We start from the raw sequence: 57671 nt of genomic DNA on the forward strand, positions 1-57671 counted from the left end.
TAAGTGCATAATATTTTAATTAAATAATCTGTCTACTTGACAAGGGTCAGTTCATAAGTCCACGCTTTTTTATTTTAATCTAATTCTTTAAGTTTACTAATTAAAGGAACTTTTTTAACATGATTATATAAGTAGTTTGTAGTAACTCCTATAAAGTATCCTGTAATTATAGCAGATATCATTAGAACTGGTAAGTATAAATATATCCTGAAATCTTGAACTACTAAGGAAGCTACTAATAGCTGTCCTATGTTATGAAATACAGCTCCACATACACTTATGCTCCATATACTTAAGTTATCTTTAAACTTATTATACAATATAATCATGATTATGTTACTTAATAGTCCACCGGATAGGCTGTAAAAGAAGGATGACATAGTTCCTCCTAAAAAAGATCCTAATAATGTCCTTAAAATCATTATTAATATGGCTTCTTTACCGCCAAGAGTTAATAATGCAAATAGAGATATGGAGTTAGCTAGTCCTAATTTTATTCCCGGTACTCCAGCAAGTAATACTGGTAGTTGAGCTTCGATAATATATATTATTAAAGCAATACTGACTAGTAAACTAATAAATACTAATTTTTTTATATTCCTCATTACATCACCTATAAAGTAATATTTTAATAAGTAGTAGCATCGACATCCTTATTAGTCTTTTCGCCCTCAATGGCTATCATAAGCCTAAAAGGAAGGCATACTACAGTGTCTCCAACTTCTGAAATGATTCCCGTTTTTACACAAACTTGATCCGGACAATCTGCTTCAGAAATATATATTCCGTCTTTTGTTGCAACTATTTTATTATAGTGTTGTTTGTCAATTGAATATATTGTAAATTCCTCTTCTTTATCTAGATCTTTAAAATTAACTTTTTTGATAACCTTTCCATCTTGCTTAATTACCGCTATTGTATCTTCTGACTTTGTAAAATTCTTATAAAAATAAGTTCCTAAAAATCCTACTACGGTAATAATTAATATTACTGAAAAAATTAATTTATCACCTTTCTTCATAAACATACTCCTTATTAGTAATCTTTATTGAATCTTTTAATCCAGAAGTGGTATAAACCTTTTTATCTTTTGTTACAAATACAGCCTCAACATCTTTTAAGCCTTCAATTAATTTCATACCTTTATCTAATCCTAATACGAAGATAGAAGTAGATAGAGCATCCCCATCTATAGATTCCTCAGAAATTATGGTAGTAGCCATTAGTTCATTATTTGAGGGATAACCAGTTTTAGTATCCAATATATGATGATATCTTATACCATCTTTTTCAAAGAATCGTTCATAATTACCAGAGCTAACTATAGATTTATTAGAAGCTTTTAATATAGCAAAATATCCACCGCGGGTTTCTAGTGGATCCTGCACTCCGATATTCCAGTCTGAACCATCAGTTTTTTTACCCAAGGTTACTACATTTCCACCTAAGTTTATGAATGCAGTTTTAATTCCTTCTTCAGCTAATACTTCTTTAACCTTATCTGCAGCGTATCCTTTAGCAATGGCACCTAAGTCTATTCCTTGCCCATTTCTTTTTAGTTTGATAGATTCATTTTTTTCATCTATTTCTATATCCTTATAATTAATTAAACTCAATTTTTCTTTAATCTCTTTTTCTGATGGAACTCTTGCATGATCCGTTCCGATACCCCAAATATTAACTAAGGGCCCTACAGTTACATCAAATGCACCTTCTGATAAAGATGAGTAGTATAGTGACTTTTTGATTACATTTAAAGTATCATCACTAACTTTTACATAGTTTTTACCCGAATTTGAATTTATTTGAGAAACTTCACTATTTGGCTTATTTGGTGACATCAAGTCATCTATACTTGATATTACATCCATAGCTCTATTAGTTGCTTTTTCAGCATTTTCCCCATATACTTTAAGCTCCACAATGGTACCTAATAGGTAATTTTCCCTTGTAACATAAGGTTCTTCCTTTGCTACTTTTTGACCACAAGAGGTCAATAATAAAAAACTTGACAGTATTATTCCTAAAACGCTTTTTTTATTCATTTGCTTCCCACCTTATGCAATATGTTGTATTATAAACCGTAAACATTACTATTATAACATAATATATAGTATATTAAATGTAAATGGATAGATTTTAATAAAATTTTTACTGGTCATTAAAGATAGTACATTATATAATGTTAATGTTAACCAAAGAATAAGGAGTGAAATACATGAGTGATAAAAAAATTGAACTTAAAGAATATGCAAAAATCATCAATGACAAATATAAAGTTAATATTGATGATAATAATTATGTGGATATCCTTTTAGGAGAATTGTCATATTCAACATATCTAAGCGAGTATTTTAAGGAGTATATAGATAAAAATAAAGAAAAATTGTCTTTAGAGTGGGCATATTTGATGTTTTTATTTATAAACAGTGTGAAAGAAAAAAATGCTACTTTTGTTGTAGAGTATTCTAAAAAGTTAAAAAGATATTCTGATAATTATTATGTAGAATACATATTGGCTGATATTAATTTAATGTTCTATGGAGATATTTTTAAAAGCAAGGATGGATTTAAAAAAGCTTTAGAATTAAGGGAGAATGATGCAAACTCCTATTATTCCTTAGGTTTTATATATAATCTTTTGGGTTTATTTGATAAATCATTAGATTATTATAATAAAGCTGTATATTATTGTAATAATTCTATAAATCCAAAAGATATTAAGCTTAATTCTTTATATAATATAGCAGTTTATTACATAACAGTGAACAAAGACATTGATAGAGGAGAAGAGGTATTAAACGCCTTATTAGAAGAAGAACCAAATCATGAAAAAGCTATAGAAACACTAAAGAGGATAAAAGGAGAAATATAAGATGATTATAAATAAAAAAGATAATAATGTGTGGTTTCCCACACAATTAGCGGCTGTAAAGCTGTTTTTGATTCAAATAGAGTGCTCTATAAATGAAAGTTATAAAGAGCTTGAAGGAAAGACTCTTTATGAATATACAATAATAAATAAAAATGAGTCTGGTGTGTTAAAAGTACTTCCAGGGTTAAGAAACTCACCTATACTAGAAGAGTATAAAAAAATGTTGCCACTGGATAATATGGAGTTTTTATATCAATCAGTTTATAAAAAAACTGGAGGACTATTAAATATACTACATGGTGAAATAAAAGAAACTATGGATAATCAATTAAAAAAATTAAAGAGTGATAAGGACATGAACAAGGCAATAAATGAATGGAAAAATATTGAATCGGAACTTTGGAGTGGATTGCCTCCTAAATTAGTTTGGGCAGGTGGAGGTAAAGTAGAAAGAGAATTGATATTTGATTTTTGTAATAAGCTTACTAATATTATGGGAAATCAAAAATTTTATTCTCAAGGAAGTGCGATAATTAAATCCATGGAATATTTAAGAGCTTGGCAATTAACGCAAAACCCAATTTGCAATGATACTCCAATGAATGCTATTATTAAAGAAAGAGAAGAAATATATGATAAAAAAGTTCAAATTTTAAAAGATATGAATATTGAATGTGACTTTTTTTAAAAGGACAATGGAGGGTTGATATGGAAGGTAAGCTATTATATGATGGATGGTTAAAGCTATTTAAAAGAAGAGTAGGGGAAAGAGAGTATGAAATAGTAAAAAACCATGATGCAGTATCAGCACTAGTGATAAATGAATTTGATGAAATACTTTTAGTGAAACAATTTAGACCTGCTATAATGAAGGAAACTTTAGAAATACCGGCAGGGATTATTGATGTAGAAGGAGAAAGTATAGAAGATTGTTTAATAAGGGAATTATGGGAAGAAGCTGCGCTAGTGGTAGAGAAAAATCATATATCTAAAATCATAAGCTATAAACCTATATTAGGCTTTAGTTCAAGTACTATGAATATGTTTAAAGTAAAAATAAACAAAGCTTCCTTTATACCCGAAAATATAAAAGATGAAGATGTATTAGGCGGTCAATGGATTAGTATTGATGACTTAGAAGATTTAATAGAGAAAGAATTAATAGTGGATGACAAAACCATAATGGCCTTTTATTATTTTAAGAGTTTAAATACTTAAGGAGGATTTCATGATTAAAGCTATATTATTTGATTTAGATGGGACCTTAATTAACACTAATGATTTAATTTTGGAGACCTTTAAATATGTGTTTAAAAACCATCTAAATATAGAAGTTGATGATAGTGAGATAATTAATACCTTTGGCGAACCTTTAATGGACGTATTACAAAGATATGGTAAAGATAAATCAGAGGAATTATTTCAAGCTTATATAGCTCATAATGAAGAAATACATGATGAGTTAGCAAAGTCTATAGAGGGAGTAGAGGATGGATTAAAGCTCCTTAAAGAGGCTGGATTGAAGATAGGGGTAGTTACATCTAAAAGAAGAAGAGGTGCTATTCGAGGATTAAGATTATTCGATTTAGAAAAATTTATGGAAGTCATAATAACTCCAGAGGATACTGAAAAACATAAACCGCATGGAGAACCTGTATTAAAGGCTTGTGAAATATTAGGTATTTCGCCTGAAAATGCCATAATGGTAGGAGATAGTCACAACGACATATTATGTGGACAAGATGCTGGTGCAAAAACTTGCTTGGTAAAATATACAGCTCTTTCTGTAGAGGATATTTTAAAGCACAGTCCTGATTATGTGGTGGATTCAGTAGTAGATATTTATAATATAGTTAAAGATAAAAAAATCTGTTGAGAAAACTCAACAGATTTTTTTAGTACTATTTTTTATATTCTTTCACATTTTCATAATCGACCTTTATAGGCTCATTTTCTTTCATAGATATATGTCCAGAAGAATATGGTTTATCATCTAAAGTAATTGTAGTTTTATCTACATTGTAGTAGTTTCCTAGCGTATTGGTTATGCATTTTAATAAAGCCATTTCATAACCGGAACCAGCGTTCATTTCCTTAACAAAGTTACTGGATAAGTCTATTTTAGCGGTATTTGTGTTGCTATCTAGATATATTTTATTAATTGAGACCTTATCTCCAATTAATTTGGTGATATTTGCATTTAAGTTTTCCTTAAACTCTTTCTCAAAAGCGGCTTTAACATCATCATTTGTATTAAACTTTAATGTTTTATTAATAAAATATATTTTATCTTCAGCGTAATCAGAGTAATAGAATTTTACTGTTTGAGTTACTGGAGCATTTTCTTCTATGGATTCTAAAGTTGTAATGACTTCTAAGTCCTTTGCTTTATATATACTTTTTATCAATCCTTTGTTTAATACATAGTAGTCATAAGAAGTATAATCTGCATTTTCTGTTGTAACTTCTAGTGCTTTAAACTTTCCGGCAGGGGTTTCTACTTCTTTTTCTATATCAGAAACAAATCTTTTACTTCCATTTGGCAGTGACCAAGTTGTTCCTTTTATTAAAGGTTCCTTTAATAAAATTTCATAATTTTTATTTTCTATATCAATTATACTATCTCTATGATAATATTCTTCCTTAGAAGTTATAAGTCTTAGTTCTCCATCTTTTATCTCCAAAACCTGGGCTGAAGTAGTGCCAGGATTAACTACTCTTAGCTGAACTTTATTGCCTCTTATATAGTCAGTAAATACTGTCTTTTCAGCAAATTCGCTTCCAATACCTTTATATTTTATTTTGATATTTTCTTTAAATGGGTAGTAGTCTTTAATAGTGTAAGCAATATTTCCTTTATCTGAGGTTTCAGGTTTTTTATTATCACCACTATTCTTCCCTTTACCACAGCCAACTAACAATAAAGCTGGTATTAAAAGAATGGCTAGAAATTTTTTCGCGTTTTTCATAGTAATTAACCTCCTTATATTAGATAGTACGATAATTTAGAAATATAGTTATATTTTATATTGGAAAGTAAATATGGACAGCTATACGGCTATCCATATTTACTTTATGATAATATACTTTTTAAACTATTTATTATATAATCTATATTTTCTCTTGAAATCCAGTAATGAACTACGAATCTCCATTCACCATTTTCTGTAGGATTTATCTTTATCCCTCTTTGGAGCATTTCACTGACAATAATATTATCATCCAAAGCTGTATCTATGGTAAAGAATACCATGTTTATATGAATATCGTCAAGCCTTACTTTTACTCCTGGTATCTTTGATAGTTCTTCACCTAAATATAGTGCATTTTCATGATCCTGTTTTAAATTTCCTATCATATGGTTTAAAGCAACTAATCCAGCTGAAGCTAATATACCTGATTGCCTTAAACCGCCTCCCATAAGTTTTCTCTTTTTTCGAGCCTTATCTATAAATTCTTTACTACCTGCCAATATAGAGCCCACTGGAGCACATAATCCTTTTGATAGAGCAAACATAACGGAATCACAATGTTTAGTGATTTCACAGGCTTCAACCTTTAAATATGTAGCTGCATTAAATAGTCTTGCGCCATCTAAATGTACAGGTATATTGTGAGTATTAGCTATATTATAAATTTCTTTCATATTTTCTAATGAAATTACATTGCCATTTGAATATGCATTTTCAACACATATTAGTCCTGTTTCAGGGAAATGAATATCTATTCCTCTAATTCTTTTTTCTATTTCCTTTGGATCTAATTGTCCTTTATCAGTTTTTATAGGTCTTAATTGTACTCCTGCAATGACAGAAGCGGCTCCTACCTCATGCATTATTATGTGACAATCCTCACCTAATATAACTTCATTTCCTCTTTGACAGTGAGTAAATAATGCCAACTGATTACCAAAAGTACCGCTAGGAACAAATAAAGCCGCTTCCTTTCCGGTAATTTTAGCAGATAATTTTTCTAACTGGTTTACTGTAGGGTCATCCCCATAAACATCATCCCCAACTTCTGCTTCAAACATTGCTTTTCGCATAGCTTCCGTTGGTTGAGTTACAGTATCGCTTCTTAAATCAATAAATTTCATAATAACATCCCCTTTATAAAACATGTTAATTTTATTATAATCCCAAATAGGTGTAAATTTAAAGGATAAAATTGATTTGTTCTAAATTATGTAAAAATATAATATAAATACAATAAAAATATAAGGGGATATTATGAACATCTATGGAGGTAAATATGAATTTTAAAGAGTTAATAGAAATAGATAGAAAAAAAAGAAGGACTGAAGATTTCCAGTGCGATTTTTTAGACTATCTAGAAATAGTAAAAAGTAATCCTGACATATGTAAGCTATCCCATAAAAGAATTTACGATATCATTCTAGAAGATGGATTTGAAATATTAGACACTGATGAGAATTTAAGATTAAAAAGAATCTATGGAAATGAAGTGGTGAAGAATTACAATTTTTTTAATAAGGATTTCTTTGGTATAAATAAAACATTGATGAAGATCATGAATTATTTTTACTCAGCCTCTATGAAAGGAGAAGAGTCAAGGCAAGTATTATATTTAGTAGGACCTGTAGGCTCTGGGAAATCCTCTATAGTTGAATGTATTAAAAAAGCTTTAGAAAAAAGTGAGGATGTTTATGTGCTAAAAGGATGTCCCATGAGAGAAGAACCCCTACATTTAATTCCTAAGCATTTAAGGGGAAAATTTGAGGAAATATTAGGGGTGAAAATAGAGGGAGACTTATGTCCGGTCTGTAGATATAGATTAAAAGAAGAATATAATGGGGAATACGAAAAATTTATAGTGGAAAAATCCAGTTTTTCTATTAGATCGAGAAAAGGTATAGGAGTGGTTCCACCTGTAGATCCAAATAATCAGGATGCATCTGTATTAGTAGGGGCTGTAGATATATCAAAAATGGATTTATATTCAGAAGATGATCCAAGAGTTCTTTCACTAAATGGAGCTTTCAATGTGAGCAATAGAGGATTAGTTGAATTTATAGAAGTCTTCAAAAATGATGTGGAATATCTTCATGCAATAATAACAGCTACTCAAGAAAAGTCTATTCCATCTCCAGGAAAAGTAGCAATGATATATTTTGATGGGGTAATTATGGCCCATTCTAATGAGGCGGAATGGAATAAATTTAAAGGAGATCATACCAATGAAGCTATATTAGATAGAATAGTAAAAATAGAAGTGCCCTATTGTTTAGAATTAAATGAAGAGAAAAAAATATATGAAAAAATATTAAATAGTAGCAATTTTAATGTTCATATAGCACCACATACTATAGATGTTGCAGCTATGTTTGCTATTTTAACTAGATTATCTCCATCTCTGAAAGTAGATTTATTAACTAAACTTAGAATATACAATGGGGAAGATATCATTGATAGGGGCGGAACAAAGAAAATTGATATTTTAGAATTAAAAGATGAAAGTGATATTAAAGAAGGAATGAGTGGAATATCCACAAGATTTATTATAAAAGCTATAGATAATGCTATATGCGAGTGTAAGAATAGTTGTATTAACCCTTTGAGTATTATGGAGAGTTTAATAAAGTCTATAAAAGATTTGGACATACCAGAGGAAGATAAGAAAAAATATCTTTCCTTTATACAAGATATAATTAGAAAAGAATATAACAGAATATTAGAGAATGAAATTAACATGGCTTTTATACAAGGGTTTAAGGAAGGGGCAGAAACACTTTTCAATAATTATCTAGATAATGCAGAAGCCTATGTAAATAATACTAAAATGAAAGATAGTATAACAGGAGAGGAATTGGAACTTGATGAAAAATTTATGAGAAGTATAGAAGAGAAAATTGGAATATCAGAAAGCTCTTCTAAAGGATTTAGAAGGGATGTAACTTCGTACATGCTATATTTGTTAAGAAAGGGAGGGAAAATAGATTACACTTGCTATGAGCCATTAAAAGAGGCAATAGAAAAGAAATTAACTTTTTCAGCAAGGGAAATTTCTAGGATAATAACCAAATCGAGAATCAGAGATAAAGAACAAAATGAAAAATATAATAATATGCTCAAGGAAATGGAGCAGAATGGATACTGTCCTCATTGTTGTGAAATGATATTGAATTATGCCGCTAATAATCTATGGAAGGATTGACTTTATGGCAGTAATTAGAGTGTATAATGGAATTCCTTATGATAGAGCTGAAGAGGACAGGAAAAGACATCAAAAGCTTATAGAGGAGAGTATAAAAAAAAATTTAGTGGATATTTTATCAGAGGAAAGTTTAATTGGTGACAGTTATAATAATAAAAAGATAAAAGTTCCTATTAAGGGTATTAAAGAATATGGTTTTGTATTTGGAAAGAACATTTCAACTATAGGTTGTGGCGATGGTGATGAATTAAAAGGTGAAAAAATCCCCCTAGAAAATAATGATAGCGCTAAAGGAAATAGTGGAGCCGGAAATAGGGAAGGGGAAGATATTTTTGAAACGGAAATAACTTTAGAAGAGGTTTTAGGATATGTATATGATCAGTTGAAGTTGCCATATCTTAAGAATAAAAAAAAATCCAAAATAATTGGACAGTCTCGTAAAAAGAAAAGTGGTTTTCAAAGGGAAGGAATTCCTCCAAGACTGTCAAAAAAAAGAACGGTAATTGAGAAGATAAAAAGAAAGCAAGCTATGAAGAGAGGATTAAAAGAGATTGGGAAATATAGTATAAATAGCACAATACCTAGATTTTCGTTTAAAAAGGAAGACTTAAGATATTTTAGAATCAAAAATGATAAAGGAAAAGAATATAATGCCGTTGTCATATGCATTATGGATACCTCAGCTTCTATGGATCAAACTAAAAAATATTTAGCCCGTTCTTTCTTTTATATGATTTACAATTTTATAAAAAGTAAATATGAAAGCGCTGATTTAGTATTTATATCCCATTCTACTACTGCTAAAATTGTGACAGAAGAAGAATTTTTTCATAAAGTTGAATCCGGTGGTACCTATATATCTAGTGGATATAAAAAGGCATTGGAATTGATTAGTCAAAAGTATCCTGAAGATAGTTATAATATATATGCTTTCCATGCCACAGATGGGGATAATTGGAGTGAGGATAATGAAAGAGCTGTACAGTCAGCAATAAAATTATGTGAGACTTGTAATTTATTTGGATATGCTGAAATCATGACTTATGGATATGCAAGTAGTATTAAAAAAAAGTATCTACACGAAATTAATAAAAAAAATTTTATTGCAGTATCCATGCAAAAAAAGGAGGACCTTTGGGAGGCACTTAAAGAGATGTTTAAAGTAGAGTTGAATATAGAAGAAGAGAGGGGATGAGGATATTGCAATATACAATGAAAGAGTTGGAATATTGGAACAATAAGATTGAGAGTAAGGTTGAAGAATTTGGACTTAATTGTTATCCTCAAGAATTTGAAATTGTAGACTATAATAATATGCTTTCATATCAAGTATATTTGGGCATGCCCTCCATGTATCCACATTGGAGTTTTGGGAAAAACTACGATAAGTTAAAAACCCTTTATAGGCATAACTTAATTGGATTACCGTATGAAATTGTTATAAATTCAAACCCTTGCACTTCTTATCTCTTAAGAGAAAATAGTTTATTAATGCAAATACTTACAATGGCACATGTTTATGGTCATAATGATTTTTTTAAAAACAATAGATTGTATATAGAAAATACAATATCTGAAGACACCTTTGAAATATTTAAAAGTCATAGAGATAAAATTAGAGGTTATATAGATGAGTTTGGCAAGGAAGAAGTTGAGAAAATATTAGATGCAGTTCATTCTATAAAGTTTCAAATAGATTTACTAAAATTTATTAAAGAAAATGGGGAAATGGATTCATGGCAAAGAGATATTTTATGTATTGTAATGGAACAAAGCAAATACTTTATTCCTCAAATAGAAACAAAAATAATGAATGAAGGATGGGCGAGCTTTTGGCATTATAAAATACTAAAAAATATGGAACTTCCTCAAGGTTTATATTTAGAGTTTCTAGATAGGCATAATGCAGTGGTGGCACCCAATAAAGAAAGAATAAATCCATATTATTTAGGTTTTGAAATATTTACTAAATTAGAAGAACAGTATGGAATGGATAAATTATTCGAAGTAAGAGCGGTTGAAAGGGATGAATCTTTTATAAGAAGGTATTTAAGTAAAGAACTATGCGCAGAGATGAATTTATTTCAATATACAATAGATGAAAAAACTTTTATAATAGAGGAAATATCAGATGAAGAAGGATATAAAACTATAAAAGATACCTTTTGTAAGTCTGTTGGAATGGGAAGTATACCTTTTATAGAATTAAAGGATATTAGAAATAAAACCTTGGTATTGGAACATAAGTATGATGGCAGGGAACTAGATTTAAATTATGCAGGAGAAACTTTAAAACATATAGTATCTCTTTGGAAGCATAAAGTAATATTAAAGACTAAATTAAATGAAAAGCCAATTGAAGTGATATGCAGTAAGGATAAGGAAATTAGTTATGTTTGATTGAATAAAAATGCCATACAATGCTTACTATGCTAGTTCGCTGCAATAAGAACTTCTAAAATTTATTTTATAAAAATTCCTAATGCTGACAAACTCCCTTTGGTCAAACATGTACAGCATCTTAACGGTATTTTAAAAAATAAATTAAGAATTTCTAGATTTTGCTCAAATGCATAGGGCGCATTATATAGCATTTTTAAGTTTTACACAATGCATCTCAGTTCCCATTTTAGCATACTAAATATATCTTTGTAAAAATTTATAAGTAAGAAACTAATTTGTTATTAACTAATTCTGAAAATATATTTGCAAAACATAAAAGAGCTAAGTATGTAGTGAAATAGCGACTTTTTATTGGAGCGGCTTCACTACGTACTTAGCTCTCTATTTCGTACAACAAATTATCTCTGTGGAAAATTACAATTGTGAAAATAATTTTCAATGCGTATTAATTCTACTAGTTTCTAATCTGTCCATCTCCATACACAATATATTTAAATGTAGTTAATTGCTCCACTCCCATTGGACCACGGGCATGTAACTTTTGTGTGCTTATTCCAATTTCAGCTCCAAACCCAAATTGAGAGCCATCAGTAAATCTTGTGGAAGCATTTATATATACTGCAGCGGCATCTACCTCATTTAAGAATTTCTCAGAGTTAAAATAATCTTTTGTTATTATAGATTCTGAATGTTTTGTTCCATGCAGGTAAATATGTTCAATTGCTTCTTCTGTGGAATGCACTACTTTAACTGCAAGAATATAGTTTGAATATTCCTCATCCCAGTCTTCTATTGTGGCATCTTTTATATAGTTAAAAATTTCTTTATCTTTTATGGTGTGTAGCAATATTTTCTTGCTATCCTCACAAACCCTTAGTTCTACTTTATGTTTATATAGCTCATTAGCTATATAAGGTAAAAACTTTTCTGCAATGTTTTGGTGAATTAATATGGTCTCTACTGCATTACATACTCCAGGTCTTTGGGTTTTTGCGTTAACTATAATATCCTTAGCCATAGTCATATCTGCTGTCTCATCTACGAAGATGTGACAATTTCCAATTCCAGTTTCAATTACAGGTACTGTGGCATTGGTCACCACTGTTTTAATTAATCCTTTGCCACCACGTGGAATTAGGACATCTATATATTCATTAAGTTTTAGCATAATATTTACCGCTTCTCTGTCTGTAGTTTCTATTAATTCAATGGTTCCTTCTGGAAGACCACATTGTATGCATGAATCTTTAAGAATTTGAGCTATACACTTGTTGGTATTTATAGCTTCAGATCCTCCTCTTAAAATAACTGCATTTCCTGATTTTAAGCATAGGCCTGCTGCATCTACAGTGACATTAGGTCTAGCTTCATAGATTATGCCTAAAACTCCAAGAGGTACCCTTTTTTGGCCTATTCTTATGCCATTAGGTCTTTTCCACATTTTAATAACCTCTCCAACTGGATCAGGTAAATCTGCTACTTCTCTAAGCCCTTGTGCCATATCTATGATTCTTTTTTCATTGATGAGAAGTCTATCTAAAAGAGCTTTGCTTAACCCTTTTTCCTTGCCTTTTTCCATATCTATTTTATTAGCCTCAATTATAGATTGAGAATTGTTAACCAAATTTTCCGCCATGTGAGTCAATGCTTTGTTTTTAGCATTTGAATCTAAAACTGAAAGAATCTTAGAAGCCTTTTTAGCATTTTTACCTTTGGCTACTATATAATCCATTAAACTTTCCATGTTTAAGCCTCCTATTATAAATTAGATTTAAACCAGGTACCTATATTTTTCCCATGGAGTACATCTCTTAGGTTTTTAGCATCTTCACCATTGATTATCACCATTGAGATACCTGATGTGGTAGCAATTTTTGCTGCATTAATTTTTGTGGCCATTCCTCCAGTACCTAAGTCGCTACCAGCGCCACCAGCACAAGCAACTACTTCCTCTGTTATTTCTTCTATAAAGTAAAGTATTTTTGCATCAGAATTTATTCTAGGATCACAATTATAAAGACCATCTATATCAGACATAAGAATTAAAAGTTCTGCATCTACTAATTGAGCGACATAAGCAGAAAGAGTATCATTATCTCCAACCTTTATTTCGTCCACTACAACCGCATCATTTTCATTTATTATTGGTATAACTCTTTGTTCTAATAAAGATGAAAATGTATTATGAGCATTATTTTTTCTAACATCATCAGTCATATCCTCTTTTGTTAAGAGTATCTGTCCAACGGTTTTTCCGTATTCAGAGAATAATTTTTCATACATGTGCATAAGTATTCCTTGCCCTACTGCAGCAGCAGCCTGCTTTTCAGGGATGGTTTTTGGTCTTTCCTGTAATCCTAGTTTTCCCATACCTGCACCAATAGCACCTGAAGTAACCAATACTACATTATATCCTATATTATGAAGATCAGATAATTGTCTTACTAGACCTTCCATATGATTTAAATTAAGAAGTCCATTGCTATAAGTAAGGGTGGATGATCCAACTTTAACAACTATAGTTTTTACTTTTTCAAGGTACTGCGATCTCTTGTTATTCAAGTTATCCATGTTATTAGCCCCCTCATAAAATAAATTTTATGTATATTATACTACAGATTAATGCATATAAAAATTCATTTTATTCTTTTTTGTATTATAATATAATTTATAAACACTTAATTTACATTGGAATGACTAGCAATGAGAGGAGAATTGTTTTGGGAAATAAGATTAAATTTATAGAGGCAAAGGGGAATCCTTATGAAAGAGGCTGGATTTCTGGAGTGGGATTAAAAGAGGCAATAAATAGCTCTATTAAAAATTATGTACATTTGCTTAATAATGAGGATTTAATGAAGAAATCTGCTTATATTAAAGAAATTACTAAGGAAAGATTTTCAGATTATATATTAGAAATAGAAGGAAGAGCAGAGGGTGCAGGGGTAGACAAAGATTTATATTTTTTAATGATGTGTGCCGAGCTTTTAAATGAAGGGGTAGGTTGCACAACTTTGGTTTGCAAAAGAAAAGATGGTACAATATTATTAGGGCATAATGAAGATGATAGCTATAATCCAGGGAATTCAGCATTAACAAAATGCTGGAATGATAAGGAATGGTTTGTAACCTATGATTATTGTAATATGCCTTTTGGAAATGCTTTTAGTTTTAATAACTATGGTATAATCAAGACAATAAACTACTGTTATAGCGAAGAGGTTTCCATAACAGGTATACCAAGATACTTTTTACAAAGATATATAAGCGAGGCAAAAAGTTTAGAGGACTTTGTTAATAGGTGCAATATTGAAAATAGAGGTTCTGGTTTTCATGCAGTAGCTTTAGATATAAATAAAAATCAATGTATATCTGTAGAGGTTACTCATAAGGATATAAGTGTAAAAGAGATTGATGATTATTATGTACATACAAATCATTATATACATCAATCAATATCCAATAGGGAAAAAATAACTGGAGAGGGAAGCACTTCCCCTTTTAGGCTTGAAAAAGGAAAAGAGCTACTAAAGAAAAAAATAAATGAGAAAGGCAATGAGATATTAAGTGAGGATTTTGTAAATATATTAGATTATAGGGGAAAAAATTATGAAGACTCTATACTAGGCATAGAAAATGAACCTAATTTTACTTGCTCCAGGATAGTTTTTGACACAAGGATAAGTGATAAAGTTTTACTGCAACTTTTCCATACCAAAGAAAAACATTATCAAAATTATGAAGACTTTAATATATAAGATTATTAGATAAAATTTAGGAGGTAAAAATGTTCGATTGTCATGTTCATACGGAATTTTCATCAGATTGTAAAATGAAAATAGAAGAAGTAATAAAGGAAACGCAAAATAATAATTTAGGAGTAATTTTAACTGAGCATTTAGATTTAAATTTCCCACAAGAAGGAGATTTTATATTTGATATAGATCAATATTTTAAAGAATATAGTAAATATAGGGGAGACAAACTATTACTCGGAGTAGAATTAGGGATGAGAATGGATTGCGTAATGGAGAATGAAGAGATAGCTAAAATCCATCCTTTTGATTATGTTATAGGGTCAGTTCATTTAGTTAAAGACGGAAGTGATTATTACGATATTTTTGGAAATGAATTATATGAAGGCAAAAAAAAGGAAGAGGTATATAGTAATTACCTCAATCATATGTATAATTGCATAAAGGAGCATACCTTTATAGATTCTCTTGGACATATTGATTTCATGTGTAGATATTCCCCTTATGAGGATAGAGAAATTTACTATGAAAATCATAGAGAAATCATAGATAATATCTTTAAACTATTAGTGGAAAGAGAAACGGCTCTAGAAATAAATACTAGAAGATTTGGAGATAAAAAAGCTGTAAAAAACTTAATGAATTTATATGGGAAATTTAGAGAATTAGGTGGTAAGTATGTTACTATAGGTTCTGACGCCCATGTAAACAAAAATATAGGTAATTATTTCTTAGATGCATTTGAGTTAGCGGAAAATTGTAAATTAAAGCCTATATATTTTAGGAATAGAAAAAAAGAATACATGAAATATTAAAGGGGAGGAATAAGCTGTGAAAGACTTTACTAGTGTAATGGGGAAGGCAATAGAGGTAATAAGAGATAAGGGAGCTTTTTTAACTGTAAAAGATGGTGACAAGGTTAACACAATGACTATAGGATGGGCTAATATAGGATATCAATGGAAAAAGCCAATATTAACTGTATTAGTAAGAAAGTCAAGATATAGTTATGAATTGATAGAAAACACTGAGGAATTTACAGTAAGCATGCCTTTGAATGTAGACTTAAAAAAAGAATTAACTATTTGCGGGAGTAAATCAGGAAGAGATATAGATAAGTTTAAGGAGTGCAATTTAGTTCTCGAAGAAGGAAAGAAAACTACTACACCAATTATAGGTAACTGTGACATGCATTTTGAATGTAAAATAGTATATAAACAAGAAATGGAACCCTCCTTACTTTGTGATGAAATCAAAGATGGAGCATATAAGAATGGAGATTACCATGTACTATATTATGGAGAAATATTAGATTGGTACATTGATTAAAAGGAAGTAGATGTTATGGGGTTGCTTAAGAAGGTAAATATAATAAATAAATTAGCTTATAGTAAAGCTAAAGAAAAGGTTAAATATGAATATCTATCTAGAAAAGCTAAAAAAAATAATGAAAAAATATCAAAAGAATTAATTCAAGCAGAAGAGAGAAATAAAAGAGAAGCTTACTTAAATGAGCTGAAAAATGAAATAACCACATCTAAAAAGAGTAGAGCTGAAAGTAATAAAAATCTATCAATAATAGAAAGAGCACAAAAAGAATTTAAAAGTATACCAGTAATATCAGTAGTTGATGATATGGTTGAGGGAGCATCGCAAATTGAAAAAATTAAAGATATGGTAGAAAATAACCCTAAGGATCCTTTATCTTGGTTAATATTAGCGGAATGTATTAAATATTATAAAAGAATGTACCTTTTTCTAAACTTAGCTAAGGCTCCCATAGACCCTTTAGGAACTGCAATGGATATAGGAATTGAGTTTGGCGGAGAAGTAGTTGAAAGTACATTAGATAAAAATAAATGGACATATAAAAGAGCACTTTTAAAGAGTATAAATATTGGGCTAAGAAGTGGATTGAAAGATGAGAAGACTTTAGTGTGCATAGGTAGAAGCGCTCAACTTATTGCTTTGTGGACAAAAGATCCTGCGGAAAGGGATAATTATTTAATACTTTCACAAAAATATTTAAGTGAAGCTTTAAAAATTGCATCCCCTAATTGTAAAAATGAAATATTATATTATTTAGGTTTATTGGACAAAAATAAAGTTAAAAGATTTAAGTATTCATATAAAAATAATAAAATTAAGGCAATTATAAATGGTGGATCCAATGTTGCCATAAGCCAAGGAAGTAAAATGGTTAATACCATTGAAAAACTACTTGATAATACCTTAGATAAGCTAATTAAGGAGAGGAAATTATAATTGAGTATAGCACCTTTAGCAGAGAGAATAAGGCCAACAGAACTAAATGAAGTAGTTGGCCAAAAACATATTTTAGGTGAAAATAAAATTTTAAATAGAATAGTAAACTCAGGAAGAATATCAAATATGATATTCTATGGACCACCTGGTGTTGGAAAGACTACAGTAGCAAACATAATAGCGAAAAAAACTAATAAAAGCTTTTACAAACTAAATGCTACCAATGCTTCATTAAGTGATGTAAAGGAAGTTATATCTAGTACAAATACCCTAATGGGGATGAATGGAGTGCTATTATATTTAGATGAAATACAAAATTTTAACAAGAAGCAACAACAGTCTTTATTGGAATATATTGAAAATGGCAAAATAACACTAATTGCTAGTACTACTGAAAATCCATATCACTATGTTTATAAAGCCATACTTAGCAGGTCTACTATTTTTGAGTTTAAAATGTTAGTTAAAGAAGATATAATACAGGGGTTAAGAAGGGGATTAGCTATAATAAAAGATGAAATAAAAAATCATGTTATAGTTAAGGATGAAGCATTAGATTACATGGGAGAAGTTAGTGGTGGTGATTTAAGAAAAGCATTAAATGGATTAGAAGTGGCAATTTATTCTACTCCACCTAATTCTTGCAGTGAAATTATTATTGATTTAAATACAGCGATGGATTCTACTCAAGGTAAAATATTAAACTATGATAAGTCAGGAGATAGCCATTATGATGTATTAAGTGCTTTTCAAAAATCTATAAGGGGAAGTGATGTGGATGCTTCCTTACACTATTTAGCTAGATTAGTTGAAAGTGGCGACTTAATCTCCATTTGCAGAAGATTATTAGTTATAGCTAGTGAAGACATAGGATTAGCTTATCCTAATGCTATCACTATCGTTAAAAGTTGTGTTGATTCTGCAATGCAATTGGGGCTACCAGAGGGAAGAATACCTTTAGCACAAGGGGTTATACTTCTTGCTACATCTCCCAAGTCTAATTCTGTTATATCTGCCATTGATAAAGCTATGAATGACTTAAAAACTAAAGAAATAGGAGATATTCCATCTCATATAAAAGATAGCCACTATTCTGGTGCGGAAAATTTAGGTAGAGGAATTGGTTATAAATACCCTCATAACTATAAGAACAATTATGTAAAACAGCAGTATTTGCCGGAAGATATTAAGGATACTGTATACTATAATCCTGGTAATAATAAGATGGAAGAACAATTTTCAAATTACATAAAAAGTCTAAAAAATTTAAAATAAAGAAAGAATAATTAATTTAATTATAAGGGGTAAAACCCCTTTATAATTTTTTGTGTTTATTTGTTTATAAATTAACAAATTTTATAGTAAAATTTACTGATTTATAGTTGACAGTTTTACTCTGATTTGATATTATAATCTTGAAATTATAGTAAAGCACTCAACATTAATTACTCAAAGGGGTGATTACATGAAATTATCTACAAAGGGTAGATATGGGGTAAAAGCTATGGTGGATTTAGCTATCAACTATGGTGATGAGCCCGTTTCTATAAAAACAATATCAGAAAGACAAAATATATCTGAGTACTACTTAGAACAACTTTTTGCTGTACTCAGAAAAGGAAAAGTAATAAAAAGTATTAGGGGAGCACAAGGGGGATATATTCTTAGTAGGGACCCAAGACATATAACAATTGGTGAAATTATAGAATTATTAGAGGGACCTGTATCTTTATCAGATTGTATTACCGAAGATAGTTGTGAAAACAGCAATTGTTGTCCAACGAGACTTCTTTGGGTAAGAATAAAAGAAAGTATAGAAAATGTAACAAGAACAACAACCTTACAAGATTTAGTAGACGACAATAATAGATTAAAAAGCTCTTCACGAAAGGAGAAATAATAAAATGGAAAGAAAAAATGTTTATATGGATTACGCAGCAACTACATATACGAAGCCTGAGGTGTTGGAGGAAATGCTCCCATATTTCACAGAGAAATTTGGAAACCCATCTTCAAAATTTTATTCTATTTCACAAGAGCCTATAGCTGCTATAGATGAAGCTAGAGAAAAAGTTGCTAAAGCTATTAACGCTAAGAAGGATGAGATATTCTTCACAGCTGGCGGAAGTGAAGCAGACAACTGGGCTATTAAAGGTGTGGCTTTTGCTAACAAGAATAAAGGCAATCATATAATAACTACTAATATTGAACATCATGCAGTATTATACACATGTCAATATTTGGAGAAGCAAGGTTTTGAAGTTACTTATTTACCTGTAGATGAACAGGGATTAATTAAAATAGAGGATTTTAAAAATGCAATAAAAGATACTACTATATTAACTACTATGATGCTTGCTAATAATGAAGTAGCATCAATACAACCTATAAAAGAAATAGGAAAAATTTGTAGAGAAAAGAAAATCATTTTCCATACAGATGCAGTTCAGGCCATTGGACATATACCTGTTGATGTAGAGGATATGAATGTTGACTTATTATCTATAGCTGCTCACAAATTCTATGGACCTAAAGGTGTTGGAGCCCTTTATATTAGAAAAGGAATTAAAATTGACAATTTAATACACGGCGGTGGTCAGGAAAAAGGAAGAAGAGCGAGCACTGAAAACGTACCAGGAATGATAGGTATGGGTAAAGCTATAGAGCTTGCAGTTTCTGAATTGAAGGAAGAGAGCGAAAGATTACTAAAACTAAGAGAGAAATTAATAAATGGTGTAATGGAAAGAATACCTCACACTAAGTTAAACGGTCCAACAGGGGAAAATAGACTTCCAGGTAGCGCTAACTTTAGCTTTATTGGAATAGAAGGGGAAGCATTACTACTTTCCTTAGATTTTGAAGGTATTTATGCTTCAACTGGTAGTGCATGTGCATCAGGCTCACTTGATCCTTCTCATGTATTACTAGCATTAGGATTACCACATGAACTAGCTCATGGTTCTTTAAGACTTTCAATGGGATCAGGAACTACTGAAGAAGAAGTAGATTATGTATTAGAAGTTTTACCTAAGATAGTGGAAAGACTTAGAAATATGTCACCATTATGGGAAGATTTCGTTAAGAAGGGAGAAAAATAATTATGGTATACAGTGAAATAGTTATGGATCATTTTAGAAACCCAAGAAATGTTGGTGAAATTCAAGACGCTAATGGTATTGGAGAAGTAGGAAATGCAAAATGTGGAGACATTATGAAGATATACTTAAAGGTTGAAAAGAATGTTATTCAAGATGTTAAATTTAAGACCTTTGGTTGTGGTTCAGCTATAGCTTCTTCAAGCATGGCAACTGAACTTATAAAGGGTAAGACAGTTGATGAAGCGTGGGAATTAACTAATAAAGCGGTGGCTGAAGCATTGGATGGACTTCCACCAGTAAAGATGCATTGCTCTGTTTTAGCTGAAGAAGCTATACATGATGCAATTAACGATTACAGGAAATCAGTAGGATTAGAACCTTGGGCAACAAAACATCATTCCGAACATATTCATGAAGAAGTACACGGAGAATAATTAAACGGAGAATAATTAATTAGTTGAGAGTAGAAAATTGAAAGTTGATTTTCAACTCTCAACTTTTATGTTTTAATTAATATATTAATGTAAAATTAATTGATATCAATTTAAATATTATGAAGAGTTAGGTGAAGTTATGAAAAAGAAAGTATTTGTAGGGATGAGTGGAGGAGTAGATAGCTCTGTTACAGCTCACCTTTTGAAAAAACAAGGATATGAAGTAGTTGGAATGACTATGAAGGTTTTCCCAGGAAATAAATGTAATAATGGATTGACTGAATCAGAGATGATAATAGAAAATGCTAGAAAAGTATGTGAGGATTTAAATATAGAATTTGTAGCTGTGGATTTAATTGAAGAATTTAATGATAAGGTAGTAAACTATTTCATGAATGAATATGTAAATGGAAGGACGCCAAATCCCTGTGTTCAATGCAATAAGTACATAAAATTTGATGTGTTTTTAAAAAAAGCTCTAGAATTAGGAGCTGATTATATTGCCACTGGACACTATAGTAAGGTTAAGAAAGTGGAGGATAGATATTTAATATATAAAGGGGATGACGAAAGAAAAGACCAAAGCTATATGTTTTATAATTTACAACAACATCAATTAAAGCATGTGTTAATGCCTTGTGGCGATTATACAAAGCCTCAAATAAGAGAGATTGCTAAAGAAATTGGATTAGAAGTGCATAATAAAAAAGATAGTGAAGAAATTTGTTTCATTCCAGATAATAATCATGGAAGATTTATAGTAGAAAATTATAAAGGAAATATACCGGAAGGAGAGTTTGTGGACAAGAATGGTAATGTTCTTGGAAAGCACAAGGGACTAATTCACTATACCATAGGTCAAAGAAAAGGATTAGGTATAGCCTTAGGTAAACCAGCATTCGTTATAGATATAATTCCCTCTAAAAATCAAGTAGTAATAGGAGAAGAAGAGGAAATATTTAAAAGAGAACTTATTGCCAAAGATTTTAACTTCATACCTTTTGATAAATTAGAAAATAAAATGAGGGTGGAAGCAAAGATAAGATATGCTGCAAAACCTTCACCAGCAACTATAGAAATATTTGATGGCAATAAACTAAAAGTTATTTTTGATGAACCACAAAGAGCCATTACTAAAGGCCAGTCTGTAGTTTTTTATTTAGAAAATCTTCTTCTAGGTGGAGGAATTATCGATAGTATATCTTAGTTAGATTAATAAATATAAGTGAAGTTACAATTAGTAGCTTCACTTTTTTATTTTTATAGACTAAATACGAGGGATATTTTTAAAATATAGGGTAAAAATAAGTATAATCTTAACAAAAAATGGAGTGATAAGGTGTATAGGAAAAAAGACTTTTTATTCATGGATGTCTTTGATATAAATGGAAAAAACATAGGATGCATAAAGGATTTATTAGTTGACTTTAATAATGGAGAAGTTTTAGGATTTTCTATTATTTCCTATAGGATTTTTCAATCCTCTCAATATATATTAAAAGAGGATATTATATCCTTTAATAAACATATGGTGGTATCAAAATGTAGGAAAGGATGTTTAACTCAATTAAGCCATATTAGATTAATGGATGTTATTGATCTGAATGGAAATATAATAGGAACATTAGAAGATTTAATTTTTGAAGGAAAGAATTTTATTATAAATGGTATAGTGCTATGGACAGGTTATTTGACAAGTTTAATTTATGGTAAAAAAATTTTGCTAGTTAAAGACATACTGCTAGGTGATGACTCAATACTTTATTTTGGTAATAAGGATACACTATCTTTTTCAAATATACCTAATACACTGGTATTTAAGGATATAAAATAATGAAGTTAAACATTATCAAATATAAAAATATAATTATTATATTGGGAATCATTGTATTCTTATTCCTATTTAAATTTAAAATTACTAAGCAAATATTTTTTGTACTATTTTTATCATTCATATGTTCTTATATATTAAGACCCTTATATCAAAAGTTAATTTCCATTGGAATTAATAAAAGTTTTGCAGCATTTTTGTTGATTATGGGGTTGATTTTAATACTAGTAATAAATATATTATTTTTAATTCCTATACTAATGAAAGAAACCTCAAGTATTGGGGACGCAATATATCAATTAGAAGAAGTAATAAATGGAGTTTACAATAAAATAAAGCCAATTAAAAATAATAGATTATTCTATAATGCATTGCAAAATTTATATTTAAAAGCAAATTTAACAGTAGATAATATATTTAATAATATATTTGAAAAAACTTTAAAATTGGGTGAGAGCTTTTTTACTTTCACATTAGTCCCCATATTAGCCTATTATTTTTTGGTGGATAGTAAAGATATATATAAAGTAGTTATAACATTATTTCCCTTAAAAAGTAGAAAAGTTTTAAAAAAAATACTAGAGGATATAGATAAAATTTTATGTAGATACATAGTAACTCAAGTAATATTATCAATAATAATTTGGATAATAACTTTTATTTTATTGGTTTTATTAAAAGTTCAATTCCCTTTTATGTTATCTTTTTTAAATGCTTTCTTTAATATAATACCTTATTTTGGACCGGTATTTGGAGCCTTACCAGCGATTATAGTTGCACTGTTAAAATCACCTTATACAGCGCTTTGGACTGCAATAAGCCTTTATTTATTACAGCAGCTGGAGGGAAATATAATATCTCCTAAAATTATAGGAGATAACATCAGTATTCACCCATTAGTAGTAATAATATTGCTCTTATTAGGAGGGAAGCTTTGGGGATTTTTAGGTATGATATTAGCAGTTCCTATAGGAGTGATAATTAAAGTGATATATGAAAACTTAAATTATTATATTTTTTAACAAAAAATGACCAAAAGTAAAGTTCAAGTATTGACATAAAAGAGTTTTTTATTTATAATCTTTATCAAAATGAATAATTTGGCTATGAAAAAAATGAGTAAATATTCTCTGCTATAAAGAGAGGAAGTGGATGGTGAAAACTTCTTAGTATAGATATTGAAGGCTATTTTGGAGCCATAGTAATTTAAAGAGATATGAGCATTAGCTTATATAAATAGGGTGGTACCGCGGATAGGCTTTCGTCCCTTGGATTCGAAGGCTTTTTTTGTTGCGTAAAATTTAATTAAGGTAAAATACATAAAATACGGAGGAGATATTTATGAAAAAAATGGGCTTAAATGAATTGAGAGAAGCGTATTTAGAATTTTTCAGAAGCAAAGAACATTTAACACTACCTAGCTTTCCATTAGTGCCTAAAAATGATAATAGTTTACTATTGATAAATGCTGGTATGGCTCCATTAAAGCCATACTTTACAGGAGTTCAAACTCCACCAAAGACTAGAATAGCCACTTGTCAAAAATGTATAAGAACTGGAGACATAGAAAATGTAGGAAAGACATCAAGACATGGTACTTTCTTTGAAATGTTAGGGAATTTTTCTTTTGGAGACTATTTTAAAGAGGAAGTAATTCCATGGGCTTGGGAGTTTGTAACAGAAGTTTTAAAATTACCTAAAGATAAGTTATACGTAACTATATACCTAGATGATGATGAAGCATTTGAAATATGGAAAAATAATACGAATATAGATTCAACTAGAATTTTTAGACTAGGCAAAGAGGATAATTTCTGGGAAATAGGTCAAGGGCCTTGTGGACCATGTTCTGAAATTCACTTCGATAGAGGAGAAGGAAAGATTACCACAGTAGAAGAATTTTTAAAAGCTGCAGATGAAGATAGGGTAGTTGAATTTTGGAATTTAGTATTCACCCAATTTGATAAAGATGAACTTGGCAACTATAATAAATTAGCTCATCCTAATATAGATACCGGAATGGGATTGGAAAGAATTGCAACAATAATGCAAGGGACAAATAGTATTTTTGAAGTAGATACAATAAAAGCTATATTAGAAGAAGTAAGTAAAGTATCAGGTGTGGAATATGGTAAAGATAGAAATAATGACATTTCTCTAAGAGTTATTACAGACCATATTAGAAGTGTTACCTTTATGATTGGAGATGGAATATTACCGTCCAACGAAGGTAGAGGATATGTTTTAAGAAGATTGCTTAGAAGAGCTGCAAGACATGGCAGACTTTTAGGAATAAATCATATTTTCCTTCACCAAATATGTGAAATTGCTATTTCGAACTCTTATGGTGCATATCCAGAGTTAAAAGAAAAAGAGGATTATATTAAAAAAGTTATAAAATTAGAAGAAGAGAGATTTGGAGAAACCATAGATGCTGGAATACAAATATTAAATGATTATATTGGAGACATAAAGAATAGTAATGAAAAGATATTATCAGGAGAAAAAGCATTTAAGCTTTATGATACCTATGGATTTCCGTTAGAATTAACAGAGGAAATCTTAGAAGAAAAGGGAATTAAACTTGATATAGATGGATTTAATAAGGAAATGACTGAACAAAGAGAAAGAGCAAGAGCTGCAAGAGAAGAATCAAACTACATGGGAGCAGAAAATACTATATTAAATAAACTTCCAAAGGAATTAGAAACAGAATTTGTAGGATATGCTAAACTAGATATAGAATCAAAAATAACTTTTATGATTGTGAATGATGGAGCTGCTACTTCTATAATGGAAGGGGAAGAAGGAGTAATTATAACTGAAAAAACTCCTTTTTACGCTGAAATGGGAGGACAGATAGGAGATACAGGATTTATAATAGGGAAAGAAGGAAAGGCAGAAGTTTTAGATTGTAAGAAGAACTTAGCCGGAAAAACCCTTCATTTCGTAAAAGTTCTCCAAGGAAAGTTAGAAAAAGAAGAAGAGGTCAAATTAGCAGTTGATGATATGAGGAGAAATAATATAAGAAAAAATCATACAGCTACTCATATCCTTCATAAAGCACTTAAAGAAATATTAGGAGAACATGTACAACAAGCAGGTTCTTATGTTGATGAGGAAAGATTAAGATTTGATTTTAATCATTTTACAGCTTTAACAGAAGAGGAATTAAAGACTCTTGAAAAATTAGTTAACAATAAAGTAATGAGCGTATTGCCTGTAAAAACTAATATAATGACTATAGAAGAAGCTAAAGAAAAGGGTGCCATTGCATTATTTGATGATAAGTATAAGGAAGATGTAAGAGTTGTATCTGTAGGAGAATTTAGTAAAGAACTTTGTGGAGGAACTCATGTAGGAAATTCAGGAGAGATTGGATTATTTAAAATTATCTCTGAAACAGGAGTTGCAGCAGGAATTAGAAGAATAGAAGCTTTCACTGGAATAAATGCAATAAATTATATGGAAGAGAAAGAAAATGTAATAAAAAATCTTGCACATATATTAAAATGCGGAGAAAAGGATATAATAAATAAAGTAAATGCACAAACAGCCGAAATTAAAAATAAAGACAAAGAAATGAATGAATTAAAAAAACAATTAGCTAGTGGAGCTGAAGATGAACTTCTAAATAATTTAAAAGAAGTAAATGGAATCAAATTAATCTCAGGTGTAATAGATGATATAGATGGAGATGCACTAAGAGATTTAGGAGATAAACTAAGAGATAAAATAGTAGATGGGTTAGTTTTACTTGGTAGTATAAATGAAGGTAAAGTTCAATTTTTAGCTATGGCATCTAAAAGTGCAGTAGCAAAGGGTGTGCATTGTGGTAAGATAATAAAAGAAGTTGCAACTGTTGCTGGTGGCGGCGGTGGAGGAAGACCTGATATGGCGCAAGCAGGAGGAAAGTTGCCAGAGAAAGTTAAGGAAGCTATACAAAAAGGAGAAGAGTTGGTAGCTAATTTATCAAAATAGTATACATTTTTACAATAATACTATATAATATACTTAAGCTATTCACTTCTTACATATAGTAAGCGGGGTGAGATATGATGGTAAATGATCATACTATACAATTTGACGTAGTAAAAAATAAAGAAGATTTGACAAAACAAATACTTACAGAAGTTTATGCTTCATTAAAAGAAAAGGGATATAATCCAGTAAATCAAATGGTAGGATACTTAATATCTGGAGATCCAACTTATATTACAAATTATAATGGAGCAAGAACTTTGGTTAGAAAATTAGAAAGAGATGAGATTCTAGAAGAGGTGTTAAAAAGCTACTTAAATATTAAATAAAAATGCCTATTAAGGCATTTTTATTTTTAAATCGTACATAATAAAGGGAGATGGCTATGAGAATTTTAGGTCTTGACGTAGGAGACAAAACCATAGGAGTTGCTATAAGTGATCCATTAGGATTTACAGCTCAAGGAATTACCACTATCAAGAGGAAAGGAATTGAAAGAGACATAGAAGAGGTTAAATCAATATGTTCTCAATATGCTGTAGAAAAAATAGTAGCTGGGTTACCTAAAAATATGAATGGAACTTTGGGACCTCAAAGTGAAAAGGTAATGGAATTTTGTGATATTTTAAAAGAAAGTCTTTCACTAGAAATTATTATGTGGGATGAAAGACTTACTACTGTGGCAGCTCATAAGGCAATGCTGGAAGCAGACTTATCAAGAGCGAAAAGAAAAAAAATAGTAGATAAAATAGCGGCTACCTATATATTGCAAGGATATTTGGATAGCATATTTAAATAAATTTTAGAGGAGAATTATTATGGAGAATGATGTAACTACAATCGTATTGACGGATGAAGATGGAGAAGAAATTGAGTTTGAAGTACTTACAAAGCTAGATATAGAAGAAAATGAATATGTAATAGTTGTACCAGTAGGAGAAGAGACAGATGAAGCAGTAGCTTTAAAAGTTGAAAAAGACGAAGATGATAATGATATATTAATAACCATTGATGATGAAGATGAATTCGCTTTAGTAGCTGAAGCATATGATGCATTATTTTCAGAAGACGATAATGAACTAAATTAAAATAATAAAAAGCTATGTGAGCTCAACATAGCTTTTTATTATTTTATTAAATGATTATCAATTGACATTAATTATATTTAATAGTTATAATAGACTATGATATATTTTTATGAAATGGGGTATTAACATGGGAGAAAACTCTTATATTCAAATTGATAGATTAAAAGATACTTTAAAAGAGAAAGGTTATAAGTTGACACCTCAAAGAAGAGCAATCGTAGATATAATAATTAAAAGTCAAGGGGAACATTTAACCACGGAAGAATTATATAACCTTGTGAAAAAAGAATGCCCTGAAATAGGATTAGCTACTGTATATAGAACGGTACTGTTATTAGAAGAAATGGGCATAATAACTAAGTTGGACTTAAACGATGGTTGTAGTAGATATGAATTAGTAAATGAAGATGAAAATCATCATCACCACCATCTTATATGTACAGAATGTGGCAAGGTTATAGAAGTTGAAGGAGACCTTTTAGAAACTTTAGAGAATAAAATAGAATTAAAATATAAATTTCAAATAAAAGATCATAGCTTAAAATTCTATGGTTTATGCAGTGAGTGCTCAAAATAAAAAATAAAGGAGGGAAAAGATGAGGAAGGAAAAAGACAAAGTAAGGATTATTCCATTAGGAGGACTAAATGAAATAGGGAAAAATTTAACAGTAATAGAATATAAAAACGATCTAATTCTCATAGATTGTGGATTAAAATTTCCTGATGAAGAAATGCTAGGCATTGATTTAGTTATACCTGATATTAGTTATGTTGCAAGACATAGGGATAAAGTTAAAGGAATATTTTTAACCCATGGTCATGAAGATCATATAGGTGCACTTCCTTATATATTAAAAGAATTGAACGTTCCAGTGTATGGTACAAAGCTTACACTAGGCATTTTAGAAACAAAATTGAAAGAGCATAACCTATTGAGCAGTGTTAAACTCAACTGTATTAAACCTAGAGATTTCATAAAATTAGATGATATTTCCATAGAGTTTATAAGAACTAATCATAGCATTGCAGATTCAGTAGCAATTGCTATCCATACGCCTGTGGGAGTTATTCTTCATACTGGCGACTTTAAAATTGATTACACCCCAATTGATGGATGTGTAGCGGATTTAGCAAGATTTGCGGAACTTGGAAAAAAGGGTGTAACAGTTATGATGGCTGATAGTACAAATGTTGAAAGGCCGGGTTATACCATGTCAGAAAGCACCGTAGGGGAAGCTTTTGAAGACATATTCTCTACAGCCACAGGTAGAATTATAGTTGCTACCTTTGCCTCACACATACATAGAATTCAGCAAGTAATAAGCGCTGCTAATAAGTATGGTAGGAAAGTAGCTTTCTCAGGAAGAAGTATGGAAAACATAGTAGAAGTGGCAAAGGAATTAGGATATATTGATGAGGCTAATGAAATAATAATTGACATAGACCTAATAAATAAATATCCTAATAATAAAGTAGTTATTATTACCACAGGAAGTCAAGGAGAACCTATGTCAGCCCTTTCAAGAATGGCTGCTTCAGAGCATAGAAAGGTAAACATTATTCCAGGAGATATGGTAATAATCTCAGCTACTCCTATTCCCGGTAATGAAAAACTTGTATCCAAAGTGATTAATCAGCTTTTTAAAAAAGGTGCAGAGGTAATATACGAAACCTTAGCAGACGTCCACGTTTCGGGACACGCCTGCCAAGAGGAGTTAAAATTAATGCATACTTTGGTAAAACCTAGGTTTTTCATACCAGTTCATGGAGAATATAGACACTTAAAACAGCACATTGAATTAGCTACAAAATTGGGACTACGTACTAACAATGGAATAATAGCTGAAAATGGAGATGTAATAGAAGTTACTAGGGATTCAATAAGAAAAAATGGAACGGTATCTTCAGGTCATGTATTCGTAGATGGACTAGGAGTTGGAGATGTAGGAAATATAGTATTAAGGGATAGAAAACATTTATCACAAGATGGTATATTAACAGTAGTTGTAACCATAGAAAAAGAATCAGGTTCTGTAATTGCAGGTCCAGATATAATATCAAGAGGATTTGTTTATGTTAGAGAATCAGAATATTTAATGGAAGAGGCAAGGAATATAGTAAGAGATGCCCTAAGAGAATGTGAAGAAAAACATATTACAGAATGGGCAACCATAAAATCAAATATAAAAGAATGTCTTAGAGTATTTTTATACGAAAAAACTAAGAGAAAGCCAATGATATTGCCAATAATAATGGAAATTTAATTTTATGGGAGGGTTACTATGAATATTTATGATAAAGCTCATGAATTTGCTAAAGTTTTAAAAGTTTGTCCAGAAGTTGTTGAATTAAGAAATGCAGGTAAAAAAATTGAAATTAATGAAACAAACAAAAAAATGTTGAATGACTTCAGAAAATTGCAATATGAAGCTTATTCAGAGCAAGTAAAAAATGGTAAACTATCTTCAGAAACCGAAAGTAAATTAAATAGTCTAGGGTCAATAATATCAATGAATCCAGACCTTGCTGCCTATATCCAAGCAGAAGCAAAATTTGGGGTTATATGGGAAGATATTATGAAAATATTGCATGAAGCAATAGAAGTTGATTTAACTTTTGGAATAGGAAAATAATTTCCGGAAAGTTGACTTTTTTTCTATAAAATATTAGAATGAATAGTAGCGACAAAATTCAATTGGATACTTAGGAGTATCCAATTTTTTTGAGAAATTTTGCAAAAAAATGGAGGAACTAAAAATGAATTTATACACAAGAGATGATATAAGGAATATAGCAATAATTGCCCACGTTGATCACGGAAAAACTACCTTGGTAGATGCACTATTAAGACAAAGTCATGTCTTTAGATCAAATGAAAAAGTAGAAGAAAGAGTAATGGACTCAAACGACTTAGAAAAGGAAAGAGGAATTACTATTCTTTCTAAAAATACTTCTGTTTTACACAAAGGAGTTAAGATAAATATAATAGATACTCCAGGACACGCAGATTTTGGCGGAGAAGTAGAAAGAGTCCTAAAAATGGTAGATAGTGTTGTACTAGTAGTAGATTCTTACGAAGGACCGATGCCACAAACTAAATTTGTATTAAAAAAGGCATTAGAACTAAACTTAAGACCTATTGTTGTAATAAACAAAATTGATAGACCAGATGAAAGAGCTGCAGAAGTATTAGATGAAGTTTTTGATTTATTTGTAGAATTAGGAGCATCAGATGAGCAGCTAGATTTCCCAGTGGCTTATTGTTCTGCAAAAAAAGGTATAGCAAAAGCAGAATTAGATGAAGAAAGTGATAACATGGACCCATTATTTGATGTTATAATTAATAATGTAAAGGCACCAGAGGGTTATGTAGATAAGCCGCTACAAATGTTGATTTCTAATATAGACTCAAATGAATACGTAGGAAGAATAGCTATAGGTAGGATTGAAAGAGGGACTATAAAAAAGAATCAGCAAATAGCTTTAATCAGAAAAGATGGAAAAACAGATAATTTAAAAATAAGTAATTTATATGTGTTTAATGGACTTAAGAGAGAAGAAGCAGAAGAAGCTAAGTTTGGTGATATAGTTGCAGTTTCAGGTATATCAGATATTAACATTGGTGAAACTTTAGCAGATAAGGATGAACCTGAAGCACTTCCATTTATACAAATTGATGAACCTACTTTAAGTATGTATTTTTTAGTTAATGATTCACCTTTTGCAGGAAAAGAAGGAGAATATGTAACTTCAAGACATTTAAGAGATAGATTGCTTAAAGAAGTGGAAACCAATGTTAGTTTAAAAGTTGAAGAAACAGAAACAGCAGATACTTTTAAAGTAAGTGGAAGAGGAGAATTACATCTTTCAGTTCTTATTGAAACCATGAGAAGAGAAGGTTATGAATTCCAAGTTTCAAAACCAACAGTAATTTATAAAGAAGTAGATGGTAAACTCCATGAACCTATAGAAAACTTAACTATAGATGTACCAGAAGAGTTTATGGGAGTGGTTATGGAGAAGCTAGGACCAAGAAAAGCGGAAATGGTTAATATGACTTCTGCTGTAAATGGATATACAAGGCTTGAATTCAAAGTACCAGCTAGAGGGCTTATAGGCTTTAGAGGAGAGTTTATGACTGATACTAAAGGAAACGGTATAATGAACCATGTATTTAGTGATCATGAACCATTTAAAGGAGAGATACCTGATAGAAGTAGAGGATCTTTAGTGGTATTTGAAACTGGAACTTCTATAACTTATGGACTATATAATGCACAGGAAAGAGGTATTTTATTTATAGAGCCAGGAACTGAAGTTTATCAAGGTATGATAGCAGGGGAATGTTCAAGAGGAGAAGATATTGAAGTTAATGTTTGTAAAAAGAAGCATTTGAGTAATACGAGATCCTCAGGATCAGATGACGCTTTAAAATTAACGCCTGTAAATCCTATGTCACTAGAAAATTGTTTAGAATTTATAACTTCTGATGAGCTTGTAGAAGTAACTCCAAAAAGTATAAGAATGAGAAAAAAAATTCTTAATCCTGAGTTAAGAAAGAGGGCTAGTAGGAAGAAATAAAATATGGAGGTAATATGAAAAGAAAGGGTTTTATAATCTCTATAATTTTACTTTTATCAATAGCTTTTCTAGGTTATTTTTATTATAATTCTATTATTAAACATCCTTTTAAAGGACAGGGTAAGGAAGTAGAAATACTTGTTAACAAAGGTAATAGCTTATATAAAGTATTAGATACACTAAAAGATGAGGGAGAAATAAAAAACCTACTATTTATTAAAGCTTACATTAAACAAAACAAATTAGACACTAATATAAAACCAGGAGATTACGTTATTAATTCAGATGTTACTCTAGAAACTTTAATTTCAAGCTTAAATAAGGGGATTTATAATAAGAGTTTAGTAAATGTAACTATACCGGAAGGATATGACATAAGTAAAATTGGGGATGTATTAGAAGAAAAAGGAATAATAACCAAAGAAGAATTTATAAAGGGAATAGAGGTATATCCTTTGCCTAGTTATATTAAAGAAAAAGGCAGTAGAAAGTATGCTATGGAAGGGTATCTATTCCCAGATACCTATATGTTGGCTAAAGATATGAAGGCAGAAGACATAATAGATATTATGCATAATAGATTTAATAAAGCATTAAATGAGTTAAGAAAAAACTATGGAATAGATGATGATAAAATAGATACAATAATAACAGTAGCCTCTATGGTGGAGAAGGAAGCTGAAGTGGACAGTGAAAGAGGAAAAGTGGCTTCTGTATTTTATAATAGAATGAAGAAGGATATGAAAATGCAATCTTGTGCTACAGTTTTATATGCATTAGGTGAGCATAGGGAGAAATTATATAATAAGGATTTAGAGGTTAAATCACCCTATAATACTTATATTATAAAAGGTTTTCCACCAGGACCTATAGCAAGTCCAGGTATGTCTTCTATAGAAGCTGCTTTAAAACCTGAAGAAACTAATTATTTGTTTTTTGTATCCTACAATGACGGAACACATTTTTTTACTAAGGATTATAATGAATTTTTAAAAGTAAAAGAAAAAACTCAAGGAAATTAGAAAGCCACCAGGAGGATAATATGAGCGGTATTACTTATGACTACATGGAAGAATATTTAAGGGGACTGATAACTGAAAATAGGGCTCCCTTATTAGAGCTAGAGAAATATGCTTTAGAAAATAATGTTCCTATAATTCAAAAAGAAGTAGGGAAATTTTTAGAGGTAATGTTAAATATAAAAAAACCGAAGAAAATTCTAGAACTGGGAACTGCTATAGGGTATTCCTCTATTCTCATGGCAATGGCTTGTAAAGAAAAGTGCCAAATAACTACCATAGATAGAGATGAAACTATGTTAGAGCTTGCCAAAAGAAATATTGAAAGATATGGTTACAATGAAGATATAACTATAATTCAAGGTGAATGTTTAGAAGTTTTAGAAGAATTAGATGATAAATTTGACTTTATATTTATGGATGCTGGGAAAGGTCACTATAATCACTTTCTTCCTCATTGTTTAAGGATGTTAAATGAAGACGGAATTATTGTAGCAGATAATGTATTGTTTAGAGGAATGATAGCCTCAAATGATTTAGTAAAAAGAAGAAAAATTACTATAGTAAAGAGGATGAGAAAGTTTTTAGAAGAGGTTTCGGGAGATGATTTCCTAACTTCTATAATTCCTATGGGAGATGGAATAGCAGTTATAACAAGGAGGAGTAGCTATGAATAAACCTGAAATATTAGCTCCGGCAGGCAACTTAGAGAAATTAAAGACAGCTATTTTATTTGGAGCAGATGCAGTATATTTAGGGGGAAGCAAACTAAACTTAAGAGCTTTTGCTGATAATTTTTCTGATGAAGAATTAAAAGAAGGAATAGAGTTCGCACACAGCAGAGGAAAAAGAGTATATGTAACAATAAATGTATTCCCTCATAATGAAGATTTGGAAGGCTTGGAAGAATACTTAATTCAATTACAAAGTTTAAATGTAGATGCTATATTAGTATCTGACCCAGGAATAATAATGACAGCTAGAGAAGTAGTACCAAACCTAGAAATACATTTAAGTACTCAGGCCAATAATGTCAATTGGAAATCAGGGTTATTTTGGCACAAGCAAGGGGTTAAAAGAATAGTTCTAGCTAGAGAATTATCCATAGAAGAAATAAAAGGAATTAGAGCTAAACTACCTAAGGATTGCGAATTAGAAGCTTTTGTCCATGGCTCTATGTGTATGTCTTACTCAGGAAGATGTGTTATTTCAAATTATATGACTGGAAGAGATGCCAATAGAGGACAATGTGCACAGCCTTGTAGATACAAGTACTATGTGGTTGAGGAGAAAAGACCAAATCAATATTTCCCTGTAATTGAAGATGATAGAGGAACATATCTTTTTAATTCAAAGGATTTATGTATGATTAAGCATATACCAGAATTGGTTGAGTTAGGAATAGATTCTCTCAAAATAGAGGGAAGAATGAAAAGTGCTTATTATGCTGCCTCGGTGGTAAAATCTTATAGAGAGGCTCTAGATAATTACTTTGAGAATCCAGAAGGATACACATTTAAAGAAGAGTGGATGGATAATCTTTTAAAGACTAGCCATAGAGAGTACTATACAGGATTTTATTTTGGTGATAAAGACAATACTATATATGAAAGTTCATCTTATATAAGAGATTATGATATAGTTGGTATAGTAAGAGGATATGATGAGGTTACAGGAGATGCTATAATAGAACAAAGAAATAAGTTGTTCGAAGGAGATACTGTTGAAGTATTAAGGCCCACTGGAGAAAATTATGAGATTAAACTTCAAAACTTAAGAGATGAAAAGGGAAATAAAATAGATGCTACCCCAGTAGCTCAAATGATATACAAGGCAAATGTAGATAAATCACTAGAAGAAAATTACATGCTTATTAAAGCTAAGGATGAATAAGCATAATTCAAGGGGGAGAAGTTTTACGACATGAGAAAGCCAGTTTTAATAGGTATAACAGGTGGAACGGGTTCAGGTAAAAGTACAATTGCTAAGGAAATTTATAAAAGGTTCAATGAGAACTGCATAGCTATGATTGAGCAGGATAGCTACTATAAAGACCAAAGTCATCTTACTCTTGAAGAAAGGATGAAAACTAACTATGATCATCCTGATGCTTTTGATAATGAGTTATTAGTAAAGCATTTAAAACAGTTATTAAGAAATGAAGTAATAAATAAGCCAATATATGACTTCGAGAAACACAATAGAAAAGAAGAAACTGTAAATGTTTATTCAAAGGATATTATAATTGTTGAAGGCATATTGGTCTTAGAAGATAAGGCATTAAGAGACATGCTTGATATTAAAATATTTGTGGATACAGATGCAGATGTAAGAATAATAAGGAGACTTCTAAGAGATATGAAGGAAAGAGGAAGAACAGTAGATTCAGTTATAAATCAATATCTTGATGTAGTTAGACCTATGCATATGCAATTTGTTGACCCAAGTAAAAGATATGCAGATATAATTATTCCAGAAGGCGGACACAACAAAGTTGCTATAGATGTAATTGTGGGTAATATAAAACAATTATTACAATACGGTAAATAAAATAAAAGAATATAATACCTCATTTTGGCTATAATCATAGTTGAAAGTGAGGTATTTTTTTATGCGTAGGGATAGAGTGAAGTACGTATTTCTGTTTTTTATAATTTGCTTTATCTATTTATTTACAAGGATATTTAATTTGCAGTATAAAAAAGCTGATGAATTAGTTGTTATAGCGGATTCTCAATATAATCAAAAAGAATGGATAGAGGAGCTTAATTATAGATTATTAGATTATAGTGGAAAAGATCTTTTAGAATATAATACAAAGTATAATGCCGTTATACTTCCGAGTATATTTATAAAAAACAATACAGAGTCAGAAAATGAAGAGATATTTAAATTACTATATATATTAAAAAATTACGATGAAGAATATGACTTAACAGATGGAAAAATAAATAGTGGAAGTCAAAAGTTATATTTCCCTGTGGATAAAATAACTTTTGAAAAACTTAAAAGAATTAAAGGGGTAAAGGGATTTTATGTGTATTCCTATAATGAAGTTGATAGGAATGAAGGATGGAAAATAGAGAATTTAATAACTAATACTAGAAATATAGTGGATAATTCATTAAAAAAAGAAAATAGCTTAGAAATGTTTATAAATAGCAAAGTAAAGGACAATAAAAGACCCTATATAGAGTTCGCATTAGACATGGATGGCAATATAAACAATAAAGAAAATGAAAAAGATTATTTAAATAATAAAAACATTATGCTCACTTTAGATAGAGATTTTCAAGATAAAATAAAGGAACTTTTAAATAATAAATATAATAAACATGAGCAAATTGGTGTGATGGTAATGGAGAGTGAAACAGGCAACATAAAAGCAATGGTTCAAAAGAACGACAAATTGCCTAATGTAAATATAGGTGCTGAAACATTGAACGGTTTCTTTCCAGGATCCATTTTTAAGACTATAATACTAGAGGGAATACTAGAAGAGGGAGAGATATCTCTAGATGATAAGATGACCTGTAAAGGGCTTTATGAGGGTGGTAAAGACAAAAAAAATTCTGGGCATGGAACCTTAAGCGTTGAGGATGCTTTTGTAATTTCTTGTAATGATATATACTCTCAATTAGGCAATAAATTAGGTGGAGAAAAAATATTAGAATTAATAGAAAAACAAAATATATTTTCTAAGGTGTTAGGTTTTGAAAGAGAACAAGGTGGCGCATTAGAAAAGAAAGAACTGAAAATTGAAGATGGAAGTTTAGGTATTACAGCCATAGGGCAAAACATAAGAATAACACCAGTTCAAGCCATGGAAATAGTAAATACAATAGTAAATGATGGGGTATATATAAAGCCTAGACTTGTAGAAGGATTAGTAGATAAGAATGGAGAAGTAGATGAAAAGATAGAGAGTAGTAAATGGCAGGCTTTTTCAAAGGATACAGCTAATAAAGTGAAGAGAGCAATGAAAAGAGTTGTAAATGAGGGTACTGGAAGAAGTGCCAAAGTAGAGGGAATAGAAATCGGTGGAAAAACTGGTTCTACAGAAAGAATAGAAAATGGTGAAAAATATTCTGATGGATGGTTTATTGGATATTTTAATAAAGATGACAAATATTATTCCGTGGTTGTATTTGTTAAGGGAATAGATAAAGATAATGAAAGCGGAGGTAATACTGCATCACCAATATTCAGCGATATTGTAAAAATAAAATAAAACATTTGTATTTTACTATAATACCTCCTATAAATTAAAAACTAATTCTCTCCTATGTATAATGGAGGGAATTTTTATTTTTTAGGAAACCATCCTTTTCTTACTCTTTCGCGTTGTTGTATAAGCTCGTGGATTCCCCATAAAAAAGTCACGCCAATGATTCCAAGGGATCCTGATAGTAAATCATTTTTAACTATGAAAGATGAAAGGCTGCAAAAGATACCTACTATAAGAAATAATGGCCACAATTTAACTCCGAAATGATACTCGCCTTTAATAACAATAATGTGTCCTAGACCAGTTGAAATTAACATAACTAGCCCGATAATTAAACCATAAAAATTTAAAACCATTGATATTTCACCTCAATTCAAAGAATGCATACTATACTTATTATACATCGAATAAGTTGGTATTAAAACTTGTTTATGGCAAACTTTACTATAAATTTTGCCATATTTAAAAATCAAACATAACAAATTTTAGAAAATACGTATCTGAATAATCTTAAAATATGGTATACTTTAATTAGACAATTTTTTTAAAAAGGAGCAAGCTTATGAATGGTGATATGACAAGAGGAAACACATCAAAACTGCTGATATCTTTTGCAGTTCCTATGATGCTTGGGAATATATTTCAACAACTATATAACACAGTTGACTCTATTATAGTAGGGAAATTTGTAGGAAAAGAAGCATTGGCAGCTGTAGGCGTTGCAAATCCAATTATGTCAATTGTAATTTTCTTTATTGTAGGAATTTGTATGGGTGCTTTGGTGCTTATGGCAGAATTTTTCGGTGCAGAGGAAAAGGATAAGTTAAAGAGAGAAATATCTACATCGCTAATTATTGGAACAGTATTTACTTTAGTGTTATCCATAGTGAGCATAATGCTATCAAGAGGTATTCTTATATTAACTCAAACACCTGATAATATAATCAATGATGCGGATGCATATTTAAAAGTAATATTTATAGGACTTATATTTTCTTTCTTATACAACTTTTACTCTTCAGCTTTGAGAGCAACTGGAGATTCAAGAACTCCTGTACTTTTTTTGATTATTTCAGCAATAATTAATGTTATTTTAGACATTGTATTTGTTGCCTTTTTTAATTGGGGTGTAGTTGGTGCTGCAGCTGCAACTGTCTTAGCTCAGGCAATATCAGCGGTGCTTTGTATACTATATATTTATTTTAAAATACCAATATTGCGTCTTACAAAGGATGAATTAGTTGTTGATAAAGTGCTTTTAAAAGCAACTATAAATTATAGTTGGGTTTCTGCTACACAACAAACCTGCTTATATGTAGGTAAATTATTAGTACAAGGGGTAGTTAACTCCTTTGGAACAAATGCAATTGCTGCATTTAGCGCTGTTACAAGGGTAGATGCCTTTGCATTGGCCCCAGGAGGTAGTATTGCCGATGCCGTCACCACATATACAGCTCAAAATAATGGTGCAGGAAGACAAGATAGGATAAAGGAAGGGTATAAACAAGGAAATATAATTATTGCTGTATACTGCCTTATGGTAACTGCCATCGTTTTCTTTGGAGCTGATTTAATCATGAAGTTTTTTGTGGCTGAATCTGAAAGAGAAGTTATTTTAATCGGTGTGGATTATTTAAAAACAATGTCATTATTTTATATACTTTCGTCATTTTGCAACGTATTTCAGGGACTATTCCGTGGAGTTGGAGAGTTACGTGTAACTTTGTTTGCAACTCTTTTTCAGATATCTATTAGGGTTATTCTATCCTATATGCTTGCACCTTATTTAGGAGTAAAAAGTGTCTGCTATGCAGTTATTGGTGGATGGATATTTATGATATGCTATGAAGGAATAGAATACAGAAAATATATGAATAAAATTAATCAAGTTTCTTTAAAAGGATAACTCTATAAACATTTACATTAGGAGAATAGATTTAAATAAAAAACCCTGAAATTAATCGGGGTTTCTGCTTGTTGTATTGATTTAACTAACTTGTAAAAAAATATATTTAAATAAGAACTAAATTCAATATTAGTGAATATTATAATAATAAGCACTATTTGGAGGAACAAATGTGTTATTCATTAATAATTTACTAAACCTATTAAGTGACAGTATTCTGTTAACTGCCTATGTAAGTGGAAGAAATTCCTTTCCTCAACCCTTAGATGAAAAAGAAGAAGAATATTATTTAACTAAATTAAAAGAAGAGGGAGACATTGATGCAAAAAATATATTAATTGAAAGAAACCTAAGATTAGTTGCTCATATAGTGAAAAAATATTCTTATCCAGGAAAAGACATGGATGACTTGATTTCTATCGGGACTGTAGGTTTAATTAAGGCCATCGATTCATTCAATACTAATAAAGGAACAAGACTTGCTACTTATGCCGCTAAGTGTATTGAAAATGAAATATTAATGTTAATTAGAAATAATAAGAAAACCAAGGGAGAAGTTTATCTTCAAGACCCTATAGGCGTTGATAAGGAAGGCAATGAAATATCTCTTATGGATGTGCTTAGCTATGAAGAAGACTCTATAGTGGAAATGGTAGAGCATAAAATACAGGTAAAAAAATTGTATAATAAAATATGCAATTGTCTCTTAGAAAGAGAAAGAGCTGTTATTGAAATGAGATATGGACTTGTGGATGGCAAACCCAAGACCCAAAGAGAAATAGCGGTAATACTAGGTATATCAAGATCTTATGTATCTAGAATTGAAAAAAGAGCATTAAAAAAACTTTATAAAGAATTAAACAATAAGGCATAAATAATGCATTATACACTAGTAATTCTTGTATTTTTATTATAAAATTAAAGTGGTAATAAAATATAATTGATGAATAATGTACCATAGGAGAAAAATATGAAGTATACTGGACTTTTAGGAAAAAATATAGGGTATTCTCACTCTCCTCAAATTCATAATAATTATTATAAGATCAATAGTATTCCCTTGTATTATAAAATCTTTGATATTGATGAGAAAGATATATCAAATTTTATAAATAATCTCAAGAGAAATGATATACTGGGTTTTAATGTAACTATACCCTATAAGAGAGTAATATTGAATTACTTAAAAAAAATAGAATATCCTGCGGACAAAATAGGAGCTGTTAATACAGTGGCTTTAACGGAAGAGGGATTAGTAGGATACAATACAGATTATTATGGCTTTTTAGAAAGCTTAAAAATAAATAAAATAAATTTATATAAGAAGAAAGCTCTTATAATTGGCAGTGGAGGGGCCGCGAAATGTGTTTATGAAGCACTTAAGACTTTAAAGTTAGATAGTATAGACATGGTGAGTAGAAGTATTATTAAAGATAAGGATGAATTTAAGAATATTCATAAGTTTTTAATTTTAGCAGAAGAAAATGATTATTCACCTTACCATATAATAATAAATTGTACGCCAGTGGGTGGAGAAAATTATAAAGATATTTCACCAATAAATCTTGGTGAAATTAATAAAGATTTAATAATTTATGATTTGAATTACTCGCCAAGTAAAACTAAGCTATTAAAAAGTGGAGAACTTTTAGGTGCTAAAGTAATTAACGGAGAACTTATGCTTAAATTACAAGCATACAAAGCAATAGAAATTTGGAAACAACATAGGTTAGAGAGGAGATAATTAACTTGGTATCTTTAAATAGTTTGTTAGAAACTACAATCAAAGAAAAGGCATCTGATTTACATATAACTGTTGGTGTATCACCGGTGATTAGAGTAAATGGTGCTTTAAAGAACATAGGGGAGGATAAACTGACTCCAATAGAAACTGAAAAATATGTTAGGGAAATTTTAGGAGATTTATATGAAGAGTATATATCAAAAGGTGAAATTGATACATCCTTTTCAGTAGCTGGATTAGGACGATTTAGAGTGAATGTTTTTAAGCAACGAGGTAGTGATGCTGCTGCAATAAGGGTAGTAGGACTTAAAATTCCAACCATAGGAGAATTAAATTTACCACCAGTAATAAGTGATTTAACTAATAAACAAAGGGGATTAGTGTTGGTAACTGGCCCTACTGGCAGTGGTAAAAGTACAACTTTAGCAGCTATGATTAATGAAATTAACTCAAGCAGAGCAGCTCATATAGTTACACTAGAAGACCCAATAGAATATTTACATAAGCATAACAAATCCATAATCAATCAAAGGGAAATAGGTAAGGATAGTAAAAGTTATGCTAATGCATTAAAATCTGTTTTAAGAGAGGATCCAGATGTTATACTAGTAGGAGAAATGAGAGATCTTGAAACTATATCTATTGCCTTAACAGCTGCCGAAACTGGCCATTTGGTATTCTCAACCCTTCACACTATAGGAGCAGCTAAGACCATAGATAGGATTATAGATGTTTTTCCTCCTTATCAACAACAGCAAATAAAAATACAACTTTCTGCAGTGTTAAAAGGAGTAATATCTCAGCAACTAATACCAAGAGCTGATGGTAATGGAAGAATTGCTGCCTTTGAAGTTATGGTTTCTACTCATGGGATACAAAACTTAATAAGAGAAGGTAAGACCCATCAAATAGAGTCTTCAATACAAACAGGTGGCAAATATGGTATGAAAACTATGGATATGTCCATATCTGAAATAATAAAAAAAGGACTTATAAGTAAAGAAGAAGCTATTGCATACTCTGTAGACAGAGAAATGTTAAGTAGGCTAATTAGTTTGTAATAAATAAAAAAAGAGAGGTAGTTAAACTATCTCTCTTTTTTATTGGTTAAAATACGGTATAATCTTGCATTTTTAAACAGTATTGGCTATATAGCTTGTTTGTTTTTTGATTGTATAAATATCTTCTTACTTTTTTATTATTAAACATTTTTATATCTTTTTTACTATACTTTCTCATAATTATTCCTCCTAATTTCTGAATATAAAGAAATATGAAGGACTTACAAGAAAGATTCATCCTTTTTATGCAATTTTCTTAAATCTAAAAAATATATAGAATGAGAGTTTATCATTATTTCAGCCCCCTTTAATGGTGCTATGGAATGGATATTTACTTATATATATGATATCATATATAATTGAGAAATTCAAAGTTGCTAATATTGTATAATATGCTTCTTATAACATCTATTTTTTATATATTTAAATGATTATTATTTTTTTCAATCTTCCTATTAAATCCTTAATTTTAGCTATATATTCGATAATTATTTAATTAATTGTAAATAATTATTGCAACTGTATAGTAATTATGAAATTTTTGTGCTAAAATAACTGTGAATTAGGGGGGAATATTAAATGGAAATTATAAATAGCTTAATTCTCGAAGTATCAAAAGTAGCAACCTATATAGTATACGTAATTTCTATGTACTATTTGTTTATTTCCTTTTTCGGATTGCGGAGAAGAAAAGATGAAGAGGAAATTCCGCCGAAGAAGAGCTTCGCCTTAATAATCGCAGCTCATAATGAAGAAATAGTTATAGGCAACACCGTTCAAAGTTTATTAGACATAGATTATCCACGAGAGCTATATGATATATATGTCATAGCAGATAATTGTACAGACAGAACAGCTCATAGAGCTAGAGAAAAAGGTGCTCTTGTCTATGAAAGGCATAATATTAAAAAAGTGGGTAAAGGATATGCTTTGGAATGGATGTTTGATAAATTATTCAAGATGGATAAAAAATATGATGCTGTAGCTATTTTCGACGCTGATAACTTAGTACATAAGAATTTTTTAAGAGAAGTTAATAAAAAGATGTGCAAAAATTATAAGGTGGTTCAAGGCTACCTTGATAGTAAGAATCCTGTAGACACCTGGATTACTGGCAGCTATTCAATTGCATTCTGGACATCAAATAGAATGTTCCAACTTTCAAGAAGCAATTTAGGATTGTCAAATCAGTTAGGGGGTACAGGATTTTGTATCGACATAGACATACTTAAAGAACTAGGGTGGGGAGCTACTTGTTTAACAGAAGACTTGGAGTTTACTTGTAAACTAGTACTAAATGGTTATAAAGTAGGATGGGCTCATGACGCAATAATATATGATGAAAAACCGTTAACATTAAAACATTCATGGTCTCAAAGAAGAAGGTGGATGCAAGGTTTTGCTGATGTATCACATAGATACTTTTTTAAATTAATGAAAAGAGCAGTAACAAAATTTGATTTTAAAGCATTAGATTGTGCATTATATACTATTCAACCAATAGTTATAATATTAACTGGCTTTTCAATGGCGGCATCAATCTTTAATTATTTAGTAAAAGCTTATAATATAATGATTAATTTTAATACACATATAAATATTTATTCTATGAACTTTAAATTAGTGGCGTTACTTGGTATATTGGTATCAATTGTACAATTTATTTATACACCTTTCATATTGCTATTGGATAAAAAATTAAGCCCTAAAATATTTTGGTACTATTTAATTTATCCTATATATACAATAACTTGGTTACCAATATCAATTCAAGGTATTTTAAGGAAGAATGATAAGGTGTGGAGTCATACTCCTCATACGAGGGATGTACACATTAATGAACTGGAGAAGGCCAATTAAGAGAAAGATTTCATAATCTTTCTTTTTTTATTAAAGATATGTATATTAATGTATATATTTTTTAAATAAGGCTGAAATATTGGTTAAATTTTTTTCCGCGTTTAGAGGAAAAAACTCTTTTTTGTTGAATATATAACATAACGGTTCTCTTTAAGGAGGTTGTGGATAACATGAACGAATATGTAGTAGGAATCGATATAGGGTCTTCAAAAGTGTGCGCAGCAGCAGGTAGATTAGATAGAAACAATAAAATTCAAATTATTGGTATTGCTTCAACTCCTTGTAGTGGTTTAAAGAGAGGTATAGTAGTTGACATAGATAGTACCGCTGAAGGGATAATAAAAGCTTTAGAACAACTTGAAAGAATGATTGATTCTAAAATTAAAGACATTTATATTTCCATTCCAGGAGAAATTTGCGAAATCACTTCTAATAGGGGAGTGGTAGCAGTTTCAGCTGAGGATAGAGAAATAACCAAAAATGACGTTGATAGAGTATTAAAAGCAGCTAAAATTATTTCAGTTCCATCCGATAAAGAGATTGTAGGTGTAGTACCTGAGCAATTTGTTGTAGATGGATATGATAATATTACAGATCCAGTTGGTATGTGTGGAATGAGGCTAGAGGTAGATTCGCAAATAATAATGTGTCAATCTACTATAATTAGCAATTTGTTTAAGAGCATCAATAAAGCTGGATTTCAAAGTAAAGGAATGGTTTTTCAGCCAATAGCAACTGCTTTATCTGTTATAAAGAGTGAGGAAATGAAAATAGGAACTCTTTTATTAGATATTGGGGCTGAAACAACAAATATATCAGTGTTTAAGGATAATAGATTAGTATTCAATGATAAATTACCTTTAGGCGGAAACACTATAACAAATGATATATCGCTTTGTTTAAAGCTTCCTCAATCAGAGGCAGAAAAAGTTAAAATTAAATATGGTAACATTGCTGATTCTTTCGATAATGAGGACTTTAAAATTAGAATTAATGCTAACTACGATAGTATTGTAGAAGTTAGCAATAATTTATTAAATGATATAATTGCTGCAAGAATTGAAGAGATTATGTATTTATTAAAAAAGAACTTGGACTTACATGGTTATTTAGAAGAAATTTCAGGTATAGTCGTAGTAGGAGGAGGTATAAGTTTAGTAAAAGGTAGCATTGATATTTGTAGAGAAATTTTAGGAAAACCTGTTAGAATAGGAATTCCAGAGTACATTGGTGCAGAAGACACAATGTATTCATCTGCTATTGGAGTTGTAAAAGACGTAATAAGTTCAGGGAAAGTAGATTTCAAAGAAGAAAAAGTAACTAAGGAAAAAAAGAAAAGTGATGTTAAATCTATTTGGAATGATGAAGATGATGAGGATAATGATGAAGATGATGACGGATTCTTCTCTAAAATAAAAGGCTTTTTCACAGACTTTTTTTAATATGAATTAAGGGAGGTATTATTGTGCTAGATTTCGATATAGATGTAAAACAATTTGCGCAAATAAAGGTAATTGGTTGCGGCGGTGGAGGAAATAATGCTGTAAATAGAATGATTAAAGAAGGACTTAGAAATGTTGAATTTATAGCGGTTAATACAGATAAACAAGCATTAATGTTATCACAAGCTTCACAAAAAATTCAAATTGGAGATAAATTAACAAAAGGACTTGGAGCAGGCGCTAATCCAGAAATTGGTCAAAAAGCAGCTGAAGAAAGTAAAGAGGAAATTTCTCAGGCTATAAAAGGCGCAGATATGGTATTTATAACAGCTGGTATGGGAGGAGGAACTGGTACTGGTGCAGCACCAGTAATTGCAGGAATTGCAAAATCCATGGGAATACTTACAGTAGGAGTTGTTACAAAACCTTTCCCATTTGAAGGAAGAAAAAGAATGCTCCATGCTGAATTGGGAGTTAATAATCTAAAGGACAGTGTAGATACTTTAGTCACAATACCAAATGAAAGATTGCTAACTATAGTAGACAAGAAAACTACATTAATGGATTCTTTTAGATATGCTGATGATGTATTAAAACAAGGTGTACAAGGTATATCAGACTTAATTACCATACCTGGATTGGTTAATCTGGATTTTGCTGACGTAAGAACTATTATGACAGATAGAGGACTTGCTCATATGGGTGTTGGAAATTCTACAGGTGATAATAGAGCTCAAGAAGCTGCTAAACAAGCTATATCAAGTCCACTTCTAGAAACATCAATTGTTGGTGCTACTGGAGTATTATTAAATATAACTGGTGGAGCTGATTTAGGATTATTAGAAATAAATGAAGCAGCTGAAATTGTACAGCAAGCTGCAGATCCAGATGCAAATATTATATTTGGTGCGGTTATAGATGAAAGTTTAAAAGATGAGATAAGAATTACTGTTATAGCAACAGGATTTGAACAAGAAAAATTAATTGCAAAAGAAAAAGGTGGATCAACCATTAATACGAAAATAAATACAGGAAAAGCTAACTCAGAAACGGCTGCAACTGTAGAAGATAATTTTGACAATTATAGCCCAGAAGATTTAGAAATTCCAACTTTTTTACGTAGACAAAGACGATAAACAACATATTATATTAAAAAAGTCTAATCATTTAACAAAATGGTTAGATTTTTTTTGTTTTATGGAGAAATATAAAAAATAAAAATAGGAATAATTAATAAAATATGACAAAATTTTGAAATAAATAGTTATATAATTATCTATAGAGGTGAAGGGGAGTGGTTATTTATTTAGATGTATTCCTTTTAGAAAATTTTATTGTAAACACCTTTTTAATTTTTTTAACATCAGATACGTTAAAAATAAGAGCAAAGAAATTAAATGTATTAATAGGTGCCTTAGTAGGAACTCTGTATACTATAACTTTATTTTTAAAAAGTTTGAATTTATTTATCAATGTACCAGTTAAGATTATTATGGCACTTATAATGATTTTAATTTCCTTTAGGAAAAAAAATATACTGTTTAATTTAAAAGCAACTGCCATATTTATTTTATATTCTATGCTGCTGGCTGGTTTATGCGTTTTTATAGAATTTAATAAAAGTGGTGGGAGATTAGGTTACGGTATAATAATTAATTTTTCTTATAAAAAACTTATGATAGCTCTAATGCTAATATACTTAATTCTAAGAAGAGTAGTATTCTTTATAAAAGATAGAAAAGTATTGAATAGCTACATTTACGGAGTTGAAATAGTATTAGATAGCTCCGTAAAAAAGATAAGAGCATTTTTAGATACAGGTAATGAACTTGTAGAGCCTGTAACCAATTTACCGGTAATTATTGTAGAAGAGAATTTATTTACGAAAGAAGAGATCAAAAATTATAAATATTATTATATACCTTACAATGTTATAAATGGTAGCCATGGCAGATTAGAAGCAATTAAACCAGAGAAAATTATAATATATAAAGAAGATTCTGTAGAAGAAAAGGAAGCACTTATAGCTTTTTGCCACAATAAATTAAGTGGTGAAGACGATTACCAAGGTTTATTATCTAGGGGAATATTATAGGGAGGTTAGAATATGATAAACATAAAATTATTTCTAAACAATATAATTAGCAAACTAAAGATATTTGCTAGAAAGGTCTATTATATTGGAGGGAATGACGCTCTTCCCCCGCCCTTGACAAAAGAAGAGGAGGAAAATTTAGTACAAAGATTAATTTATGGAGATGAAAGTGTAAGATCTATTTTAATAGAAAGAAATTTAAGATTAGTTGTTTATATAGCTAGGAAGTTTGAAAACACTGGGGTTAATGTTGAGGATTTAGTATCAGTGGGAACCATAGGTCTTATTAAAGCAGTTAATACCTTTGATCCTGATAAAAAAATAAAACTTGCTACATATGCATCAAGATGTATAGAAAATGAGATACTAATGTATTTAAGACGAAACAGCAAAGTTAAAGCAGAAATATCCTTTTATGAACCATTAAATGTAGATTGGGATGGAAATGAACTTTTACTATCAGATATATTAGGAACAGAAAATGATGTGGTTTATAATTTGATTGAAGATGAGGTTGATAAACAATTACTTTTTATAGCTATGGGAAAACTAACTAATAGAGAAAAAGAAATAGTGAATCTAAGATTTGGATTAGGTGGAAAGAACGAGAGAACTCAAAAAGAAGTAGCAGATATGTTAGGGATATCTCAATCTTATATTTCAAGATTAGAAAAAAGAATTATAAAAAGACTTAAAAAAGAAATTAATAAAATGTTATAAAGCTTGTACGTGTATAAAAATCAGCTTCGAAGGAGATAATTAAAATGCAACAATATAGAAGGGGCTGATTACATATGATGATAAACAAAGTTGAGATTTGTGGAGTAAATACATCTAAATTACCGGTTTTAAAAGAAAAAGAAATGGTTAAATTAATGAAACAAATGCGTGAGACTGGAGATAATGAGGCTAGAGAAACCTTTATTAAGAGTAATTTAAGATTAGTTTTAAGTGTGATACAAAGATTTAACAACAGAGGAGAGAATGTTGACGATTTATTCCAAGTAGGCTGTATCGGGCTTATTAAAGCCATAGATAACTTTGATTTAAGTCAGAATGTAAAATTCTCAACATATGCTGTTCCTATGATTATAGGTGAAATACGAAGGTATTTAAGGGATAATAATTCTATTAGGGTTAGTAGATCCCTTAGAGATATCGCTTATAAAGCTTTACAGGTTAGGGATAGATTGATTAGCGAAAATAACAAAGAGCCTACGGTATCAGAAATTGCCAAAGAGCTAGACATTCCAAGAGAAGAAGTGGTATTTGCATTAGATGCCATACAAGATCCTGTGTCTCTTTTTGAGCCCATTTATAATGATGGAGGAGATGCAATTTTTGTTATGGATCAAATAAGCGATAATAAAAACTTAGATGATAGTTGGCTTGAGAATATAGCTATTAAAGAAGCCATGAAAAAATTAAATGATAGGGAAAAATTAATATTAACTTTAAGATTTTTTGATGGTAGAACTCAAATGGAAGTAGCAGAAGAAATAGGGATATCCCAAGCACAGGTATCTAGATTGGAAAAAACGGCTTTAAAGCATATGAAAAAATACGTATAAAAATTTAATAGGTAAAACTAAAAAAGAGACTAATTCAAAGATGGATTTAATCTATATTTGTAGTCTCTTCTTTTGTTTTATAAATTTAGTTATATAATATTCTAAAAAACATAAAATATAGTATAAAATAAAAGGGGGATGAAAAATGGAGTTAACATATCATTCTATTAATAATATAAGAACTATGGAGATTATAGATATTAATTCAGGGACAAAATTAGGATATATGAAAGACTTTAAAATAGATGTAATGAATAGTAAAGTAATATCAATTATAATTCCATCTCAAAAAATATCTTGGTTTGGGAAAAGTAATGATATTGAAATACCTTGGGAAAAAATAAAGAAAATAGGTGTGGATGTAATATTAGTAGATGGGGAAGAATATTTTATTGATAAACCTTAGTGAAAATATAAGAAAAAAGCTGTATAATATACTATATAACTAATAAGTAAAAAGGCGGGGGGATATATGAAATGTCCATTTTGTGGATATACTGAAAGTAAAGTTGTAGATTCAAGAGCTACTGAAGAGAATGCATCAATAAGGAGAAGAAGAGAATGTTTAAAATGTAATAAAAGATATACAACCTATGAACAGATAGAAAATATACCAGTGTTAGTTATCAAAAAGAATATGAGTAGAGAATATTTTGATAGAACAAAGATTATTAATGGAATTATTAAAGCTTGTGAAAAGAGATCAGTTTCAAGGAATCAAATTGAAAATATAGCTGATGAGGTAGAAAAGAACATTAGTAATCAAATGTTAACGGAGATAAATTCTGAGTACATAGGGGAAATGATAATGGACAATTTAAAAAAAATTGACGAAGTATCTTATGTTAGATTTGCCTCGGTTTATAGACAATTTACCGATGTGAATACTTTTATAGATGAAATTAAAAGATTAATTTCCAATAAATAATGAATTGAAATGGTTTTATGATAGTCGTAAAACCATTTTTATGTTAAATATACATTAAACAATGTTAAATATATGGAATTTAAATTAACTTTATTTAAAAAGATGTTACAATATAGTTAGAAGAGCCATTAGCTATAATTATTTTGGAGGTTTATTATGTCTGATGAGAAAATTTTAATTGTAGATGATGAAGAAAATATAAGAGAATTACTTAAATTTAATTTAGAAAATCTAGGATACAATGTTATATGCTCAGATAATGGTAAGGATGCTTATAATGTTGCAAAGGCTGAAAAACCTAACTTAATATTACTAGATGTAATGTTACCAGGCATGGATGGATATGATGTATGCAAATCAATAAGAATGAATAATACAATATCAACTACTCCCATAATAATGATTACTGCAAAGGGAGAAGAATTAGATAAGGTATTAGGATTGGAATTAGGTGCTGATGATTACATAACTAAGCCTTTTTCCATAAGGGAATTATTAGCAAGAGTAAAAGCACTGCTAAGAAGAACGGGTATATCATCAATAGAAAATAATAATTTTAGTTTTGGCAATATAATAATAGATTTTGAAAAGCATGAGGTTTTAAAAGAAGAAGAGAAAATAGATTTAACATTGAAAGAATATGAATTGTTAGAGACTTTTATAAAAAATAGAGGTAGAGTTTTAACCAGAGATTTTTTGTTGGATAAAATATGGGGCTATGAATACATTGGAGAAACTAGGACCGTTGATGTTCATATAAGGCATTTAAGACAAAAAATCGAAGAGAATGATAAAAGTCCTAGATATATCGAAACTATAAGAGGAGTAGGCTATAGATTTAATTATTCAGAATAGCTTACGGGGTGATGAAATGAAGAAGAAATTGATGGTATATATGTTTTCGACCCTGCTTTTCAGTCTAACCCTTGTTGTAACTTTTTTTATAATAATTGTCAATTATCAAAATACTGAAAATACTAAAAAGACCTTAAAAGTGAATAATCAATTAGTTACAAATATATTGATGCATGTGGAAAAAGAGGAGTTAGACAGTGTTATTAAAAAAAGTTTTAGTGGGAATGAAATAAGAGTTACTATAATAGATAAAAATGGTGTAGTTGTTGGAGACTCTAAAATGAATCTAAATACTATGGAGAATCACAATAATAGAGAAGAAATAATTTCTGCAAGAGCTAATGGGAGTGGGTATGCAATAAGGCACAGTGATTCTATTAAAATAGATAGTATGTATTTTACTACTTTATTTAATGATGGATATATAATAAGAAGTGCTATAGAAATGAAAATAGTATCTGGTCTTGAAAAAGAGTATGGACAATACTACATAATGGTAATAGTAATATCTACTATTATTTCCTTGGTTTTTTCCTCAAAATTTTCAATGGGTTTTGTAAAACCTATAAAGGATTTAGAGTTTATAACTTCAAGAATAGCTGCTGGAGAATTGGATAGAAGAGTTAATATATATTCAAGAGATGAAATAGGACAGCTATCTAAGACTTTTAATAATATGGCTAATAAGTTACAGGTAACTATAAATGATGTAATTGATAAACAAAATAAATTAGAGGCAATATTAACTAGTATGGACAGCGGGGTTATTGCTGTAGACAAGAACTTTAGAGTGATAATGATAAATCCTTATGCAAATAAAATATTCGGTATAGATAAAGATATAATAGGGTGTAATTTATTAGATCATATAAGAAGCTTTGAGCTAGAGGATATTTTGAAAAATACCGTAGATGAGTATAGGGAAATAAAAATCCTAAGCCCCAAAGAGAGGGATTTAAGAATAAAGACAGCGGATATTAATAATGGTAGACAATTAATAGGAATTGTTGCAGTTGTTCAGGACGTAACAGATATAAAAAGATTGGAAAACATGAGATCTCAATTTGTTGCCAATGTATCTCATGAATTAAAAACTCCGCTGACGTCTATAAAGGGCTTTGCAGAGACCTTAAGATATGTTGAGGATTCAGCAAATAAAGAGAAATTTTTAAATATTATTAATGATGAAGCTGAAAGACTAACTAGGTTAATAAATGATATTTTAACTCTATCTCACATTGAAAATAGCAGAGATGTTAAAAAAGAATTGATTGATATCGATAAGGTAGTAGATGATGTAGGCCATTTAGTAGGCAATTATGCAGAAAAGAAAAACATATCTTTAAATATAGAGGGAGATAAGTGCCTAAAAATTTATGGAGATAAGGATAGGTTTAAACAAATGGTATTAAATCTAGTAGATAATGGCATAAAATATACGGAGGATAATGGAGAAGTTTCAATTAAAAAAGAATCAAAAGATAAGAATGTAGTAATAACTATAAGAGATACTGGAGTAGGCATGCCTAAAGACCATATAGGAAGAATATTTGAAAGGTTTTATAGAGTGGATAAAGCTCGTAGTAGAGCAGAAGGTGGCACGGGTCTAGGATTAGCCATTGTAAAACATATAGTTCTTTCCTTTAATGGAAGAATAGATGTAGAAAGTGAAGTTGGAAAGGGAAGTAAGTTTATAGTTACAATTCCCATATCAAAGTCTTAAAAGTGAATATAAATGATTTTAAAAAGGAGTTTTGGGTAACCAAAATTCTTTTTTTTATTCATGTAAATTAAAATTAACATACCTATAATATTTGTTTAACTTCCATATAATATGATAAATACGACAAGACAAATAAATAGTTTTAAATGGAGGTTACTTAAATGAATAAAAAATCATTAAGAACTTTAGCAGCAGCATTGTCATTAACTTTAATGACAGGGGCATTAGCAGCATGTGGTGGAGGAGAAAAGAAAAATGAAAATGCGCTATCAGACATCATAACAGCCGTAGGTTCAACAGCACTTCAACCATTAGTGTCAGAGTCGGCGAAAAACTTTAGAGCAAAAAATCCTGCTTCTATAATAAATGTTCAAGGTGGAGGAAGCGGTACAGGTATAAATCAGGTATTAGAAGGTTCAGTAGAAATAGGAAATTCTGATGTAACTGCAGAATCAAAAATAAAAGACAAGGAAAGATTAAAGGAATTAGTTGATCATAAAGTTTGTGTTATAGGATTTTCCATAGTAGTTAACAAAGAGGTAAAAGTGGATTCTTTATCAAAGGAACAGCTTCAAAAGATATTTACAGGGGAAATTACAAATTGGAAGGATGTTGGAGGACAAGATTTAGCAATCAATGTGGTAAATAGACCGGCTTCATCAGGTACAAGAGCTACATTTATAGATACTATTATGAATAGTAAGAGTGAAAAAGAAGGATTAGGTACAATTCAAGATTCTAGTGGTAGTGTAGAAAAGACAATAACAAATACTCCAGGATCAATAAGTTATCTTGCATTATCATATTTAACAGAAGAAAAGAGAAGCGATTTAAAATTATTAAAAATTGATGGCGTAGAAGCTTCAAAAGAAAATATTGTAAGTAAAGAATATCCTTTCTGGTCATATGAACATATGTATACAAAAGGAGAACCAAGTGGTTTAACTAAAGCATTTATAGAGTATGTTATGAGTGATGAAAATAAAGCTTTAGTGGAAAAATTAGGATATATTCCAATAGGAGATTTCAAATAATTATACTCTAAAGAGCTGGCTAAACCAGTGTCAGCCTTAATACAATAATGAAGAAGGAAGATAATATGAATAAAAAATTTTGGAAGAATATGAAAAACGAATATTTGGGAAGAGGATTTTCTATACTATGTGGTATTTTAATTGTAGTACTTACTTTAACTATAATAGGATTTATTGTATGGAAAGGCATTAATACATTTACTAAATGGAACTATCCAATAACTAAATTTATTTTTTCATCAAATTGGTCACCAGAAGCAGATACTCCACAGTTTGGTACATTCATATTTATAGTAGGTTCAACCTTAGTATCAATTGGAGCGGTAATAATAAGTGCACCTATAAGCATAGCTTTGGCAGTATTTATAAATTATATATCCCCAAGACTTGGTGAAAATGTGTTGAAACCAGCATTGGAATTGTTTGTAGGAATACCTTCAGTTGTATATGGATGGTTAGGAATAACGGTGCTATTGCCATTTTTAAAAAACGCATTTGGTGGAATAGGATTTAGCTTACTGGCAGGTGTTTTAGTACTAAGTATAATGATATTGCCTACAATAGCTAGCTTATCTGTAGATGCACTTAAATCAATTCCTAAGGATTATTTAGAAGCTTCCTATGGATTAGGAGCAACTAGATGGCAGACAGTAAGTAGAGTTGCTATACCTTCAGCTAAGGGAGGTATATTGACAGCAATAGTATTAGGAATAGCAAGAGCTTTTGGGGAAGCATTAGCAGTGCAAATGGTTATAGGTAACACAATAAAGCTTCCAAATAGCTTGTTAAGTCCTACTACTACATTAACTTCAGTATTGACTATGGATATGGCAAACACCATATCAGGAACACAGTGGAATGACGCGCTATGGTCTCTAGCATTAGTTCTTTTAATTGTTTCATTCATATTCATTTTAATAATAAGGGGCATAGGTTTAAGAGGTGAGATTAAATAATGACTGAAAGAAAAAAAGATAGAGTTTTTACAATTATAACTTATATAATATCCTCATTAGTACTACTTTTACTAGTCCTATTAATTGGCTATATAATATTTAGAGGAGTAGGACATTTAACTCCAAGTTTTTTATTTGGCGATCCTAAAGTTGGAGAAGCAGGAGGAGGAATAGGTCCTCAATTGTTTAACTCTTTTTATATGTTAATTGTGTCTTTGATAATTACCATACCTTTCGGAGTGGGAGCAGGTATTTATTTAGCTGAATATGCAAAGGAAGGGAAGTTCCTTAATATAATTAGATTAAGCATAGAAACTATGGCATCATTGCCCTCCATTGTTGTAGGTCTATTTGGATTATTAGTTTTTGTAAAATTAACAGGATGGGGATTCACCCTATTATCAGGTGCTCTAGCTCTAAGTATAATTAACTTACCATCTCTAACTAGAGTATGTGAAAATGCAGTAAAGGAAGCTTCAAAAGGAATAAAAGAAGCTAGTTTAGGATTGGGAGCTACAAGATGGCAGACCATATGGAAGGTTGTATTACCAACAGCTATGCCACAAATTTTAACAGGAGTAATATTGGCTGGAGGAAGAGTATTTGGAGAAGCAGCAGCACTCTTATATACCGCTGGTATGAGTGCACCACCATTATACTTTGCTCCAAGTAATTTGCTTTCAAAGTCATCACCATTTAGCTTACTAAGGCCAGCTGAAACTTTGTCAGTATATATATGGCAAGTAAACTCTGAAGGAATGATACCTGATGCAACTATAGTTGCAGATGCTTCTTCAGCAGTATTAATAATAATGGTATTAGCATTTAATATATTGGCAAGGATAATAGGAAATATAATATATAAACGATATACAGGAAGCAGATAAGGAGATGGAAAGGATGTCTATAATAAAAGTTAAGGATTTAGATTTATATTATGGTAATGTTCAAGCATTAAAGAAAATAAACTTAAATATAGAAAAAAACACAGTTACGGCTCTTATTGGCCCTTCAGGTTGTGGTAAATCAACTTTTTTAAGGACTATAAATAGAATGAATGATTTAATTAAAGGAGTAAGAATTGAAGGGGATGTGCTCTTTAATGGCAAGGATGTCTATAAAGAATTTGATGAAATTGAATTAAGAAAAATCATAGGAATAGTATTTCAAAAAGCTAATCCATTTCCTATGTCTATTTATGATAACGTAGCCTATGGTCCAAGGGTACACGGTATAACAAACAAAGCTACGTTAGATGAAATAGTAGAAAAAAGTTTGAAGGGTGCAGCTCTTTGGGATGAAGTTAAAGATAGATTAGAGAAAAGTGCCCTAGGACTTTCAGGAGGCCAACAACAAAGATTATGCATAGGGAGAACATTGGCAGTAGAGCCAGAAATATTGTTAATGGATGAACCTACTTCAGCCTTAGACCCTATCTCTACGTCAAAAGTAGAGGAGTTAATGAGTAGTTTGAAAGAAAAATACACAGTTATTGTTGTAACTCATAATATGCAACAGGCAGGAAGAGTATCAGATTACACAGCTTTCTTTTTAAATGGAGAAGTAGTGGAGTTTGGAAAAACAGAAGATATATTCTATAAACCGAAGGACAAAAGAACAGAGGATTATATAACAGGAAGATTTGGATAATAGAAAGACTTGAATAATAATAAAAAGAGGTGTTTGAGTTGGTAAGAGGTAATTTTGATCTTCATCTTCAAGAATTACACAATTATATTTTAAGGATGGGAAGCATTGTTGAAAAACAAATTCATGGATGCATTGAAGCTCTAACAGAACAAAAATATGAGCTAGCAGAGCAAATAATAAAAAATGATGATATAGTAGATAATTTAGAAAAGGAAATAGAAGATAAATGTATAAAATTAATAGCAACAGAACAACCATTAGCAAAGGATCTAAGGATGATATTTACAGCCACTAAAATTGTGACGGACTTAGAAAGAATGGCAGATCATGCTGTGGACATTGCTAAAATTGCTATAAAGTTAAGAGATGAAAAGTTTATAAAGCCGTTAGTTGATATACCTAAAATGGCAGATATAGCAAAGGAAATGATTAAAGAAGCTTTAGATGCATATGTGGAAGGGAATGTGGAAAAATCCTATTTAATTTGCAAAAAGGATGATGAAATAGATAAAATATATAGAAATGTATTTAATGAAATGATTCCTATAATGACAAAAGACAATAGTACTATAAGTCAAGCTACACACTTTTTATTTGTATGCAAATATTTAGAGAGAATAGCAGATCATGTAACAAACATTTGCGAATGGACTATATACCTAATTACAGGTGAATTAAAAGATTTAAATGAATAGTTTATAGGAGACTGTACATATTAATAGACAGTCTCTTTTTGGTCATAAGAATTGACTAAATAAGAAGATTAATGTAATATTACTAGTGTTATATATAGGGCATCCTCAAAAAAGATGCTTAAAGCAAAGGCAGGGTTAGGTAAATGAAAAATAAAATATGTGAAGTACTACCGAATAGTATAGGAGAAGAAGTAGGAATTGAGCCAGGAGATGTGTTGATTAGCATTAATGGGAATGCTGTTAATGATATTATAGATTATAAGTTTTTAATGGCAGATGAATACATCTTAGTAGAAGTAGAAAAAAGTTGCGGGGAAATTTGGGAAATAGAAATTGATAAGGAATATCATGAAGATTTAGGTGTGGAGTTTGAAAAATCCATAATGGATGAGGCAAAGAGTTGCCAAAACAAATGTATT

Annotated in this window: 60 protein-coding genes and 1 other annotated feature (1 of these 61 running past the window's edge); of the genes, 51 read left to right on the plus strand and 9 right to left on the minus strand. The window is 30.2% G+C overall.

What is annotated here, in order from left to right:
• Window positions 1-74: 74 nt before the first annotated feature.
• The 3 genes from RYO54_RS09365 to RYO54_RS09375 are packed head-to-tail and all read right to left on the minus strand — an operon-like array spanning window position 75 to window position 2045.
• Window positions 75-605, minus strand: a complete 531-nt coding sequence (locus tag RYO54_RS09365; protein WP_315117942.1) for a Gx transporter family protein — start codon at window positions 603-605, stop codon at window positions 75-77.
• A 23-nt stretch (window positions 606-628) separates the two neighbouring features.
• Entirely contained in the window at window positions 629-1021 is a 393-nt protein-coding gene (locus tag RYO54_RS09370; protein WP_315117943.1) for a NusG domain II-containing protein, read from the minus strand.
• On the minus strand, window positions 1008-2045 hold the full coding sequence (locus tag RYO54_RS09375) for an FAD:protein FMN transferase (RefSeq protein WP_315117945.1): 1038 nt from the start codon (window positions 2043-2045) through the stop codon (window positions 1008-1010). Before RYO54_RS09375 ends, RYO54_RS09370 begins: the two co-directional genes overlap by 14 nt.
• Before the next feature lie 173 nt (window positions 2046-2218).
• Here RYO54_RS09375 and RYO54_RS09380 point away from each other — a divergent pair, with 173 nt between their 5' ends.
• Genes RYO54_RS09380 through ppaX form a run of 4 tightly spaced genes read left to right on the plus strand, consistent with a single transcriptional unit; the run spans window position 2219 to window position 4751 of the window.
• Window positions 2219-2875: a hypothetical protein gene (locus tag RYO54_RS09380; RefSeq protein WP_315117948.1), complete on the plus strand. Its 657-nt coding sequence runs from the start codon at window positions 2219-2221 to the stop codon at window positions 2873-2875.
• Between the two features lies 1 nt (window position 2876).
• The gene (locus RYO54_RS09385; RefSeq protein ID WP_315117951.1) at window positions 2877-3563 is read left to right on the plus strand and encodes a hypothetical protein; all 687 of its coding nucleotides are present in this window, start codon (window positions 2877-2879) and stop codon (window positions 3561-3563) included.
• A 20-nt stretch (window positions 3564-3583) separates the two neighbouring features.
• The gene (locus RYO54_RS09390) at window positions 3584-4093 is read left to right on the plus strand and encodes an NUDIX hydrolase (RefSeq protein WP_315117953.1); all 510 of its coding nucleotides are present in this window, start codon (window positions 3584-3586) and stop codon (window positions 4091-4093) included.
• A gap of 10 nt (window positions 4094-4103) precedes the next feature.
• Entirely contained in the window at window positions 4104-4751 is a 648-nt protein-coding gene (gene ppaX, locus RYO54_RS09395; RefSeq protein ID WP_315117956.1) for a pyrophosphatase PpaX, read from the plus strand.
• A gap of 25 nt (window positions 4752-4776) precedes the next feature.
• Here the strand turns inward: ppaX and RYO54_RS09400 are convergent, their stop codons facing one another.
• Together RYO54_RS09400 and ltaE are read right to left on the minus strand one after the other, a co-directional pair.
• On the minus strand, window positions 4777-5844 hold the full coding sequence (locus RYO54_RS09400; protein ID WP_315117959.1) for a GerMN domain-containing protein: 1068 nt from the start codon (window positions 5842-5844) through the stop codon (window positions 4777-4779).
• 104 nt (window positions 5845-5948) lie between these two features.
• A complete protein-coding gene (ltaE, locus tag RYO54_RS09405; protein WP_315117960.1) occupies window positions 5949-6971 on the minus strand; it encodes a low-specificity L-threonine aldolase in 1023 nt (340 codons plus the stop codon).
• 155 nt (window positions 6972-7126) lie between these two features.
• Between ltaE and RYO54_RS09410 the strand changes: the two genes are divergently transcribed.
• Genes RYO54_RS09410 through RYO54_RS09420 form a run of 3 tightly spaced genes read left to right on the plus strand, consistent with a single transcriptional unit; the run spans window position 7127 to window position 11449 of the window.
• A complete protein-coding gene (locus RYO54_RS09410) occupies window positions 7127-9049 on the plus strand; it encodes a PrkA family serine protein kinase (RefSeq protein WP_315117963.1) in 1923 nt (640 codons plus the stop codon).
• A gap of 4 nt (window positions 9050-9053) precedes the next feature.
• A complete protein-coding gene (gene yhbH, locus RYO54_RS09415; protein ID WP_315117966.1) occupies window positions 9054-10244 on the plus strand; it encodes a sporulation protein YhbH in 1191 nt (396 codons plus the stop codon).
• Window positions 10245-10249: 5 nt separating this feature from the next.
• Window positions 10250-11449, plus strand: a complete 1200-nt coding sequence (locus RYO54_RS09420; protein WP_315117969.1) for a SpoVR family protein — start codon at window positions 10250-10252, stop codon at window positions 11447-11449.
• Window positions 11450-11906: 457 nt separating this feature from the next.
• Here RYO54_RS09420 and RYO54_RS09425 read toward each other — a convergent pair whose 3' ends face one another.
• Both RYO54_RS09425 and proB read right to left on the minus strand, forming a co-directional pair.
• Window positions 11907-13196 carry a glutamate-5-semialdehyde dehydrogenase gene (locus tag RYO54_RS09425; protein ID WP_315117972.1) on the minus strand — a complete coding sequence of 430 codons (1290 nt, stop codon included), beginning with the start codon at window positions 13194-13196 and terminating at the stop codon, window positions 11907-11909.
• Window positions 13197-13210: 14 nt separating this feature from the next.
• The gene (gene proB, locus RYO54_RS09430) at window positions 13211-14023 is read right to left on the minus strand and encodes a glutamate 5-kinase (protein ID WP_315117975.1); all 813 of its coding nucleotides are present in this window, start codon (window positions 14021-14023) and stop codon (window positions 13211-13213) included.
• Between the two features lie 149 nt (window positions 14024-14172).
• Between proB and RYO54_RS09435 the strand changes: the two genes are divergently transcribed.
• The 24 genes from RYO54_RS09435 (at window position 14173) to RYO54_RS09550 (ending at window position 37735) form a co-directional block, all read left to right on the plus strand.
• Window positions 14173-15210 carry a C45 family autoproteolytic acyltransferase/hydolase gene (locus tag RYO54_RS09435; protein ID WP_315117978.1) on the plus strand — a complete coding sequence of 346 codons (1038 nt, stop codon included), beginning with the start codon at window positions 14173-14175 and terminating at the stop codon, window positions 15208-15210.
• Window positions 15211-15239: 29 nt separating this feature from the next.
• On the plus strand, window positions 15240-16022 hold the full coding sequence (locus tag RYO54_RS09440; RefSeq protein ID WP_315117980.1) for a histidinol phosphate phosphatase: 783 nt from the start codon (window positions 15240-15242) through the stop codon (window positions 16020-16022).
• 37 nt (window positions 16023-16059) lie between these two features.
• A complete protein-coding gene (locus RYO54_RS09445) occupies window positions 16060-16536 on the plus strand; it encodes a flavin reductase family protein (RefSeq protein WP_315118180.1) in 477 nt (158 codons plus the stop codon).
• Between the two features lie 15 nt (window positions 16537-16551).
• Window positions 16552-17472 carry a hypothetical protein gene (locus RYO54_RS09450; RefSeq protein WP_315117984.1) on the plus strand — a complete coding sequence of 307 codons (921 nt, stop codon included), beginning with the start codon at window positions 16552-16554 and terminating at the stop codon, window positions 17470-17472.
• A gap of 6 nt (window positions 17473-17478) precedes the next feature.
• Window positions 17479-18747 carry a replication-associated recombination protein A gene (locus RYO54_RS09455; protein WP_315118182.1) on the plus strand — a complete coding sequence of 423 codons (1269 nt, stop codon included), beginning with the start codon at window positions 17479-17481 and terminating at the stop codon, window positions 18745-18747.
• A 190-nt stretch (window positions 18748-18937) separates the two neighbouring features.
• Window positions 18938-19372, plus strand: coding sequence for an Rrf2 family transcriptional regulator (locus RYO54_RS09460; RefSeq protein WP_315117986.1), 435 nt, complete (start codon window positions 18938-18940; stop codon window positions 19370-19372).
• Window positions 19373-19376: 4 nt separating this feature from the next.
• Entirely contained in the window at window positions 19377-20570 is a 1194-nt protein-coding gene (gene nifS, locus RYO54_RS09465) for a cysteine desulfurase NifS (RefSeq protein ID WP_315117988.1), read from the plus strand.
• A gap of 2 nt (window positions 20571-20572) precedes the next feature.
• Window positions 20573-21004 carry a Fe-S cluster assembly scaffold protein NifU gene (nifU, locus tag RYO54_RS09470; protein ID WP_315117990.1) on the plus strand — a complete coding sequence of 144 codons (432 nt, stop codon included), beginning with the start codon at window positions 20573-20575 and terminating at the stop codon, window positions 21002-21004.
• A 139-nt stretch (window positions 21005-21143) separates the two neighbouring features.
• Window positions 21144-22211, plus strand: coding sequence for a tRNA 2-thiouridine(34) synthase MnmA (gene mnmA / locus RYO54_RS09475; protein ID WP_315117992.1), 1068 nt, complete (start codon window positions 21144-21146; stop codon window positions 22209-22211).
• A gap of 132 nt (window positions 22212-22343) precedes the next feature.
• Entirely contained in the window at window positions 22344-22838 is a 495-nt protein-coding gene (locus RYO54_RS09480; protein WP_315117995.1) for a PRC-barrel domain-containing protein, read from the plus strand.
• The gene (locus tag RYO54_RS09485; protein WP_315117998.1) at window positions 22838-23857 is read left to right on the plus strand and encodes an AI-2E family transporter; all 1020 of its coding nucleotides are present in this window, start codon (window positions 22838-22840) and stop codon (window positions 23855-23857) included. Before RYO54_RS09480 ends, RYO54_RS09485 begins: the two co-directional genes overlap by 1 nt.
• Before the next feature lie 75 nt (window positions 23858-23932).
• Window positions 23933-24107: a binding site (T-box leader), on the plus strand.
• 69 nt (window positions 24108-24176) lie between these two features.
• The gene (alaS, locus tag RYO54_RS09490; RefSeq protein WP_315118000.1) at window positions 24177-26816 is read left to right on the plus strand and encodes an alanine--tRNA ligase; all 2640 of its coding nucleotides are present in this window, start codon (window positions 24177-24179) and stop codon (window positions 26814-26816) included.
• Window positions 26817-26893: 77 nt separating this feature from the next.
• A complete protein-coding gene (locus RYO54_RS09495; protein WP_399549300.1) occupies window positions 26894-27145 on the plus strand; it encodes an IreB family regulatory phosphoprotein in 252 nt (83 codons plus the stop codon).
• 56 nt (window positions 27146-27201) lie between these two features.
• Window positions 27202-27615, plus strand: a complete 414-nt coding sequence (gene ruvX / locus RYO54_RS09500; RefSeq protein WP_315118004.1) for a Holliday junction resolvase RuvX — start codon at window positions 27202-27204, stop codon at window positions 27613-27615.
• Window positions 27616-27634: 19 nt separating this feature from the next.
• Window positions 27635-27904, plus strand: a complete 270-nt coding sequence (locus RYO54_RS09505; protein WP_315118006.1) for a DUF1292 domain-containing protein — start codon at window positions 27635-27637, stop codon at window positions 27902-27904.
• 127 nt (window positions 27905-28031) lie between these two features.
• The gene (locus RYO54_RS09510; RefSeq protein ID WP_315118008.1) at window positions 28032-28481 is read left to right on the plus strand and encodes a Fur family transcriptional regulator; all 450 of its coding nucleotides are present in this window, start codon (window positions 28032-28034) and stop codon (window positions 28479-28481) included.
• 19 nt (window positions 28482-28500) lie between these two features.
• Entirely contained in the window at window positions 28501-30168 is a 1668-nt protein-coding gene (locus RYO54_RS09515; RefSeq protein ID WP_315118011.1) for a ribonuclease J, read from the plus strand.
• Window positions 30169-30186: 18 nt separating this feature from the next.
• On the plus strand, window positions 30187-30537 hold the full coding sequence (locus tag RYO54_RS09520; RefSeq protein ID WP_315118014.1) for a YlbF family regulator: 351 nt from the start codon (window positions 30187-30189) through the stop codon (window positions 30535-30537).
• 124 nt (window positions 30538-30661) lie between these two features.
• Window positions 30662-32485 carry a translational GTPase TypA gene (gene typA, locus RYO54_RS09525; RefSeq protein ID WP_315118017.1) on the plus strand — a complete coding sequence of 608 codons (1824 nt, stop codon included), beginning with the start codon at window positions 30662-30664 and terminating at the stop codon, window positions 32483-32485.
• 14 nt (window positions 32486-32499) lie between these two features.
• Window positions 32500-33507, plus strand: a complete 1008-nt coding sequence (gene mltG, locus RYO54_RS09530; protein WP_315118019.1) for an endolytic transglycosylase MltG — start codon at window positions 32500-32502, stop codon at window positions 33505-33507.
• Between the two features lie 20 nt (window positions 33508-33527).
• Entirely contained in the window at window positions 33528-34181 is a 654-nt protein-coding gene (locus RYO54_RS09535; RefSeq protein WP_315118023.1) for an O-methyltransferase, read from the plus strand.
• Entirely contained in the window at window positions 34174-35397 is a 1224-nt protein-coding gene (locus tag RYO54_RS09540; protein WP_315118027.1) for a U32 family peptidase, read from the plus strand. Before RYO54_RS09535 ends, RYO54_RS09540 begins: the two co-directional genes overlap by 8 nt.
• A 30-nt stretch (window positions 35398-35427) precedes the next feature.
• Entirely contained in the window at window positions 35428-36054 is a 627-nt protein-coding gene (gene udk, locus RYO54_RS09545) for a uridine kinase (RefSeq protein WP_315118030.1), read from the plus strand.
• A 139-nt stretch (window positions 36055-36193) separates the two neighbouring features.
• Window positions 36194-37735, plus strand: coding sequence for a penicillin-binding transpeptidase domain-containing protein (locus RYO54_RS09550; RefSeq protein ID WP_315118033.1), 1542 nt, complete (start codon window positions 36194-36196; stop codon window positions 37733-37735).
• 74 nt (window positions 37736-37809) lie between these two features.
• On the opposite strand, the gene RYO54_RS09555 is transcribed toward RYO54_RS09550, so the two are convergent.
• Window positions 37810-38088 carry a DUF4491 family protein gene (locus RYO54_RS09555; RefSeq protein WP_315118036.1) on the minus strand — a complete coding sequence of 93 codons (279 nt, stop codon included), beginning with the start codon at window positions 38086-38088 and terminating at the stop codon, window positions 37810-37812.
• Between the two features lie 206 nt (window positions 38089-38294).
• Here RYO54_RS09555 and RYO54_RS09560 point away from each other — a divergent pair, with 206 nt between their 5' ends.
• From RYO54_RS09560 to RYO54_RS09575, 4 genes are all read left to right on the plus strand, one after another.
• Window positions 38295-39638: an MATE family efflux transporter gene (locus RYO54_RS09560; RefSeq protein WP_315118040.1), complete on the plus strand. Its 1344-nt coding sequence runs from the start codon at window positions 38295-38297 to the stop codon at window positions 39636-39638.
• Between the two features lie 172 nt (window positions 39639-39810).
• Entirely contained in the window at window positions 39811-40512 is a 702-nt protein-coding gene (gene sigK / locus RYO54_RS09565) for an RNA polymerase sporulation sigma factor SigK (protein ID WP_315118042.1), read from the plus strand.
• A gap of 96 nt (window positions 40513-40608) precedes the next feature.
• Window positions 40609-41382 carry a shikimate dehydrogenase gene (locus tag RYO54_RS09570; RefSeq protein WP_315118044.1) on the plus strand — a complete coding sequence of 258 codons (774 nt, stop codon included), beginning with the start codon at window positions 40609-40611 and terminating at the stop codon, window positions 41380-41382.
• A 5-nt stretch (window positions 41383-41387) separates the two neighbouring features.
• A complete protein-coding gene (locus RYO54_RS09575) occupies window positions 41388-42443 on the plus strand; it encodes a type IV pilus twitching motility protein PilT (protein ID WP_315118046.1) in 1056 nt (351 codons plus the stop codon).
• A gap of 46 nt (window positions 42444-42489) precedes the next feature.
• Here the strand turns inward: RYO54_RS09575 and RYO54_RS09580 are convergent, their stop codons facing one another.
• A complete protein-coding gene (locus tag RYO54_RS09580) occupies window positions 42490-42621 on the minus strand; it encodes a hypothetical protein (RefSeq protein WP_315118048.1) in 132 nt (43 codons plus the stop codon).
• A 401-nt stretch (window positions 42622-43022) separates the two neighbouring features.
• Between RYO54_RS09580 and RYO54_RS09585 the strand changes: the two genes are divergently transcribed.
• The 16 genes from RYO54_RS09585 to RYO54_RS09660 all read left to right on the plus strand — a co-directional run.
• Window positions 43023-44303, plus strand: a complete 1281-nt coding sequence (locus RYO54_RS09585; RefSeq protein WP_315118052.1) for a glycosyltransferase family 2 protein — start codon at window positions 43023-43025, stop codon at window positions 44301-44303.
• 170 nt (window positions 44304-44473) lie between these two features.
• Window positions 44474-45745: a cell division protein FtsA gene (gene ftsA / locus RYO54_RS09590; protein ID WP_315118054.1), complete on the plus strand. Its 1272-nt coding sequence runs from the start codon at window positions 44474-44476 to the stop codon at window positions 45743-45745.
• Between the two features lie 23 nt (window positions 45746-45768).
• Window positions 45769-46881, plus strand: coding sequence for a cell division protein FtsZ (gene ftsZ / locus RYO54_RS09595; protein ID WP_315118055.1), 1113 nt, complete (start codon window positions 45769-45771; stop codon window positions 46879-46881).
• A 158-nt stretch (window positions 46882-47039) separates the two neighbouring features.
• Window positions 47040-47840: a sigma-E processing peptidase SpoIIGA gene (gene spoIIGA, locus RYO54_RS09600; RefSeq protein ID WP_315118057.1), complete on the plus strand. Its 801-nt coding sequence runs from the start codon at window positions 47040-47042 to the stop codon at window positions 47838-47840.
• Between the two features lie 12 nt (window positions 47841-47852).
• Window positions 47853-48560, plus strand: a complete 708-nt coding sequence (gene sigE / locus RYO54_RS09605) for an RNA polymerase sporulation sigma factor SigE (RefSeq protein ID WP_315118059.1) — start codon at window positions 47853-47855, stop codon at window positions 48558-48560.
• A 74-nt stretch (window positions 48561-48634) separates the two neighbouring features.
• Entirely contained in the window at window positions 48635-49411 is a 777-nt protein-coding gene (gene sigG, locus RYO54_RS09610; protein WP_315118062.1) for an RNA polymerase sporulation sigma factor SigG, read from the plus strand.
• A gap of 145 nt (window positions 49412-49556) precedes the next feature.
• Entirely contained in the window at window positions 49557-49817 is a 261-nt protein-coding gene (locus RYO54_RS09615; RefSeq protein WP_315118064.1) for a YlmC/YmxH family sporulation protein, read from the plus strand.
• A gap of 66 nt (window positions 49818-49883) precedes the next feature.
• Window positions 49884-50339 carry a transcriptional regulator NrdR gene (gene nrdR / locus RYO54_RS09620; protein WP_315118065.1) on the plus strand — a complete coding sequence of 152 codons (456 nt, stop codon included), beginning with the start codon at window positions 49884-49886 and terminating at the stop codon, window positions 50337-50339.
• A gap of 156 nt (window positions 50340-50495) precedes the next feature.
• Window positions 50496-51194: a response regulator transcription factor gene (locus RYO54_RS09625; protein ID WP_315118067.1), complete on the plus strand. Its 699-nt coding sequence runs from the start codon at window positions 50496-50498 to the stop codon at window positions 51192-51194.
• Between the two features lie 16 nt (window positions 51195-51210).
• Window positions 51211-52917, plus strand: coding sequence for a two-component system histidine kinase PnpS (pnpS, locus tag RYO54_RS09630; RefSeq protein ID WP_315118070.1), 1707 nt, complete (start codon window positions 51211-51213; stop codon window positions 52915-52917).
• Between the two features lie 161 nt (window positions 52918-53078).
• Window positions 53079-53951 (plus strand): phosphate ABC transporter substrate-binding protein PstS family protein, encoded by an 873-nt coding sequence (locus tag RYO54_RS09635; RefSeq protein WP_315118072.1) that lies wholly within the window; start codon window positions 53079-53081, stop codon window positions 53949-53951.
• A gap of 65 nt (window positions 53952-54016) precedes the next feature.
• Entirely contained in the window at window positions 54017-54907 is an 891-nt protein-coding gene (pstC, locus tag RYO54_RS09640) for a phosphate ABC transporter permease subunit PstC (RefSeq protein WP_315118074.1), read from the plus strand.
• Entirely contained in the window at window positions 54907-55794 is an 888-nt protein-coding gene (gene pstA / locus RYO54_RS09645) for a phosphate ABC transporter permease PstA (protein WP_315118075.1), read from the plus strand. Before pstC ends, pstA begins: the two co-directional genes overlap by 1 nt.
• A 13-nt stretch (window positions 55795-55807) precedes the next feature.
• Window positions 55808-56557 carry a phosphate ABC transporter ATP-binding protein PstB gene (pstB, locus tag RYO54_RS09650; protein ID WP_315118077.1) on the plus strand — a complete coding sequence of 250 codons (750 nt, stop codon included), beginning with the start codon at window positions 55808-55810 and terminating at the stop codon, window positions 56555-56557.
• A 38-nt stretch (window positions 56558-56595) separates the two neighbouring features.
• Window positions 56596-57252 carry a phosphate signaling complex protein PhoU gene (phoU, locus tag RYO54_RS09655; protein WP_315118080.1) on the plus strand — a complete coding sequence of 219 codons (657 nt, stop codon included), beginning with the start codon at window positions 56596-56598 and terminating at the stop codon, window positions 57250-57252.
• A 143-nt stretch (window positions 57253-57395) separates the two neighbouring features.
• Window positions 57396-57671, plus strand: the beginning of a protein-coding gene (locus tag RYO54_RS09660; RefSeq protein ID WP_315118083.1) for a DUF512 domain-containing protein. 1038 nt of this gene lie beyond the right edge of the window; the window shows 276 of its 1314 coding nt (coding positions 1-276); the start codon lies at window positions 57396-57398; the stop codon falls past the right edge of the window.

Source organism: uncultured Clostridium sp., from assembly GCF_963515715.1.
Classification (GTDB): Bacteria; Bacillota; Clostridia; order Clostridiales; family Clostridiaceae; genus Clostridium_AW.

Excerpts from the sequence above, each read along its gene's own strand:
- sigE (WP_315118059.1), top strand. The coding sequence starts at position 47,853 with ATGATAAACATAAAATTATTTCTAAACAATATAATTAGCAAACTAAAG.
- RYO54_RS09560 (WP_315118040.1), top strand. The coding sequence starts at position 38,295 with ATGAATGGTGATATGACAAGAGGAAACACATCAAAACTGCTGATATCT.
- ftsA (WP_315118054.1), top strand. The coding sequence starts at position 44,474 with ATGAACGAATATGTAGTAGGAATCGATATAGGGTCTTCAAAAGTGTGC.
- ltaE (WP_315117960.1), bottom strand. The coding sequence starts at position 6,971 with ATGAAATTTATTGATTTAAGAAGCGATACTGTAACTCAACCAACGGAA.
- nifU (WP_315117990.1), top strand. The coding sequence starts at position 20,573 with ATGGTATACAGTGAAATAGTTATGGATCATTTTAGAAACCCAAGAAAT.
- RYO54_RS09425 (WP_315117972.1), bottom strand. The coding sequence starts at position 13,196 with ATGGAAAGTTTAATGGATTATATAGTAGCCAAAGGTAAAAATGCTAAA.
- nrdR (WP_315118065.1), top strand. The coding sequence starts at position 49,884 with ATGAAATGTCCATTTTGTGGATATACTGAAAGTAAAGTTGTAGATTCA.
- RYO54_RS09445 (WP_315118180.1), top strand. The coding sequence starts at position 16,060 with ATGGGGAAGGCAATAGAGGTAATAAGAGATAAGGGAGCTTTTTTAACT.
- RYO54_RS09410 (WP_315117963.1), top strand. The coding sequence starts at position 7,127 with ATGAATTTTAAAGAGTTAATAGAAATAGATAGAAAAAAAAGAAGGACT.
- RYO54_RS09450 (WP_315117984.1), top strand. The coding sequence starts at position 16,552 with ATGGGGTTGCTTAAGAAGGTAAATATAATAAATAAATTAGCTTATAGT.
- pstC (WP_315118074.1), top strand. The coding sequence starts at position 54,017 with ATGAATAAAAAATTTTGGAAGAATATGAAAAACGAATATTTGGGAAGA.
- RYO54_RS09440 (WP_315117980.1), top strand. The coding sequence starts at position 15,240 with ATGTTCGATTGTCATGTTCATACGGAATTTTCATCAGATTGTAAAATG.
- RYO54_RS09520 (WP_315118014.1), top strand. The coding sequence starts at position 30,187 with ATGAATATTTATGATAAAGCTCATGAATTTGCTAAAGTTTTAAAAGTT.
- RYO54_RS09510 (WP_315118008.1), top strand. The coding sequence starts at position 28,032 with ATGGGAGAAAACTCTTATATTCAAATTGATAGATTAAAAGATACTTTA.
- RYO54_RS09365 (WP_315117942.1), bottom strand. The coding sequence starts at position 605 with ATGAGGAATATAAAAAAATTAGTATTTATTAGTTTACTAGTCAGTATT.
- RYO54_RS09515 (WP_315118011.1), top strand. The coding sequence starts at position 28,501 with ATGAGGAAGGAAAAAGACAAAGTAAGGATTATTCCATTAGGAGGACTA.
- RYO54_RS09375 (WP_315117945.1), bottom strand. The coding sequence starts at position 2,045 with ATGAATAAAAAAAGCGTTTTAGGAATAATACTGTCAAGTTTTTTATTA.
- RYO54_RS09400 (WP_315117959.1), bottom strand. The coding sequence starts at position 5,844 with ATGAAAAACGCGAAAAAATTTCTAGCCATTCTTTTAATACCAGCTTTA.
- nifS (WP_315117988.1), top strand. The coding sequence starts at position 19,377 with ATGGAAAGAAAAAATGTTTATATGGATTACGCAGCAACTACATATACG.
- yhbH (WP_315117966.1), top strand. The coding sequence starts at position 9,054 with ATGGCAGTAATTAGAGTGTATAATGGAATTCCTTATGATAGAGCTGAA.
- typA (WP_315118017.1), top strand. The coding sequence starts at position 30,662 with ATGAATTTATACACAAGAGATGATATAAGGAATATAGCAATAATTGCC.
- ruvX (WP_315118004.1), top strand. The coding sequence starts at position 27,202 with ATGAGAATTTTAGGTCTTGACGTAGGAGACAAAACCATAGGAGTTGCT.
- RYO54_RS09485 (WP_315117998.1), top strand. The coding sequence starts at position 22,838 with ATGAAGTTAAACATTATCAAATATAAAAATATAATTATTATATTGGGA.
- udk (WP_315118030.1), top strand. The coding sequence starts at position 35,428 with ATGAGAAAGCCAGTTTTAATAGGTATAACAGGTGGAACGGGTTCAGGT.
- ppaX (WP_315117956.1), top strand. The coding sequence starts at position 4,104 with ATGATTAAAGCTATATTATTTGATTTAGATGGGACCTTAATTAACACT.
- RYO54_RS09505 (WP_315118006.1), top strand. The coding sequence starts at position 27,635 with ATGGAGAATGATGTAACTACAATCGTATTGACGGATGAAGATGGAGAA.
- pstA (WP_315118075.1), top strand. The coding sequence starts at position 54,907 with ATGACTGAAAGAAAAAAAGATAGAGTTTTTACAATTATAACTTATATA.
- alaS (WP_315118000.1), top strand. The coding sequence starts at position 24,177 with ATGAAAAAAATGGGCTTAAATGAATTGAGAGAAGCGTATTTAGAATTT.
- RYO54_RS09390 (WP_315117953.1), top strand. The coding sequence starts at position 3,584 with ATGGAAGGTAAGCTATTATATGATGGATGGTTAAAGCTATTTAAAAGA.
- RYO54_RS09615 (WP_315118064.1), top strand. The coding sequence starts at position 49,557 with ATGGAGTTAACATATCATTCTATTAATAATATAAGAACTATGGAGATT.
- RYO54_RS09555 (WP_315118036.1), bottom strand. The coding sequence starts at position 38,088 with ATGGTTTTAAATTTTTATGGTTTAATTATCGGGCTAGTTATGTTAATT.
- pstB (WP_315118077.1), top strand. The coding sequence starts at position 55,808 with ATGTCTATAATAAAAGTTAAGGATTTAGATTTATATTATGGTAATGTT.
- RYO54_RS09580 (WP_315118048.1), bottom strand. The coding sequence starts at position 42,621 with ATGAGAAAGTATAGTAAAAAAGATATAAAAATGTTTAATAATAAAAAA.
- mltG (WP_315118019.1), top strand. The coding sequence starts at position 32,500 with ATGAAAAGAAAGGGTTTTATAATCTCTATAATTTTACTTTTATCAATA.
- RYO54_RS09535 (WP_315118023.1), top strand. The coding sequence starts at position 33,528 with ATGAGCGGTATTACTTATGACTACATGGAAGAATATTTAAGGGGACTG.
- RYO54_RS09385 (WP_315117951.1), top strand. The coding sequence starts at position 2,877 with ATGATTATAAATAAAAAAGATAATAATGTGTGGTTTCCCACACAATTA.
- pnpS (WP_315118070.1), top strand. The coding sequence starts at position 51,211 with ATGAAGAAGAAATTGATGGTATATATGTTTTCGACCCTGCTTTTCAGT.
- RYO54_RS09540 (WP_315118027.1), top strand. The coding sequence starts at position 34,174 with ATGAATAAACCTGAAATATTAGCTCCGGCAGGCAACTTAGAGAAATTA.
- RYO54_RS09635 (WP_315118072.1), top strand. The coding sequence starts at position 53,079 with ATGAATAAAAAATCATTAAGAACTTTAGCAGCAGCATTGTCATTAACT.
- RYO54_RS09460 (WP_315117986.1), top strand. The coding sequence starts at position 18,938 with ATGAAATTATCTACAAAGGGTAGATATGGGGTAAAAGCTATGGTGGAT.
- sigG (WP_315118062.1), top strand. The coding sequence starts at position 48,635 with ATGATGATAAACAAAGTTGAGATTTGTGGAGTAAATACATCTAAATTA.
- RYO54_RS09495 (WP_399549300.1), top strand. The coding sequence starts at position 26,894 with ATGGTAAATGATCATACTATACAATTTGACGTAGTAAAAAATAAAGAA.
- proB (WP_315117975.1), bottom strand. The coding sequence starts at position 14,023 with ATGGATAACTTGAATAACAAGAGATCGCAGTACCTTGAAAAAGTAAAA.
- RYO54_RS09380 (WP_315117948.1), top strand. The coding sequence starts at position 2,219 with ATGAGTGATAAAAAAATTGAACTTAAAGAATATGCAAAAATCATCAAT.
- RYO54_RS09370 (WP_315117943.1), bottom strand. The coding sequence starts at position 1,021 with ATGAAGAAAGGTGATAAATTAATTTTTTCAGTAATATTAATTATTACC.
- RYO54_RS09570 (WP_315118044.1), top strand. The coding sequence starts at position 40,609 with ATGAAGTATACTGGACTTTTAGGAAAAAATATAGGGTATTCTCACTCT.
- RYO54_RS09625 (WP_315118067.1), top strand. The coding sequence starts at position 50,496 with ATGTCTGATGAGAAAATTTTAATTGTAGATGATGAAGAAAATATAAGA.
- RYO54_RS09585 (WP_315118052.1), top strand. The coding sequence starts at position 43,023 with ATGGAAATTATAAATAGCTTAATTCTCGAAGTATCAAAAGTAGCAACC.
- mnmA (WP_315117992.1), top strand. The coding sequence starts at position 21,144 with ATGAAAAAGAAAGTATTTGTAGGGATGAGTGGAGGAGTAGATAGCTCT.